Here is a 55839-nt window from a genome sequence, read left to right as displayed (position 1 = left end):
CACCGGCGACAATCGACTGGGCACTGGCCTGAATCGCGCGGATTCGCCGCAACGGCCGACGCCGCAGCAAATGCCAGCCGATGACCCCCGGTACGATTGTCAGCGAAACGCCCCAGAGCAATGCACGCAGAATGATGCGGGTCACGGCGAACAGCGAACCGTTGTCGCGCACCAGCACCAGCCAGCGACCGTCGCGGGTCGGGGTGGCGACCGCATCGCAACTGTCGGCGGGCAGGGTCGGATCGTCGGATTCGGAGCAGTCGCGCAATTCGTGGATCTTGCCGTCCAGCGGCAGGCCCGCAGGCATTTGCTGCAAAGCCCCGCCGAGGTAGGTGTGGTCGGCGGCGAACAGGCCGTAGGCATCGATGCCGCGGATATCGAACGTCATGCTGGCGGCGAGTGCATCCTCGAGCTGCTCGCCGCGAAAGTGCGAGAACAGATGCTGACGCTGCATCAGCGAATGTTTGGCCAGGCTGTCGAGGTAACCGGAGACCTCGAAATACATGACCCCCATGAGGATCCCGCTCCAGGCCACGAACAATGAACTGTAAAGCGCCAGCAACCGGCTGCTGGAGGAACGCCAACCGTCAGACGGGTTCGGCAATGACATAACCCGAGCCTCGCACCGTACGGATCAGCGGGACATTGCCCGGCGGGTCGATCTTCTTGCGCAGGCGACCGATGTGGACGTCGATCAGGTTGGTCCCCGGGTCGAAGTGATAACCCCAGACTTCCTCGAAAATCATCATCCGCGACAGGATCTGGCCGCTGTTGCGCATCAGGAATTCCAGCAACTTGTATTCGGTGGGCAACAGCGTCAGCACCTGCTCGGCGCGGCTGGCTTCATGGCTGATCAGGTCGAGCTCAAGGTCCGCCACGCGCAGGGTGGTCGGCTGGGTGCCGCCATTGTGCTGCCGGCGCAGCAACACTTCGACCCGGGCCGCCATTTCGTCGGTGGCGAACGGCTTGGTCAGGTAATCGTCACCGCCGGCGCGCAGGCCGCGCACGCGCTCATCGACGTCGGACAACGCGCTGATCATCAGGATCGGCGTGGACACACCCATGGTGCGCAGGGTGGTGACGATGGCCAGACCATCGAGTTCGGGCAGCATGCGGTCGAGGGTGATCAGGTCGTAGTTGCCGCTGACGGCGCGGTCCAGGCCTTCGCGGCCGTTGTCGACCCAATCCACGTCGAGGCCGTGGCTGCTGAGTTCGGCGACGATTTCCCGGGCGGTCACGGCGTCGTCTTCGATGGTCAAGATGCGAGTCATGGTGGGCCTGCTGATCGGTTCAAACGGAATGGCAGCATTTTGCCAAGATTTTGCAATAACGCTTTAAATTAACTTTCATGTTGTAGTTGATACAAACTCAAATGACCGGGCTTTTGTGCCAATGCATAAAGCCCGCTGATATCGGACCGTTGTTGCAAATTGCATGGCCCTGGGAAGTTCAGTCTTTTTAAGAGATTGAATTTCAACGATTTATTTAATGTTGGCGACTGGCACGGTCACTGCAATTCATCTGCTGACGAGTTGTAACACCATTTTTCATGCCGGGAGCAGAACAACAATGAATAGATCCTCTGATGGGTTTTATCCTGCCTTCGAAGGCGAGTCGAGTAACGTCTCAGGGGTGTCCTGGGGCGCGATCTTCGCTGGGGCCGCGGCCGCTGCGGCACTGTCGTTGATTCTGGTGCTGCTCGGTTTCGGTCTGGGCTTCTCCGCTGTTTCACCGTGGGCCGGGGAGGGCGTCAGCGCCAAGGGCCTGGGCATTTCGACAATTGTCTGGCTGGCGGCGACGCAAATCATTGCTTCCGGCCTGGGTGGCTACATCGCCGGTCGCCTGCGGGTGAAGTGGGCGAACATGCACGGTGACGAGGTGTATTTCCGCGACACCGCCCATGGCTTCCTTGCCTGGTGCGTGGCCACGCTGGTTACTGCGACGCTGGTGGTCGGCTCGGTCAGCAGCATCGTCAGCGGTGGTGTGCAGGCCGGTGCGAGTGTCGCCGGTGGTGCGGCCAGTGCCATGACTCAGGCGGCCGGGACTGCAGCGGCGAACACCGACAGTAATCAGTACGGCTACTTCGTCGACAGCCTGTTCCGCGATGACCGTCCTGCCTCTGTCAGCGATGACGCCGCTCGCGGCACCGTGACCCGGATCTTCGCCCAGAGCCTGGCCAACGGTCAGCTCAGCCCCGAGGATCGTACCTACCTTGCACAACTGGTCGCGCAACGGACCAATCTGACCCAAGCCGATGCCGAACGTCGCGTCGATGAAATCTACGCCCGTACGCAAAAAGCCATTGCCGACGCTAAGGTCAAAGCTCAGCAAGCCGCTGACACCGCCGCCAAAGTCGCTGCCTGGACTTCGCTGTGGATGTTCATCGCGCTGCTGGCCGGTGCGTTCTTCGCCAGTCTGTCGGCCACCTTCGGCGGTCGCCGCCGGGATGCGGTCGAGTACGTTGAAGTCGAAACCTACACCACGGCCACACTGCCTCCGGTCCGTTAACAAGGAGAATCACCATGCGCTCACTACTGCTGTTTTTCCTCGGCGTGCCAATCCCGATCATCATTCTGATCGCTCTGTTTGTGCACTGATCCCTCTGGGGCTTGTGCCTCGGCCGCTTCCACCTTCGGGTGGAAGCGGCTTTTTGCTTTCTAAAGGGCCAGCAGCCAGAATCGACGCCGCAAGCGGATCGGCCGCTTCAATTTCTGTTTAAGGATGAAGACGTTGGACAAGAAGGAAATCAAACGGCAGCTGGATGAGATGCTGGACGCCGGGCGCTCGAAGACCGAAACCTTCAAGGCGTTTTCGGGCGGGGCGGTCAAGGATCGGGTGTTGGCTTACTGGATTGGTTCACGCATTGACCCGGCACTGCGTCGCCAGTATGCACGCAAGGTCACGATCCTGATCGTGCTGACCTGCATTCAGGCATTGCTCGGCGCGCTCGCCGGATTTGTCCTGGGCTGGGACTCCGGCATCGGATTGGCCTTGACGCTCATGCTGATCGGCGGTGGTATCCCGCTGCTGTTTGCCTGGGGTTTCTACAAATACTCCGCTCAGACCTACACCGTCTTCGTGATCCTTACGCTCAGCCAGGTTTCACGCCTGTTCAAGGACTACGCCGAAGACCCGGTCTCCACCCTGATCGGCGTCGGCCTCACATTGGCCATGGTCTATTTTGTCGTGTGGCTGAAAACCAAGTTGTTCCCTGACCTCGGTTTCATCGGTTCGAAAAAGATCAAAGGGCAGTTCGTGTTTTCCAACTGATCGGCGGCAGAACCGTACAGTCATTTCCATGGCCTGGATCAATATTCTTCTGCGCGATATCCCCTACCGTGAATTTTCCAGGCCCTTGCCGCTGGATCGACTACATTGCTTGCGCGCACGTTGCTGCGCGAGCGGAACCAACCTGCCGGCCCGATAGAGAGAGATAACCCCCACGTGTCGGCAAGGTGTAGTGCAGCAAGGAGCTGTTTCAACCTCACCTGAACTTTTCACGGATGATCATCGCAATGCACTGCCTAGAAAGAACCTTCGATATCCAGCCCTTGGCGCAGGCGGATATGACTGTCCACATCAACGGCCAACCGGTCACCGCCGCCATCGGCGAAACCGTGCTCAGCGTCATTCAGTCTCTCGGCGTGCGCCAGGTCGCGCGCAACGATCACAACCAGATCAGCGGTGCCTATTGCGGGATGGGCGTGTGCCAGTGCTGCCTGGTGAAAATCAACGGCCGGCACAAACGCCGTGCCTGCCAGACCGTGGTGCGTGACGGCATGCACATCGAAACCCAGGCCAACCGCATTCACGGTCAGGAGGCGCTATGAGCCAGCATCCGGTCATCGTCGGCGGTGGGCCGGCGGGGATGGCGGCGGCCATCGAACTGGCGCGCCATGGTGTGCGCAGCACATTGCTTGAGGAGGCGTCGCGCCTGGGTGGTGTGGTCTATCGCGGGCCGCTGCGTGACGGCGTGCAGCTGGATTACCTGGGGCCGCGCTATTCCGAAGCACTGAGCAAATTGCACGGTGACTTTCAGGAGCAGGCCGGGCTGATCGATGTGCGCCTGCATCACCGTGTGGTTGGCGCCGAAGCTACCCGCTCGCTAGTCGTGCTCGATGGCGATGAGCGTCTGCACGAAATCAGTTATCCGCAACTGCTGCTGGCCGCCGGTTGCCATGAGCGCAGCGTGCCGTTTCCCGGCTGGACGCTGCCGGGCGTGATCATGCTTGGCGGCCTGCAATTGCAGATCAAGAGCGGCGTGGTCAAACCGCAGGGCCCAGTGGTGATCGCCGGCACCGGGCCGCTGTTGCCGCTGGTGGCGACCCAGTTGCACGCGTCAGGCGTGAGTGTTGCCGGTGTCTACGAGGCCTGCGCGTTCGGCAAGATTGCCAAGGAAAGCCTGGCGCTGCTGAACAAGCCGCAACTGTTCCTCGATGGCTTGAGCATGCTCGCCTACCTGAAGTTGCACGGCATCCCGATGAACTACGGCTGGGGCGTGGTCGAGGCACACGGCGAAGGCGAATTGAAAAGCGTCAGCGTGGCACCGTACTCGGCGACGTGGGAACCGGACATGAGCCGCGTCGAACGCTTCGAAGCGAAGACGCTCGCGGTCGGTTACGGCTTCATTCCGCGTACCCAGTTGAGTCAGCAAATGGGCCTGGATCACGGCTTCAGCGACGACGGTTACCTGCGCGCCAACGCCAACATCTGGCAGCAAAGCAGCGAGCCCCACGTGCATCTGGCCGGTGACATGGGCGGGATTCGCGGCGGTGAAGCGGCGATGCTGGCCGGCAAGATCGCCGCCACTTCGATCCTGCTGCAACGCGGTGTGCTGGAAGAGGAACTGGCGCGGGTCCGCCGCGACCGTTACCTGAGCAAACTCAAAGCCATCGTGCGTTTTCGCGCGGCGGTGGATCGCTACACCGAACGCGGCGTCGGGCAAATCACATTGCCGGCGGCCGACACGGTGATCTGCCGCTGTGAACACGCCACCCGCGCCGACATCGACCGGGCGCTGGAGCAGGGCGTGCAAGACATCGCCAGCCTGAAAATGCGCACCCGCGTGAGCATGGGCGACTGTCAGGGGCGGATGTGCGTCGGCTATTGCAGCGACCGTTTGCGCCAGGCCACCGGGCGCAAGGATGTTGGCTGGTTGCGGCCGCGTTTCCCGGTCGATCCGATTCCTTTTTCCGCGTTCCAGTCCCTCGGCACGGAGGCCGTTTCCCATGAGTAAGTTCTATGACGTGGTCATCGCCGGCGGCGGTGTGATCGGCGCGTCCATCGCCTATCAGTTGTCCAAGCGCAAAAATCTCAAGGTCGCGATGATCGACGCCAAGCGCCCGGGCAACGCGACCCGTGCCTCGGCCGGCGGCTTGTGGGCCATCGGTGAGTCGGTGGGACTGGGCTGCGGGGTGATTTTCTTCCGCATGATGTCGGCCAATCGCAAGCGCGAAACCCAGGGCGCGGCGGTGGCGGTGGATTCCAGCACGCCGCACATTCTGCCGCCGTCGTTCTTCGATTTCGCCTTGCAGTCCAACGCGCTGTACCCGGCGCTGCACCGTGAGCTGAAAGACAACCACGGGATGGACTTCAAGTTCGAGAAGACCGGGCTCAAGTTCGTCATTTATGACGATGAAGACCGGTTGTACGCCGAGCACATCGTCGGCTGCATTCCGCACCTGGCCGATCAGGTGCGCTGGCTCGATCAGGCGGCATTGCGCGAGTCCGAGCCGAGCGTCAGTCATGAAGCGCGTGGCGCGCTGGAGTTTCTCTGCGATCACCAGGTCAGCCCGTTCCGCCTCGCCGACGCCTACGCCGAAGGCGCCCGGCAGAATGGTGTGGACATGTACGTCAACACCAACATCACCGGCGTTCTGCATCACGGTACGCGGGTGACCGGCGTGCAAACGGCCGAAGCCGGGGTATTTCACTGCAAGACCCTGATCAACGCCGCCGGTGCGTGGGCGGCAGATCTCAGTGAGTGGGCCACGGGAATTCGTATTCCGGTGAAGCCGGTGAAAGGCCAGATTCTGCTCACCGAACGCCTGCCGAAAATCCTCAACGGTTGCCTGACCACCAGCGATTGCTACATGGCGCAGAAGGACAACGGCGAGATCCTGATCGGCAGCACCACCGAGGACAAAGGCTTCGACGTCACCACCACCTGGCCGGAAATCGCCGGGCTGGTGCAGGGCGCGGTGCGTTGTCTGCCGGAACTGGCGGACATCAACCTCAAGCGCACCTGGGCCGGGCTGCGGCCGGGCTCGCCGGATGAGTTGCCGATTCTCGGGCCCATGGCCGGGGTGGACGGCTACCTGAATGCCTGCGGGCACTTCCGCACCGGGGTGCTGACGTCAGCGATTACCGGGGTGTTGCTGGATAAGCTGGTCAACGATGAGCCGCTGCCGCTGGATATCACACCGTTTCTGGCGGATCGGTTTGAAGTGACGCCCGTGCAGGAAGAGCGGACGCTGGAGATGGCCTGATCAGAACCTTCCCGCGCATTGCGTGGGAAGGATTGATGGCGGGGCTCAGGACTTGCCGGACTGTTCTTCCAGTTGATCCGACTCGAACAGTCTGGCCAGTTCCGCCCGCGCTTCCTGCGCGGTCTGCAGCACTTTGGCCGCGTCGTCGTACACCGCGTGCTGAGCTTCCAGTACCTGTTCGTCGTGGTGCTTGAAGCGCTTGATCCGCGCATCGGCCTGGGCCTGGGTCAAGCCGAGGCCGACCAAGGTGCGACGGCTCATTTCCAGACTGGAGTAATAGGTCTCCCGAATCGGATCGGCGCCGACATCCACCAGGCGATGAACGTGCTGCCGGTTACGCGCCCGGGCGATGATCTTCATGTGCGGGTAGAGCTTGCGCACGATCTCGGCGGTCTTGATGTTGGTCTCCGGATCGTCCGTGGCAATCACGAAGTATTCCGCTTCCCCGACCTTGGCCGCGCTGAGGATTTCCGGACGCATCGGGTCGCCGTAGAACACCGGCACGCCGCCGAAACTGCGCGACAGTTCGATGGTTTCCACCGAGGTGTCCAGCGCCACGAACTTGATGTTCTGTGCCCGCAGGATCCGCGCCACGATCTGACCCATCCGGCCCATGCCGGCGATGACCACCCGTGGAGTTTCGGTGTCGATCTGGCGGAATTTCTCCGGCACTTCCACTGGCTGCACCTTCGGGCTGACCAGCCGTGCGCAGATCAATAGCAGCAACGGCGTGACGGCCATCGACAGGGTGATGGTCAGCACCAGCAGGTCGTACAGACGCGGCTCGAACAGACCTTGATCGCGACCGATCTTGAACACCACGAATGCAAATTCACCACCCGCCGCCAGCACGATGCCCAGGCGAATCGCACTGACCTTGTTCAACCCGCCGGCCAGACGCCCGACCACAAACAACAGTGGCAACTTCAGCGCAATCAGCAACAGCGTCAGCCCCAGCACGGTGATCGGCGCGCTGAGCAGCAGGCTGAGGTTGGCGCCCATGCCGACGCTGATGAAGAACAGCCCCAGCAGCAGGCCTTTGAACGGTTCGATCTGCGCTTCCAGCTCATGGCGATATTCCGAATCCGCCAGCAGCAACCCGGCAAGGAATGCGCCCAGCGCCATCGACACGCCGACCATGTCCATCAGCCACGCGGTGCCGATGACCACCAGCAACGCGGTCGCGGTAGACACCTCCGGCAGGCCGGTTTTCGCCACCACGCGGAACACCGGACGCAACAGATATCGCCCGCCGATCACCACCACGGCGATGCTGCCCAAGACCTGCAAACTGTGGCGCACATCGTCGGCAGTGCTGGTGTGGTGATCGACGCCCGCGAGCATCGGCACCAGGGCGATCAGCGGGATCGCGGCGATGTCCTGGAACAGCAGAATCGCAAACGCCAGCCGCCCGTGAGGGCTGGTCAGTTCCTTGCGTTCCGCCAGGCTTTGCAGGCCAAACGCGGTGGACGACAGCGCCAGGCCCAGGCCCAGAACAATCGCGCTGTTCAGCGGCTGGCCGAACACCGACAACGCCAGTACGCCAATCACCGAACCGGTCAAAAGCACCTGCGCCAGACCAACACCGAACACCGATTTACGCATCACCCACAAGCGTCGCGGCGAAAGCTCCAGACCGATGATGAACAGCAGCAACACCACGCCCAGCTCGGAGATATGGCTGACGCTTTGCGGATTGCCGATCAGGCCCAGCACCGACGGGCCGATGATCACTCCGGCAAACAGATAACCGAGCACCGCGCCCAGTTGCAGGCGCTTGGCCAGGGGAACGGTAAGCACTGCCGCGAACAGAAATACGACAGCGGCTTGCAACAGGTTGCCTTCATGGGGCATGGCACAACTCCATAACACGGTACGACGGGAGGGCAAGGATAAAGGCTCGCCCCATGGCACACCACCTGCGGGGGAAACTGATGTGGTGGGTGGCGGTTTCTGATGATGCTGTTCATCTTTGAACCGTCAGGCGATATCTGGTCATGTAAAGTTCTACTTTGGTCTTAGAGAGTTGGAGAGTGTTTCTCTGGAACAGCGACTAAAAAGTTCGGGTTTGTGGGGGCGAGTTTTATCCGGCCATGCAACTTGTATGACAGGTGTAATGTTGCGAAGAGGGTTGCTTGACTCGCCGGTATTGCTCAATAAAAGCAGCAGATTATTCGATCAATCGAAGTCTTTTTTATGGTTTTTAAAAGCATGAGCAGGGTGGTTGTGTGGACTAGGTAGTTCATTAAATTATTTTGTTTGTGAAACTTTCGTAACAGTGATTGACAATGCAATTCCTCCGAACTTACTATTTTCCCCGCAAAAGCAGGTCGTTAAATGATCGTTGCAGGGAGTTTGCAAATAACGATTGTTTATCCCGTTTCACCGCAAACAAGAAGTCTGCGGCGAGGCGGTTGCGACCACACACCTGTATTGTGCTGGCCGCCTGGCAAGGCGCCGCTGCAAGTATCAGGTCTCATTCGACAGGGTGGGCAGGAAAGCCCGCTTGAAGTTAAGTTTTCATAAGGATTTGAAACCTTGTACTCGAATTCCAAGGGGGCGGCACGCCCGTTATCTGTGCCTGTCCGGCTCGCTTGCGACACGCCCCGCGTGGCGGCTGCCAAGCGTTTGCCCGTTGACGCGGCGCCCATCTTCAAAACATCCAACAACGTAATGTGCACTCGGCATTTCTCGACGTCGAACGTGCGCATTTTGCCCTTTGCCCGACGGGCTACCGAGCATTCGTTCATTTTCAGCTCGCGTTTCAGGCGGCGGGCCGGGCGATTCTAATTTCCAGAATTTCAGTCAAACGTCTTTAAACCACGCTCTTCGTGGCGGCCGGATGCTGTACTTGATTTGAATCGCACTCGCGAACTTTAGATTTATGTCCGGGCTTTTTTAGTTATTTAAACCTACGGCAATGGTCGGGAATTGTTTGTTTTAAAGTTTGCCGATGGTTTGCGCGAGCGCACCAGGAAAAGTTGTGTCCGGGGTTGTTGGCTTGACGGAATAGTGGCGTCAATGATTTTGCGATGAATGAGTATTCGAGCGGTTGCGAACCGCTTGTTTCAGGTCTTGCAAGAGGGGCCTGATGGCGAAGGTGTAACTCTCGGGATCTGATGGAAGATCACTGTAAGTACTGAATTCGCATTCGCTGTAGTGGGTAAACAAGCACATTTAACGTGAAGTTTTCATAAGGATTTGAAACTGTGTACTCAGACGCCATTGATCCGGAACACCTGCGGCTTCAGTCCGACAAACACTCACAGGGCACGCCCACGGCAGCGGCCGGGAAAGGGGCAGTTGCAGCGTCGCAGTCTGGCCGCCAGCCTGAGGCTCACTCCATCTATTCGCGTGAATCCGCGACGCCGAACGGGCGCATTTTCCTGAGTGGTCAGCAGGCGCTCGTGAGGTTGCTTCTGTCCCAGTCGGCGCTGGACCGAGCCAACGGCTTGCGCACCGCCGGGTTCGTCAGCGGCTATCGCGGTTCGCCTCTGGGTGGCGTGGATCGGGAGTTGATGAAAAGCAAAGACGTGCTGGAAAGCGCAGATATCCGCTTCCTGCCTGCCATCAACGAAGATCTGGCGGCCACGGCACTGATCGGCACTCAACGCGTCGAGACCGATCCGAAAAAGCGCTATGACGGTGTCTATGGCCTTTGGTACGGCAAGGGCCCTGGCGTCGACCGCTCCGGGGACGCGATCAAGCACGGCAACTTCTACGGATCATCGCCCAACGGGGGCGTCCTGGTGGTCACCGGCGACGACCATGGCTGCGTTTCGTCGTCGATGTCCCATCAGTCCGACCGCACCCTGATGGCCTGGGGGCTGCCGGTGATTCACCCGGCGGGACTGGCCGATTACGAACGCTGCGGCCTGTGGGGCTGGGCGTTGTCGCGGGTGTCCGGGCTATGGGTCGGCTTCAAGGCCATCACCGAGACTGTTGAGGCCACCACCTCCGTCGAGTCGTCCCCGTTGCCAGGATTCGTCACGCCCGATATCGATCCGGGGCCGGACGGCCTGCACTGGCGCTGGCCCGACCTGCCGGGCATGCAGATCGAGCGGCGGCTTCCCTACAAATTCGACGCTGCCCGTGCATTTGCGCTGGCCAACCCGATCGATATCGCCGTGACGGCACCGGAGCAGCCGAGGCTGGTGATCGGCGCAATCGGCAAGGCCTATGGCGATGTACGCCAGGCCTTGCAGCAGGGCGGGGTTTCGCTTGAACAGCTGGAAAGTGCCGGTGTGGCACTGCTGAAGATCAATCTGGTCTACCCGCTGTCACCGGTGCTGGAGGCCTGGGCGAAGCGGGCCGATCAGGTGCTGATCGTCGAAGAGAAGCAAGCCATCGTCGAAGAGCAACTCAAGCAAGCGCTCTACAACGCGGAGTCCGGGCAGCGTGCCGTCATCCTGGGCAAGCGTGACGAAAGCGGCGCTCCGTTGATTTCGGATCACGAAGAACTGAGGCCGTCGCGCCTCGCGACGATGCTTCAACAACGACTGCAAGGTCTGGGCATCACACTGAGAGTGCCCGAGTACTGGTATCTGCCTGCGGTTAGCCGGACTCATGACTGGATCCGCCGTACGCCGTACCTGTGTTCGGGTTGCCCGCACAACACCTCCACCCGAGTGCCGGAAGGCAGCGAGGCGCGGCTCGGTATCGGCTGCCACGCGATGGCGGCGCGCATGCCGGAACGTGCAACCAGCGGCAGCGTGCAGATGGGGGGCGAAGGGGTCGACTGGCTGGGGCAGGCGCCCTTCGTCGAAACCCCTCACATTTTCCAGAACATCGGCGACGGTACGTTTTTCCATTCTGGCTATCTGGCAATCCGTCAGGCCATTGCGGCCGGCGCGACCATCACCTACAAGCTGCTGCACAACGATGCGGTGGCCATGACTGGCGGCCAGCCGATCGACGGCAAACTGACGGTCAAGAAAGCCGTCGAACTGATGCAAGCCGAAGGCGCCCACCGGGTCGTGGTGGTGGCGGACGATCCGCAACGCTTCGAAGCGCCGGGCAGCCTTCCGCAGGGCGTCGAGCTGTTCCACCGTGAGCGGCTGGAAGAGGTTCAGCGACAGTTGCGCGAGACACGGGGTGTCAGTGTGCTGGTGTTCGATCAGGTCTGCGCCATTGAGGGGCGTCGGCGCAAGAAACAGTTGCCGACGCCTGTCATGAAAACCGAAGTATTGATCAACGAAGCCGTGTGCGAAGGCTGTGGCGACTGTCAGGTCAAGTCCAATTGCCTGTCCGTGACACCGGTCGCGACTCCGTTCGGCACCAAGCGTCGGATTGATCCCCACGGATGCAACACCGATCTGTCCTGCATCAAGGGCTTCTGCCCGAGCTTTGTCACGGTGACCGGCAAACCGCGCGCGCAATACCGTCGGCAAGCCGACAGCCGCCAGGTTCTGGCCCGCGCCGAGGCACTGGCACTGCCGTCTTCGTGCTCACTCGAAACCCCGTATGAAATGCTGCTGGCAGGCATCGGCGGCACCGGAATCGTGACGGTGGCACGCACGGTTGCCCTGGCTGCGCATCTGGACGGCCGGGCGGTCAGCGTGCTCGATTTCACCGGATTCGCCCAGAAGGGCGGGTCGGTGCTCAGCCATGTGCGTCTGGCTAACGCGGCTGACGTGCTGCACCAGCACCGCATCGACCTGGGTGGTGCCGACCTGTTGCTTGCGGCCGATCTGGTGGTCGCCAGCGAAGACGATGCATTGACGACACTGCGGGCAGGTAAAACGGTGGTCATCGCCAACACCGCCCAGACCCAGACGGGAGCGATGCTGCGCAATACCGAATTGCGCATCGAAACCGCCGCGATTCAAGCCTTCCTCAAGCAACGGGTGGGTGCCGAGCACTACCACGCGCTGGATGCGGCACAACTGGCCAACAACCTTGTCGATCCGATGCAGGCCAACATGCTGTTGCTGGGTTATGCCTGGCAACGGGGGACGGTGCCGGTGTCGCTGCAAGCGCTGAAAGAAGCCATCGATCAGGCCGGCAGCGCCGCCGCCAACCACCTGGCATTCGCCTGGGGACGGCTGTGGGCTCAGGAGCCGGCATTCGTCATGCCATATCTCGACCCGGCCAATAACGACGTGTCGCCGGTGTCGATCATCGACCTTGCCGCTCGGCGCGAAAGCATCGAACGGCTGGTCGAGACCCGCAGTGTGTTCCTGACCCACTATCAGGACGCGGCCTATGCAGCACGCTACCGTCAGGTGATCGACCTGCTTCGTTCGACGCCTGCGATCGGCGATGACAGCCCGCTCACCGAGGCCGTGGCACGCAACCTGTTCAAGTTGATGGCCTACAAGGACGAGTACGAAGTCGCGCGGCTGCTCACAGACAGTCGCTTCATGGCGCCAATCAAAGCCCGCTTCGAGAGTGGTGTCAGGCTCAAGTTCCACTTCGCGTTGCCCCTGATGCGCAACCGCAAGGACGGCAACGGCGAGCCGAAGAAGATCGCCGTCTCCGGTTGGGTGTTGCCGCTGCTGAAGGTGTTGGCCAAGGGCCGCGTGTTGCGCCACACCCGCTTCGATCCGCTGGGCTGGTCCGCCGAGCGCCGTGAGGAGCGGCGTCTGTTGCTCGACTACGAGCAGACACTGCAACGCCTGCTGCCAAACCTGAGCGCGGAGAACCTGCCGTTGTTTGTGGAGTGGGCGAATCTGCCGGACTCGATTCGCGGCTATGGCCACGTCAAGGAGCGGTCGATCGCCGCCGCACGGCAGCGGGAAAAAGAGCTGATCGTGCAAATCGTGGCGGGCACCCACAGCCTGTCGGTGGCCCCGGTCGTCGAGACCTGGCTGCCGCAATCGACCCTCGCCCCGCAGCCCCCCAAAGGCGAAGCGCGGGACGTCAAGCAGGCCTCGTAGCCGGCGGGATTTCACCTGCCTTCAAGACAACAACGACCAGAATGAGTGGACCCGACATGAACAACGAGAGCATTTCACCGGAGCTTTTGCACAAAGGCTCGACCGATGACGTACTGATCTGCGCCCCGAGAGTCGCGCTGCCGCTACACGTCGACGAAGCGCTTCTGCAGACTGCCGACAATGACCTGTTGGCGCGCCGGTTTTCGGCCGGCAGCGGCTCGCAGCGAACCTTTGAGCTGACACCCGACGTGCAGAAAAGGAGCCGCATGGGCGGCACGGAGGCGGACGACGAATGGAGCCGGGTGAGGGCGCTGCCGTACCAGATCGTCACTCCGGCCCTGCTGGAGGGCGCGGCTGCCAACGTCAGCCCGGAGCAGGCAGTGGCGAGTTTGTGCGAGTCGGTTCCGGCCATCCGCCGTGCCAGTTCGTTCCGCTTCATCAACAACGCCGACAACTACTTTTTCTACCGCAAGTCCCACGAACATGTGCCCGGCACCATGTTCATCGAAGCGGCGCGCCAGGCGGTGTATCACCATCTGTATCACCACACCGGTTATGCGCGGGGTGACGTGACCGTCAGCGTCAATGAACTGAACGCGAGCTTCTTCGCCTATGCGGAGTTGATGTACCCCATCGAACTGGTGGTCGACAACATGACCCCGACCGACAGCACATCGCCGAAGAAAATCTTCTTCCGAGTGGCGTTCTATCAGCGGCAGACCCTGTTCGCCACCATCGACACCAAGGCTACGGTGATCGACATCCGCCTGTTCGAGAAAACGCGGAACATCTTCATTCAGTCGAGCGACTGGTTCGCGCCCATCGACCCTTCGAAACTGGCGTGCAGCGTCAGCGATGGCCAGGGCCGCAAGGCCGATGTGGAGTTGCTGGGCCTGGGCAAGAGCGGCTGCGTGACGACGATGCCGGAGACCGACTTCATCGACTCGGCCAGGCTGCACATCCGTTATGAAGGCAAGCTGGAATTCTCCTCCGCCATCCTCAGTGGCGGCCACGGCCGGCACGCGTCGTGGGAATTCCCGGCACTGGGGTTCGAAGACCTGCAGACTCTGAGCGACATGATCAAGCGTGGATTCGTCAATCTGGACGAGGCGGCCCTCGGGGCGTTGCGCGCATGAGCAATGACATCGACGAGCCGATGCCGGCCACCGGCGTGCTGCAACTGGGTGCGCAGGTGGTTGCGAAAAACCGGATGTACTTTTCGTCCCTGGGCATGGATCTGTGTGACGAACACGGCTTGCCCTTGCCGGCGTTCTTTGCGGTCTACCGATCGCTGATGGACGGCGGGGCCGGTTTCGGCTTTCTCGGCAACGCCAGTGTGGATGCCGACGCACGCTACAACAGCCGTGGCCTGAAACTGACGTCGCCGGCTCACGCCGACGCCTTGCGTCCGCTGTTCGAAGTCGCCCGGCAGAGAAGCTTTCCACTGGGCGTGCAGCTGCAGCACTACGGCCCGCAGTCGATGCCGTCGGAGCAGGGCATCATCCTCAGCCCGAGCGGTATCGCGTCCGCTGCGATCCTCAAGGCCTATCCCCAGGCGCGGGCGGTTGCGATGTCGCACACGCAGATCCTGCGCTGCGTCGATCAATTCTCGTCTGCCGCCCGGCTTGCACAAGCGGCCGGTGCCGCCCTGATCCAGGTCCAGGCATCGAACGGCTATCTGGTCAGCAGTTTCCTGTCGCCGCGGACCAACCATCGCGAGGATGAATGGGGCGGCAGCCCGCTCAAACGGGCCCGATTGCTGCTAGCCATCGTCGAAGGTATCCGTGCGGCCACCGGCGATCAGGTGCCGGTCACCGTGCGTTTGGGCATCGACGACGGGCTGGGTGAGGAAGGCCAGCGCGCGAGTCTGCTGGGGGATGTCGTGGTCGCGCTCGAGGCCGCCGGAGTGGCGGCCATCACCTGTTCCACAGGTGTCAGCGAAACCTTTCCGTTCTTTTTCAGGAACAAGGCGCAGGCGCTGGCCCTGTCGCGTGCGGGCTGTCGCTACCTCAAAGGTTTTGTGCGGATTCCGGTGGGTTTCACCGGTTCGGTCAGCGATGTGTCGCAAGCCAACGAAATCATCGAGAGCGGCGATGCCGATTTCGTCGGATTCGGCCGCGCCATGCTGGCCGACAACCATTTCATCGCCAAGGAGCTCACCGGTCAGGCCGGACGGGTCAACCGTTGCCGGGGCGATGCGTTCTGTTTCCGTGACAAGAAGGATCCCATGGCCGAGCGGGTGTACTGCTGCGTCAATCCTGACTACCGCCGGCCGGAAAAACTGCAATTGCACTATGAGGAAAGTCTGAAATGAATTTCACCGGAAAAATCGCCCTGGTTGTCGGGGGTACGCGCGGCATCGGTTTCAACGTCAGCCAGAAGCTCGTCGAAGCCGGTTGCATCTGCTACATCACCGGTCGCAACGAGGATGACGGCCTGACCGCGCAAAGCCGGCTCGGCGAACGCTGCATGTTCATCAAGAGCGATGTTACGGACGAGGCATCGGTGGCCGAGCTGTTCAGGATCATCAACGACCGCCACGGGCGACTCGACCTGGCGGTGAACAACGCCGGCGTCACCTCGAAACACGCACCGATCCGTGACATGGATTTCGCCGACTGGAAACGCGTGCTGGAGATCAACCTGCTGGGCCCGCTGCTGTTGCTCAAACACCAGACGAATCTGATCTCGAAGCATCCGGGTGGCTCGATCGTCAACGTGTCGTCCTGTGCCGGCCTGCTGGGCGTTGCCAGACAGAGTGCCTATTCCACCAGCAAGGCCGCCCTGAACATGCTGACCCAGGTCTGCGCCATCGAGTCTGCGGAGGCGGCATTGCCGGAGCGCCATCCGGTTCGCGTCAACGCGGTGTGTCCCGGCCCGACGATGGGCGGCATGAACTCGGAGGAACGCCTGAAGGCCAACCCGGAGTCCACGAAACACAAACTTCAGGTCACGGTAATGAAACGTTTCGCCGATCCGGGCGAAATTTCTGCGGCGATCCTGTGGCTGCTCAGCGATGCTTCATCGTTCGTCACCGGCACCGTGATGCCAGTGGACGGCGGCTTTTCGGCCGGTAAATTCTGATGAGCACCACAGAGCGCGACCTGCCTCATCCAACTGGCAAACGGGTGTTCATCACCGGCGTGAGCAGCGGCATCGGCGAGGCGCTGACCGAGTTGCATCTGAAACACGGCTATACCGTGTTCGGCACTTCCAGGCGGGAACCCTACCGCTTCATGTCGCACCCGAACTTCCGGTTCCGGTCATTCGATCTTTCGAAAACCGGCGACATGGGTGAGTTGTTCAAAGGGCCGTTCGCCGAGATCCTGAGCCGGGGTGTCGATGTGCTCTTTCTCAACGCGGGGATCAGCGGCAACGTGCCGGCCCGGGGCGAGGAGTTTTCGGTGGCGGAGGTACAGCATGTGCTCAACGTCAATGTGCTGGCGAACAAGGCCATTCTCGATCTGATCCTCGCCTCGGCGCATCGACCGACCACCTGCGTGCTGTCGGCTTCGATGGCCGGTGTGCGCTTTCGCGCGGGCACGCTGACCTACAGCCTGTCGAAAGCGGCGCTGGCGGCACTGGGCGGTGTCTACGCCGAAGAAAACCCGGACATCTTCTTTGCCGTGTTGGGCCTGTGCAATGTCGACACCGGGCTGTCGCGGCAAGTGAGCTTCAGCCAGAGGACCGCCGATTTTCCGGATCTGCGTTCCCTTCAACAGCGGGCCCTTGCCCCTGGTTACATGATCTCCGCCGCCCAGCGTGCCGAGGACATCCGCGATGTGATCGGCGCACCCGCCGACTACGGCTTGAAAAGCGGCGTGTTCGTCGACATGAGGACCGTGCTGACCCGTCAACCGAAGGCGAACGAGCCGCTACCCCAAACCTAGCGAACCCGTGGACGCACCCCCAATAAAGGAATGTTGGAATGCTGAACGAAGTCAAAACCCTGGTCGAAACCGCTGTGCGGCAACAGGATCTGTTACTGAGCGAACCCATCGACCTGTCCCGTGGTGAAGACAGCCCGCTATATGGCGTCGAAGGCACCATCGACTCCATGACCCTGGTCTCGATCCTCGTCGACACCGAAGAAAAGATCCGCCATCGATTCGGTGCCGAAGTGCACCTGGCCGATACCTCCCACCTGCCTGCGACCGCCACGCCGTTCGCGACACTCGGCACGCTGTGCGCGTATGTCATGAACCGGTTGGAGTCAGCCCTGACGGCGGTCGGTGCAGAGGCTCTGGCCAATTGACTCAACGGTCGCCGTCGTAGGGCGGCACCTTTATCGAGAGGTGGACATGCAAGTCGAAACATTTCTGGAACATCTGAAGGCCGGCGCGGACAGGCCGGCGATCATCAGCGACGAAGGTCGCTTCACTTACGCCGAGCTATGCCGACAGATCGACGCCTATGCCGAGTCACTGGCGGCGCAATCGGTCAGCGATTGCTGTGTGCTGCTGGTCGACAACTACAGCTTCAACAGCGTCTGCCTGCTGTTTGCACTGTGGCGGCGCAACAATGTCGTGGCGTTGTCGGTGCCCAAAAACGGCGAGCAGTTGGTGAATCTGGCGAACGCTGCCGGCGCACGGTTTACCGTGACGGGGAACGGGCCGCAGGGTTACTCGGTGCTGGCGAACGATGGTGCTGCGGTGCCGCCGACTGTCGACGGTCTCCTGTCGCGCCGGCAGGCCGGTTTCATTGTGTTCTCGTCCGGCTCGACCGGGCCGGCCAAGGGTGTCGTGCACGACATCGCACCGTTCTTCGAGCGTTATCTGAAGGCCGAGCAATGTGGCGCGATTCTGGCGTTCCTGCTGTTCGACCACATCGGCGGGCTGGTCACCGTCCTGCAGGCGCTGGCCACACACGGGACGCTGGTCCTGCCCAACGAACGTTCGCCTCAGGAAGTCGGCCGCTGTATCGAAACGTTCAAGGTGCAAACGTTGCACGTGTCGCCGACGCTTTTGAACCTGACGACGATCACCGGCGTGTTCCAGACCTGGGACACCGGCAGCCTGCAACGTATCTATTTCGGCTCCGAGCCGAGTTCGCCCGAAGCCATTCAACGCATCGCTTGCACATTGCCGCAGGTGCGGCTGAACCAGTTGTACGGCATGTCGGAAATCGGTGTGTTGCCCTGTCGGGGTCTGGACGGCGACAGCGCCTGGATGACCGTCGAGGATCCGGCCTACAACCTGCGGGTAGTCGACGGCATTCTGCAGGTGCGCGGAGCGACCAATATGCTCGGTTACCTGAGCGGCCCGGGCGAGCTGTCCGATGATGGTTATCTGATTACCCAGGACCTGGCGGAAGAGCGCGACGGGTACTTCAGGGTCAGCGGGCGGGCGGTCGATGTGATCAACGTCGGCGGCAAGAAGGTGTTCCCGTCTCACGTGGAGAGCGTGTTGATGGGCATCGACAACGTTTCTGACGTCGTGGTCTACGGTCAGCCCAACCCGTTGCTCGGTCAGATCGTGGCCGCGCGGTTCACCTTGCTGGAACCGGAAACGCTGGAAGCGTTCAAGCCACGTCTGTATGCGGCGATTCGCGACGTGCTGTCACCGGAGCAATTGCCCCGGCTGATTTCCGTCAGCGATACGCCACTGTTCACCAGCCGCTTCAAGAAAATGCGCCATCCCGGCGTCCTCAGCGGGTCGTAAGACCTGATTACCACGTTATAAGGAAATGACAACATGGCCGTACTCGAAGCAATGCGCGCAAGCATCGCGGAAATCCTGACCCTGCCGCTGGATGAACTGAAGGGCGATGTCCGATTGGAGAACAGTGACAACTGGGACTCGATGGCCAGGATCGGCATTGTCGCCCTGGTGTTCGAATCGACCGGCGTGACGGTGTCTGGCGAAGAGATGGACCGTATCGTGACGGTGCAGGACATCTTTGATCTGGTAACCCTGAAAATGAAGGAAACCGCATGACCCTGCGCACCCTTTGCGGAGTGACCGTGCGTGCGGTCACGTCCGCGTTGCCCGAGCGGCGTGTGGGGCTGGACGACTTCGCCGAACTGTTCGGCGCCAAGGAAGTGGCCCGCATCGCCAAAAGCACCGGCATCGAATCGATCAGGGAAGCCGGATCGCTGGACACGTCCGACCTGGTGATCGCCGCGTGCCGTCACCTGCTGGATCAGGGCGTGTGCGCAGCGCAGGAGATCGACGGACTGATCGTCGTGACCCAGACTCCGGACTCGTGGGTGCCGGGCGTCGGTTTCCTGGTTCAGCAGGCGCTCGGACTGCCCCAGCACTGTCTGGTACTGAACGTGTCCGCCGGTTGCTCGGGGTACGTCACTGCGCTGGTTCAGGCCGGCGCGCTGATTGCCGCCGGCGCCTGCAAAAAGGTGTTGCTGTGCACCGGGGATGTGACCACCAAGCTGCTGGACGGGCGCGACCGGCATGTGAAGATGCTGTTTGGCGATGCAGCGTCGGCCACTCTGCTGGAGGCGGGCGAGGGGACGTTCGAGTTCCTGTGCGGAGCCGACGGTAGTGGTCGTGAGGCCCTGGAATCCGACATCGCCTACACGCCTGAGGGTGACAGCCAGACTCGTGCCTCGATCCAGCGCCTGCAAATGGACGGTACGGCGGTGATGAACTTTGCACTGAACCGGGTACCGCAGACCGTCAAGTCGCTGCTTGAAGCGACGGGGTTGACGCCGGCGTCGCTCGACTTGCTGGTGCTGCACCAGGCAAACGGGTTCATGCTCAACTACCTGCGGCGGATGATCGGCGTCGCGCCGGAGAAGATGCCGATCGACATCGACGATGTCGGCAACACCAGCTCTACATCGATTCCGATTGTGCTGTCTCGCCACAGCGCAGTTGGCACAGCGCAGGCCCAGAACGTCGTGCTGTGCGGATTCGGTGCCGGTCTGTCCTGGGGCGCATTGAAGCTCGACCTTCGGCGCACGCTCGCCGTGCCGCCGTGCTACGTGCCTGAAAAGGCCACGCAGGCGGCCGGCACCGGCGAACGTCTGGAAGCCTGACGGGCCAATGCTGTCGGAACTTTCGGGGATGTCTGCGGGCACTCCCGAAAGGACTCCGGATTTCTCCACCGGATGAAAAGGGAAGCCACTGCATGTTCGGGACATTCTGGAAAACGCTCGGGATCTATGGCGACGGAACCGATGCCCACGGGATTTCACCCTCGCCGTTTCTTCCGCGATTCAACTTTTACGAGTTTCACCAATCGGGCGCAATTGATGCTCAGCCCGATGCCATCATCGCCGCCGTGTGTGCCTTGGACATGCGCGCGGATCGGGTGGCCGATGCCTTGCTTCGCCTGCGCGAACTGCCGGCAAAGCTGATCAGAGCCATCGGCAACCGACCGCAACCCGCGCCCGCGCCGTTCGGTTTTGACACCTTCACCTTGCTGCGGCGCACTGATCACGAAGTGTCCCTGGGACTGGCGGGGCGTTTTTGGCGCCCGGATCTGGACGCTTGCCTTGTGGCGGATGCTCCGGCGTTCATGTCGCTGGACGATTCCCGCGTCGCCAGGCTGGTGTTGCGTTTTCAAGTCATCGAGCAGGCAGAGGGCGCACGTACGTTACGCACCGAAACGTTCGTGTTTTGCCCCAACACTCGAACCCGATGGTTGTTCACACCGTATTGGCTGGCGATCCGCCTGGCCAGCGGCTGGATTCGGCGTCGAACCCTGGCGACGATCCAGCGGCAATTTCCGGCACCCATCCAGTAGGCCGGGGCTGGCCGCCCTATGGGGGGATCGAATCGAGGTTCTGTAATAATTTGCATCAATTGGTTACATTTATAGCCTCAGCGAATCAATTCCTCCCGAGTCTCCCATGGCCATCAACTTCGACCTCAACGACCTGCAAGCCTTTCGCGCCGTGGTCGAGCAGGGCAGTTTCCGCAAGGCCGCGGACACCGTGCGCATCTCGCAACCGGCCCTGAGCCGACGCATCGAAAAGCTTGAAGACGCCCTCGGCGTGAAGCTGTTCGAGCGCACCACGCGCAAGGTCAGCCTTACCCAGGCCGGTCGCGGTTTCATGCCAAGTGTCGAGCGTTTGCTGGATGACCTGGACGTGGCGCTGCTCGGCATCAGCGAAGTCGCCTCGAATCGACAGGGCCACGTTACCGTCGCCTGCGTGCCGTCGGCGGCGTATTACTTCATGCCACGGGTGGTCGCCCGCTATCACCAGCAGTTCCCGCGAATCAAAGTCAAAGTCCTCGACTCCAGCGCCCATGACGTGCTGACGGCAGTGGTCAATGGCGAGGCGGATTTCGGCCTGAGTTTCATGGGCACTCAGGAGGCGGGCGTGGATTTCGAGCCGCTGGTGCAGGAGAGCTACGTGGTGGCTTGTCGTCGTGATCACCCGTTGGCGGGGCGCAGCAGCGTCAGTTGGGACGAGTTTTACCAGCAGGATTACATCTCGCTGGACAAGACTTCGGGTAATCGTTTTTTGCTCGATCAGGCACTGGCGAAGGTGGTGCCGCAGCGGCCGAGCATCTGCGAAACCCTGCACGTGACAACGATGATCGGTCTGGTGGAAGCGGGGTTGGGGGTGGCGGCGGTGCCGTTGATGGCGATGCCGGCGGCGGATCATCCGATCCTGACGCGGGTGCCGCTGACCGATCCGCAAGTGATGCGCAGCGTGGGTATCATCAAACGCCGGGGTCGTACCCTGACCCCGGCGGCACTGGAACTGGAGCGGCTGGTGGTGGAAATGAAAGTCCAGCCGCCGAAGTTCAGCGCTTGACCGAGTCCAGCCCGGTGGACTGTACGTCGGCCTGGGCGGCCGGCGCGGCCAGATAGGCGAGCAACGCCTTGGCTTCCTGCGGATGCTGCGCACCGACCGGAATCCCCGCTGCAAAACGTGTTACCGACTGCACCGACTCCGGAATCTTCCCGACAAAACTCACCCCCGGCACCGGCAGCAATTCGCTGACCTGCTGGAAGCCCAATTGATAGTCACCGGTCGCAACCACCGAGCCCACAGGGATTTTCGGGATCATCTTCGCCTTCGGTTTCAGCTGATCTTCGATGCCAAGCTTCTTGAACAATTGCTGCTCGATGTACACGCCGCTGGCGCTGTCCGAGTAGGCCACCGATTGCGAATCGAGCAGGGTTTTTTTCAGGGCGTCGACGTTGCTGATATCCGGTTTCGGCGCGCCTTCGCGCACCACCAGGCCGATCCGCGAATCCGCCAGTTCCACCCGCGAAGCCGGGTCGACCTTGCCTTGTTTGATCAAGTCGTCGAGGGCGTAGCCGACCATGATCACCACGTCGGCCTGCTCACCCCGGGCGAGGCGATTGGGGATCGCTTCCGGGGCCTTGCCCATCGACGGGCCGAGGATGGTGTCGAGGGTGTTGCCGGTGTTCGCGGCGAACTTCGGGCCGAGGACTTTATAAGCCGCGGTGAAGCCGCCGGAAGTCATCACCCGCAACTCCTCGGCTTGGGCGAATGCGCTGAAGGCGAGGAGGGCGAGGGCGGTCAGATTGAAGAGCTTTTTCATGTTGGCTGGCTCCTCAAGCGACCGCAGGTTGCAGACGACCACCTGCGCGGCGATACAGATACAGCGTCGCGCACAATGCGCACAGCGCGCCGACGCTCATCCAGTAACCCGGCGCGGCTTTGTCGCCGGTGTACTGGATCAGGAAGGTCGACATTGCCGGGGTGAAACCGCCGAACACGGCAGTAGCGAGGCTGTAGGCCAGCGAGAAACCCGCCACCCGCACTTCCACCGGCATGATTTCGGTCAGCGCCGGAATCATCGCGCCGTTGTACATGCCGTAGATGAACGACAGCCACAGCAGCGACATCAGCATGTGGCTGAAGCTCGGCGCCTGCACCAGATACGACAGCGCCGGATACGTGGTGGCCAGGGCAAGCAACGACATGGCAATCAACAGCGGACGACGGCCAATCCGGTCGGACAGCGCGCCGCCAATCGGCAGCCAGAAGAAGTTCGAAACGCCCACCAGCAACGTCACCAGCAACGCATCCGACGTGCTCAGGTGCAGCACGGTTTTGCCGAAGGTCGGCGCGTACACGGTAATCAGGTAGAACGCGGTGGTGGTCAGGGCAACCATCAACATCCCGCCAAGCACCACGACCCAGTTCTGGCCGAGGGTGCGGAACACTTCTTTCATGCTCGGGCGATGTTTGCGGGCGGCGAACTCTTCGGTTTCCGCCAGGTTGCGACGCAGCAGGAAGATGAACGGCACGATCATGCAGCCGACAAAAAACGGAATCCGCCAGCCCCAATCGGCAATCACGTCCGGCGCCATCCACTGGTTCAAGGCAAAGCCCAGCGCAGCTGCAACGATGATCGCAACCTGTTGGCTGGCCGACTGCCAGGCCGTGAAGAAACCTTTGCGGCCCGGTGTGGCAATCTCCGAGAGATACACCGAAACGCCGCCCAGCTCTGCACCGGCCGAGAAGCCCTGCAGCAAGCGCCCGACCAGCACCAGTGCCGGGGCAAACAGACCAATGGTTTCGTATCCGGGTACCAGCACAATCAATATCGTGCCGCTGGCCATGATCGACAGGGTGACGATCAAACCTTTGCGACGCCCGACGTCATCGATGTACGCACCGAGCACGATCGCCCCCAGCGGACGCATCAAAAAGCCTGCGCCGAACACCGCGAACGTCATCATCAGGGAAGCGAACTCGCTGCTCGCCGGAAAGAACACCGCCGCGATCTGCGTGGCGTAGAAGCCGAACAGAAAGAAGTCGAACTGTTCGAGGAAGTTGCCCGAGGTGACCCGGAAAATAGCGCCGGCCCGCGAGCCGCCGTGTGGGATTGAGGCTGTCATCGAAAAATACTCCACCGCTTTTATGACGTGCGCGACGGGGAGGCGGCGCACGGTTTTTATTGGGGCGGATAGTGGCGCAGGGGGATCGATCTGTTAATTGCATAGTTGGCATGGATTGATGCGCAGGGCGGATCAATCCATCTGGATGGAATCATTCAGACCGGGAGCAAAGGCGCAGGGGTTGGCAGCCAATGCAGACCGGTTCCCCCGCGCGAAAGCGGATGCCTACCCGCGCTCGAGTGCAGCCTCAACCTTTTCAACGGGTGCAAAGCTGCCATCCCACTGTGGATCGATACGCCGGATTCGCTCGCTTAGATTGGGATGCGTGGCAAACAGGCGACTCAGCGGGTTCGAAACACCGGTGCTGAAATACAAATGACTGAACTCGCTGGCCCCTGATGCACTGATCGTCGAACCCTGCGTGTGGGTCGCGATCTTCTTCAGGGCGCCAACAATGCTCTGCGGATTACGCGTGTACTGCACCGCGCTGGCATCGGCGAGGAACTCGCGTTGCCGGCTGACTGCCGCTTTGATCAGGCTGGCGAAGAATGTTCCGAGAAACCCACCGACGAATAGAACAACGCCAACAAACAGCGCAATGCACATCAAAACGAATTCGTTTTTATCGTCCTTGTCCTTTTTTCGGGGTTTGTTGTTCATATTGGCTTTTACCAGAGCGACGAGGATCAACGTTCCGGCCAGCCCCAACACCAGCAGGCCGTGAACAGCTGCCACAAGTTGGGTATTGAGGCGCATGTCCCCGTTGAAAATATGGCTGAACTCGTGGGCGATCACACCTTGCAGCTCATCTCGGGTGAGCAGCGATACCGCGCCTTGGGTAATCCCGATCGCTGCGTCTTCGGGCGTGAAGCCTGCTGCGAAGGCGTTGATGCTCTCGTCCGGCAACAGATACACCGCAGGCACAAGAGTGCCGGAGGCAATCGCCATTTCCTCGACGACATTCATCAAGCGTCGTTCGTCCGGCGTGTGTGCATTGTCGTTGATCAATCTCCCGCCAAGCTTTTGTGCGACGACTTTTCCACCCGCTCGCAGTTGCCAATATTTCACCAGTCCACCGATCAGCACGACGCCGCTTACCGATGCAGCAACGATAGCCAGCGCCTGCAGGGCATCTTTGAGCGTGCCAGTCCCGCTCAAGTATTTGTCGATGCTGGAGAAGACGAAGGGCAGGCTGATGAGTGCAATCATCGTCAGCAACGCGAAGATCATCAGGATCACTAGCCGGGTGGTATGGCGCCGGGCCTGGTGTTGTTGTTCGAAGAAGTTCATGTGCCGTCCTTGGGCGGGAATCAGAAGGAAACCTTGGGTGCGGTTTTGATTGCCAGCGTATCCGCAAACTTCAGCGGCACGGCGTCATCGCGATGGCCAAAACTGGCTGCCAGCAGCACCGCGGGAAAACTCTGCTTGAGGGTGTTGTAGGCCATGACCGCGTCGTTGAAGGCCTGACGCGCGAAACTCACCTTGTTTTCGGTGCTGCTCAGCTCTTCGCTCAGTTGCTGCATGTTCTGCGAGGCCTTGAGTTCCGGATAGGCTTCCAGGGTCAGGTTCAGTCGACCCACGGCGCTGCTGAGTGCGCTGTCCGCCAGGCCCAGTTGCGCGATGTGCTGGGCATTGCCCGGTTTGGCCTGTGCAGCTTCGAGTCCCGCCACGGCGGTATTGCGCGCGGCGATGACCGCTTCCAGGGTTTCGCGCTCATGGGCCAGATAGCCCTTGGCGATGCTGACCAGATTGGGGATCAGGTCATAGCGGCGCTTGAGTTGCACTTCGACCTGGGCAAACGCGTTCTTGATCTCGTTGCGCCGGGCAACGAGCTTATTGAAAAGACTGACAGCGTAGAGGCCCAGAACCGCAAGCAGCACAAGATTGACGATGAGGTAGATTTTCACGGTGATGTCCTTGTTCACTCGGCGGGGGCGCGCGGGATCTTATCGCAAATGAATGCCGTTGACTGTATTCGCTCCGTGGCGGGCGAGCCTCGGTTAGCGTTCCGGGGGATGGCTACAATCTCAAGTCCGGCATCATCAAAAAACAAGGAATGATTCCAGAACCCCGCAGTCGGAGTTCAGGTATCACACATCTGAAGGAGGTTCACCGATGAACAACAAGACCCTGATCGCCAGCCTGGCCCTCGTCGCCGGCATCACCGGGATCAGCCCGCTCGTTCAAGCGGCGCCAGCCTCGACCGACACCGTCGAACGTTCGCCCATCGATGGCCGCGAACTGAAGGTCAACGACCGTGCTCCGGATGTCTATCAGCGCAGCGAAAAAGCCATCAACAACTGGAAACAGAAAGGCCTCAAGCAACCCGATCCCCAGGCGCAGTGGGTGCAGATGAACGACAAGTACGTGATGGTGATGATTACCAACGGGACGATTGTGGATATCAAGCCGGTGGAGCGTTAACGCTCACATTCCAAATCCCGGTGCACTTGCCCGCACCGGGCTTTCGCCACCTAACCGATACTGATTATTCCCGCTGCGCTTGGCCTCGTACATCGCCAGATCCGCAATGTGCAGCAGCCGATCCATGGTCGGCGCATGGTCGGGGAACACGGCGACGCCGAGGCTGGTGCCGATGTGGCGCTGGTCGTTGCCGATGGTGATCGGTGGGGACAGTTCGATGAAGATTTTCTGGCAGATGCTCCGCGCTTCGTCCTGCAGATTCAGGCCGGGGGCGAGGCCCTGGAGAATGACCACGAACTCGTCGCCGCCGATGCGGGCGACGGTGTCGCTGACCCGCAGGATGCGTTTCAAACGCGTGGCGGTGGTGATCAAAACGCGGTCGCCGGCGGCATGGCCGTAGCGGTCGTTGATGCTTTTGAAACCGTTGAGATCGATGAACACCAGCGCCACCCGGGTCTCGGTAGCGCGGGCATGCTCCAGCGCTTCCGACAGGCGTTCTTCCAGCACCAGTCGATTGGGCAAACCGGTCAGCGGGTCGAAATGTGCCAGGTGCTGAAGGTAACTGGCCGAGGCCTTCTCTTCGGTGATATCGCGCACCACGCCCATCATCTTGATCATCGCGTCATGATCGTTCTTCACCACATTGCCGGTTTCCCTTAGCCAGCGAATCGTGCCATCGGGCCAGACCACGCGGTATTCCTCGTCGTGGTTTTCGCCGGTTTCCAGGCAACGCAATTCCCCGGCGCGCACCTTGGCGCGGTCGTCCGGGTGGACGCAGGAGCAGAACAAGGCGTAGGACGGCGTCACTTCGCCGATCTTGAAGCCGAACATGCCGAAGATTGCGTCGGACCAATAGAGCCGATCAGTGTCGACTTCCCAATCCCAGGTGCCGATCCGGGCGAAATACTGACTGCGCTTGAAGCGTTCGGCATCGCCATCCTGGTGAATGTTCTGGCCTTCGGCGGCGCGGGTGAGCAGTTCACGGTATTCGCCGAGCTGCCGACGCAGGGCACGCTCGCGACGAATCAGCACGGCGATCACGACCATCAACACAACGAAAATGGCGAAGCTGATCCAGAGTTGAGTCATTCAAGCGGTGCTGTCATGGCGTATCGATCCGGGAGTGATGGCGTGTCGCTATCTTAATTCACGGCCAACGCCGGAAACAGCGGCAACCTTGGGTCAAACGGTTGCCAATGGCCAGCATTTCTGGGAAAACGGCGGCCAGCGGAACAATAGAGTGAATGTTATGAATGATGAACTGCAGATAATCGATCTTCAGCCCGGCGACGGAAAAGCCGCCGTCAAAGGCGCATTGATCACCACCCAATACACCGGTTGGCTGGAAGACGGCACTGAGTTCGACTCCTCCTGGAGCCGGGGCAAGCCGTTCCAGTGCGTGATCGGTACGGGCCGGGTGATCAAGGGCTGGGATCAAGGGATCATGGGCATGCAGGTCGGCGGCAAACGCAAACTGCTGGTGCCGGCGCATTTGGGCTATGGCGAGCGGACGATGGGCAAGATCCCGCCGAATTCGAATCTGGTGTTCGAGATTGAGTTGCTCGAGGTTTTGACGCGGGAGGATTGATTCCGGCGTTTGATGATCACAGTCAGGAATTGGCGCATGGACGTGTGGCACATGATTTTCCAGTTTGCCGAGTGGTTGGGCGAGAAGCACTCGTCGCACGGGCGCTGGTCTTACGGGTATATGGCTGTGCTCAACGCTGCTGTGGCGGTTGGCACTTGGGTTGTGGCCAGGGAACAGATAGCAAAGAGCAAAGTGCTCAAGGATCGTGTGACGACGACGCTGGCGTCTCGAAGCCTGACAGTGACTTCCTTTGCAGAAGAAGGCGGGCAACAGGTCAGATTCACCGGCGTTCTGCTGGAGGAAGAGGGGGTTTATACCGTGACCCTGACTCGCCAGGATGTTCAAGGCTCCATCGTTTCTTCGAGCGACGGATTGCACTCGTTGGAAGAGGTCGATCGTTACTTGAGAGGTCATACGCCGTTTATCCTGTCTGACTTTCGGCGCTGATTGCGTCCGCCTATACAACCCGCTGCCTCCTTTTACGGAGCCAGCGGGTTTTTTCTTGCCTGTTACCTGAGGCGTTACGCAGCCATTGCCATCTCATCCAGCGTTGCGGCAACCGTGCTGGTCAGGCTCGGAAATCTGCGTTTTACGCTGTGGAGTGCCGGCATTACGCGGTCCCGGTCCAGTTTGCCGTGATCGCGGGCGAGTTGGACGAGGACGTCGAGGGCGGCGGTGACGATGGATTTTCTTTCGCTTTCGAGCAGGAGCAGGCAAGCCTTCTCGGCCCATTGGCTGTCTTTCTCGTTGAGGCCGATGGAGATCAGGGCGGCGACGACTTGTGCATCGGATTTGCTGGCCATGGTGTTTCCTCAGATCGCGGGGTCAATGGTGTCCAGCGCCCTGTTGACCGCCAGTTCGCCGAACATCACCACTTGGGCGATGCCCAGCACGGTACTGCGGTAGGGCGGGTCCAGCAGCGCGGCGAAGTCGCTGAGCATCACGCTGGCCGAGGCCATCGATTCGCAGGCGTGGGCCAGCAGGGAATGCTGATCCATGTCGGGGGCGACGAGGAACATGCGGCCGGGGCAGTGTCGTTTCGGGGCGGAAGGTTTCAGGTAGTGGTCGAGGGCGCGTTCGGCGGCTTCGTGGAGTTTTTTTGAATCGGTTGTGGAGTAGGGAGAGGTCGGGTCGGATTCGGACGATACGTCTGTTTCCGGAGGATTAGGCGTTGGCTTGATCATTTGCTTGGAAACCTCCAAAAGAGGCTGACACGTTCTTGCGACTAAACAATAGGTGGCAGCTGTACGCAGGTTAGTCGACCAGTATCCAAGCACTACTGGCGCGCCCTAGAGCGCCCTACGCACAGCCGCCATTGAGTACAGGCGTGGAAATGCCTGACTGAAAAACAGCTTGCGAGCTTGGATAAAACGCCGAGCGACTAAACCCGTTCACTGACCATTCAGTGATGCGAATCAAGTTACGGGCAGGCCCCAAACCGCACAAGCCGGCGGATTCTGGCGTAGTTGTAGGCAAAGGCGCAAGGCGATGTAGCCTCCCGGATGGGGGCAAAATGATGCGTCATTTTTCAGTCCGCCTTCGCGAGCAAGCTCGCTCCCACAGGGGGGCTGTGTCGGCTTATCAGGGGTGCTGGCTCGCGAAATTCTGCTTTGTGATACCAAATGTCAGATAAGCCAATTCAAACTTGATTTATATCGGTTTCGATATAGTCTGCTGGTATGTGATCGCTGCCATTCCTTGCAACACACCGCCGCCACACGATTCTGTCCGGGCTATTACGCTTTTCCTTCCAACACAGGAGAAGCCAATGCCAAGACACAAGGACGTGGTGTTTGTCGGGAGTGCGCTCAAGGATCTGAGAGCTTTTCCCCTCGATGCTCGCAGAGCCGCAGGATTCCAACTGGATCTGTTGCAACAGGGCGACGAACCCTTTGACTGGCGCCCCATGAAAACAGTCGGGCGGGGCGTCAATGAAATCAGAATCACCGAGGATTCAGGGGCGTTTCGAGTGTTTTATGTGGTCAACCGGCCTGACGCGATTTATGTGCTGCACGCCCTGCAAAAGACCACGCGCAAAACCGAGACGCGAGACATAGAACTGGCACGGGCCAGATATCAGGAAATAGGTTGAACCATGACGGATCATCAAAACTCTTCCCAGCGTTTCGCAAGCGTCTGGGATGCACTGGAAGACACGCCGCAGGAAGCGGCCAACATGCGTCTGCGGGCCAAGCTGATGCGTACGCTGTGCGAAACGATTCGTGCCTGGGAGCTTCCGCAGAAGGAGGCGGCCAAGCGTCTCGGCATCACGCAGCCGCGCCTCAACGACGTACTCAACGGCAAAATCGACAAGTTCTCTCTCGATGCGCTGGTCAACCTGTCGGCCGCAGCGCAACTGGATGTAGACCTCTGCTTCTCGTCGTCCTCGCCACTGCAATGGGCCTGACAGACGAGGGTACCCAACGGCCCTGCCTCTGAAAAACCTTCCAGAGGCGGCGCCATCTGACGCGCCGCCTCATTCTTTCGCATCAAAATCTCAACCCGCGACGGACGGTCGAAAACAGGCCTTGCCCCTATCGATCGGAACAGCGACTATGCTCTCCATATAGGGGTAGGGGGTATAGGTATGTCGCACACGCACGAACACAAAGGTGAGTTGCTCAATCGGGTCCGGCGCATTGCCGGGCAGGTTCAGGCAGTTGAACGGTCGCTGGAATCCGAGGCCGATTGTGCCAAGACGTTGCACCTGATGGCGGCGATTCGCGGCGCGGTCAACGGTCTGATGGAACAGTTCATCGAGGCCCATGCCCGCGAGCATGTCGCCCATCCCGACCTCAGCGATGAAGCCCGCGCCCAGGGCGTGGAAGAGTTGCTGCAAGCCATCCGCCGTTATTCCAAGTGAGCACCGACCCCATGAATCTGACGACTCGGTCTGACGACTTTTCCCACGATCACCAGTTTCTTGGCGCGTCCCATGACGACAACGCCCGCCGCACCTTGTGGGTGGTGGCGCTGACGTTCGTGATGATGATCGGCGAAATTGCCGCCGGTTATCTCACCGGTTCCATGGCACTGCTGGCCGATGGTTTCCACATGGCGACCCATGCTGGCGCCTTGGGCATTGCGGCGGCGGCCTATGGTTTTGCCCGGCGCAACGCCAACAACCGTCGCTACAGTTTCGGCACCGGCAAGGTCGGCGATCTGGCGGGTTTTGCCTCGGCGATGGTGTTGGGGCTGGTGTCGCTGGGGATTGCCGGGGAGTCGATTTTCCGCCTATTCGAGCCCACCAGTGTGGCGTTCGGCGAAGCAACCTTGATCGCCGTGGTCGGCCTGGGCGTCAACCTGCTCAGCGCCTTTTTGCTGGCCGGCCATCACGGTCATCATGACCACGGCCATAGCCACGATCATGGTCATCACCACCATCACGACAACAACCTGCGCTCAGCCTACGTGCACGTACTGGCCGATGCGTTGACGTCGGTGCTGGCGATTGCCGCGCTGCTTGCCGGTCGCTATCTGGGCTGGGTGTGGATGGATCCGGTGATGGGCATCGTCGGTTCCATCGTCATCGCCAAATGGGCCTGGAACCTGATGCGCGACAGCGCCGCCGTGCTGCTCGACACCACCGATGAACCGGTGGCCGAGGAGATCCGCGAACTGCTGGAAACCTCCGACGATGTGCGCATCAGCGACCTGCACGTCTGGCAGGTCGGCCCGCAGGCACGAGCGGCGATTGTCAGTGTGGTGGCGGCTGCGGGCGTGACTGCCGAGGCGATTCGCGAGCGTCTGGCACCGGTGCATGAGCTGTCGCACCTGACCATCGAATTGCGCAACGCTTAAGTCGTTGCCTCGCAGAACAATGGAATCCGCCCATTGAGAGAAGGGCGGTAATGCCAGGCGAACCGCTTCAGGTCGATGTCATGGGCGAGGATTTCACCGACGGTGGCGCTGGCAATGGTCATCGCCAACCTTTGCCCCGGGCATTGATGACGACCGCTGCCGAACGTGAAACTGCGGCGGTTCGGGCGATCCGGCAGAAATCGATCCGGGTTTTCGTTCAGTGCCGGGTCGCGGTTGGCTGAGGCGAGCAACACCAGAATCACGTCGCCCGCTTCAAGTCGCACGCCGTCGATTTCGCAGGTGTTCGCGACAAAACGTCGGGTGTTCTGCACTGATGGATCGAAGCGCTGCACTTCGGCCAGCAGCGAATCGACTGACACGTCGTGTAATTCAGGCTGACGCTGCAACGCCACCAGCGCGTTGCCGATCAGGCCGGCGGTGGCTTCAAAGGTCTGCGAGCAAAGGCCGATGAGGTTGGCGATCAGTGCGTCTTCTTCGCCTGCAAAGCGCTGTTGGATGTCGGCGAGAAACGGGTTTGGCTCCGCCAGTAATTCAATGAAGTAACCGTACAATTGCTCAGCCACTCGATGCGCTGCCGCCAGTTGCAGGTCATTGCTCAGCGGTGAAAGGCACGCCGCGAAATCCGCCGTCAGTTCACTGATGACCCGCGCCTGCGCCGGGGTGAAGCCAAGCAGCGCTGCAACCACGCTCACCGGGCCGCGAAACATTGCTTTATATAAGCCGTCGGCATCGTTAGTCACCAACCGTGCGGCGACCAGCGCCCTGACATCTTCGTCATTGATCAGCCCCAGCGGCGGCTCAATGGCCGAACGCGGGCAGCGCTGAGCTTCGCCGTCATTCATGCGCATCAACTGGCCAAACACCTTGCCCGCCATGCCATCGGCGATGGCTTTGGGCACCGGTTCCTGCACCGGGCGCACCCGGCAATCCGCATGCGCCAGCACCGCGCACACCGCTCGGGCGCTGCTGGCGATCCACAGTTTCAGTCCGTGATGAAAGGTCAGACCGCCCGCCGCGCGCAGTTCGGCGTAGTAAGGGTAGGGATCGGCGTGAGTCGCAGCGATGATCGGGTCCATGGTTCGCAACCTTGTCGGTGGGGAAAGTGTTGCTACTATCTCCAGTCCTTGAGGGCGATGATTCGTCCGGGAGCGAAATATGCACGCAGAACATCAAGACATCGGCGTCTCGCAAGTGGCGGCCGCCATCGCGGAACCGGCGCGAACCAAAATGCTGTGCTCGCTGATGGACGGCCACGCCCGCACCGCCACGGAGCTGGCGACCCTCGCCGACGTCAGCGCATCGACCGCCAGTGCGCACCTGGCCAAACTCAAGGACCTGGCATTGGTGCGCCTGCACGTGCAGGGCCGCCACCGTTATTACAGCCTCGCCGACAAGCGCGTGGCCCAGGCACTCGAAGCGCTGATGGTGATCGGCCAGAACCCCGCGCCGGCCTTCAAACCCCACACACCGGATCGCCTGCAATTCGCCCGTACTTGCTACGACCACATGGCCGGGACGTTGGCGGTGTTGCTGCATGACCGGTTGTTGGAGGGCGGTTGGCTGGTGGAAACCGATGAGCAGGCCTACCGCTTGAGCGAGAGCGGAGAGGCGCTGTTCGAAGGGGTGGGCATTGAGGTCAGGGATCTGTCGACCTTGCGCCGACGCTTTGCCTGCCCGTGCCTGGACTGGAGCATGCGCCGGCCGCATCTGGGCGGATCGCTCGGGGCGGCGTTGTTGCAGACCGCGTTGAAGCGCAAATGGGTGACGCAGGATCTGGACAGTCGGGCGCTGACGTTGACGGCGACGGGGCGCAAGGAGATGACAGCGCGGTTCGGAGTGAAATGGCCCGAAGCAATGCAGCCTGTCCCGGTGCGTAAATCCTCGACCATCGCAGCTGACAGCCGACTGTAATAAGTCTGACTGACGAAGGGGCGTTTTACGGCTTGTGGCCCGTGGGCGGACTCTATACTGTATATGCGAACAGTATAAGGTCCGTGCCATGCAACTCATCGACAAGCTCAGCATCCTCGCCGACGCCGCCAAGTACGACGCCTCCTGCGCCAGCAGTGGCGCGCCCAAGCGCAGCTCCGAGGGCAAGAGCGGGCTGGGTTCCACCGATGGCATGGGCATCTGCCACAGCTACACGCCGGACGGGCGCTGTGTGTCGCTGCTCAAGGTTCTGCTGACCAATTTCTGTCTCTATGACTGCCAATACTGCGTCAACCGACGCACCAGCGATGTGCCCCGTGCGCGTTTCACGCCCGAGGAAGTGGTGACGCTGACCCTGGATTTCTACCGGCGCAATTGCGTCAGTGGGTTGTTCCTCAGCTCCGGGATCATTCGTTCGGCGGACTACACCATGGAGCAACTGGTGCGCGTCGCCAAGCTGTTGCGTGAAGAACATGAATTCCGTGGCTACATCCATCTCAAGACCATTCCCGAAGCGGATCCTGCGCTGATCGAAGAAGCCGGGCATTATGCCGACCGTTTGAGCGTCAACATCGAATTGCCCACCGATGCCAGCCTGCAGACGCTGGCGCCGGAGAAGCAGATCGGCTCGATCAAGCAAGCCATGAACACCATCTACACCGGTGTGCAGACCGTACTCAACGAGCCCCGCGCACCGAAGTTCGCCCCGGCCGGGCAGAGCACGCAGATGATCGTCGGTGCCGATGACACCGACGACAGTACGATTCTGCACAGCGCTCAGGCGCTCTACGGCAACTTCCGCCTGCGCCGGGTCTATTACTCGGCGTTCAGCCCGATTCCCGACAGCCCGAAAAGCGTGCCGCTGGCCGCGCCGCCGCTGATGCGCGAGCACCGCTTGTATCAGGCCGACTTTCTGCTGCGCAGTTACGGCTACACCGCCGGTGAATTGCTTCAAGGGCCGGGCAATCTGGCGCTGGACATCGACCCGAAACTGGCCTGGGCGCTGCAGAATCGCGAGGTGTTTCCGCTGGATCTCAACCGCGCCGAGCCGGCGTTGATCTCGCGCATTCCCGGCATTGGCCTGCGTACCACCGAGCGATTGGTGGAGCTGCGTCGGCAGCGGCGCATTCGTTACGAGGACGTGGCGCGCATGCGCTGTGTGCTGGCCAAGGCCAAACCGTTCATCATCACCAGCGATTACCACCCGCAGCAGTCGGAAGTCACCAGCCAGATGCTCTATCAACAACTGCGCGACCGGCCGATGCCGCAGCAGATGGGGTTGTGGGGATGATCAATCTCGATTGCGACGACCTGTTCGACACCTGGCGCCAACAGGCGCGCTGGCTGCTCAGCCATGAAATCGATCCGAGTCTGGTGAGCTGGGCTTCGGAAGGGGTGAGTGATCTGTTTGCCAGTGATGTGTCGGTGCCTGAAGGGCAGGGGCCCTTTCAGGCGCGGATTCCGCGTGCGTTGCTCGACACCCTGGAACAAGCGTCGCGATACCGTGGCGATCAGCGTTGGAGTCTGCTTTATGAAGTGCTCTGGCGCGTCAGCCATGGTGATCGCACGGCAATGATGGCCGGCGACAAACTGGGCAGCGAGTTGCAGCGGCGGATCAAGCAGGTGCAGCGCGAAGCCCATCATCTGCATGCGTTCGTGCGTTTCATCGAGCGTCCGTCAGAGCTGCCGGGCCCTCAATACGTGGCATGGCACGAACCGGCCCACGACATCCTGCACAGCGCCAGCGAACACTTCATCGGCCGCATGGGCCGGCATCGTTGGCTGATCGCCACGCCGCGCGACGGGGTTTACTACGATGGCGAGCAGTTGATTCATCATCGCCAGTGCCCGGTGGAATGGCGGCAACTGGCGCAGAACGTTGATGATCCGCAGGGTGAGTTGTGGCTGGCTTATTACAGCCACATCTTCAACCCGGCGCGGTTGAACGAGAAGGTCATGCAGGGGCATTTGCCGATGCGCTTCTGGAAGAATCTGCCTGAAGGGGAATTGATCCCCGGATTGATTACCCAGGCGCGTATGGGCAAGCAGCAGAACGGGCAGGCCGGCGGAATTGCCGGGCGTGGCGGCAAACGTATTGCGTTGAAACAGGTGGAGCATCCGCCGTCTGATCAGCGAGTTGCCGAAGCCATCAACAGACCAAAACCGGCAAAGGTCACGCCCGAGACTTTCGCTGCCAGCCAGGAACCTTTCGGGCTCGATAGCCAACCTTTGGCGGCATTGGCGAGCAGGGCATAGCTGCCGTGCACCAGAATCACCAGCACCGCGTAAGAAGCTACCAGTTTGAAAAACTGCGGATGGAAAGCCTGAGCGGTGTCGATGAACTGCGGAAACACCGCCAGAAAGAAGAAGATGGCTTTGGGATTGAAGAACTGCAGGGACGCGGCTTCCAGAAAACGGTAACCCGGGCGAGAAGGGCGGACGTCTTGCAGGGTACGGAAACGATCCGAACGCCAGCTCTTGAAACCCAGGTACAACAGATAGGCGGCGCCGGCGTATTTCAGCACGGTAAAAGCCGTTGCCGAGGCGCTGAGAATCAGACCGACACTGGTAGCGCTGAGGGCGGCAACCACGAACGCACCCGAGGCAATCCCCAGAATTCCCGGCACTGCGCCGGCCCAGCCCAGGCGCACGGCGTTGGACAACGTCAGCACCACACCCGGGCCAGGGCTCAAAATGGTCAGGGTGGCGAAGAGTACAAAGAGTCCGTAACTGTGCATGTCTGGCTCCGTCAGGGCGCGGGATTGGGCGTGCGGGAAGATTGGCGCGGCGACGAGCGAGTGACAAACGCTTTAAATGCAGCGCATACGTGACTAAATTAGACCCATGAACAAATCACTCCCACCGCTCAACGCGGTTCGTGCCTTTGCGGTCGCCGCCCGTCATCAGAGTTTCACGCTGGCGGCCGAAGAACTGCATGTGAGTCACAGTGCTGTCAGTCGACACATCAAATTGCTGGAAGAACACCTGGGTGTGCTGCTGTTCGAACGACGCATCCGGCAATCGTTGTTGACGCCCGCCGGCCAGCGTTTCTATCACCAGGTCAGCGCCGGTCTGGCGCAGATCGCCGACGCTGCTGCCGAGTTGCGACAGCAGGCGGCACGGCCGACCGTGATCATCAACACTCGACCGTCTTTTGCCCAGTTGTGGCTGATGCCCCGGCTGGATGCCTTTATGGCAGAGCACCCGGACATCGAGCCGCAAGTGATCACCCAGACTCGATCCCCGGATCCTGCACAGGACAGCTTCGATATTGTCATCCGCCGTGGTCGTGACGACTGGGCGCCGACCATCGAGTCGCACGCGTTGTTCGAGGATGAATTGCTGATGGTGGCAGCGCCCGAGTTGATCGAGCGACTACCACTGGCGGATCTTGCGGATCTGGGCCGGCACACCTTGCTGACCGTCAGGGCCCGGCGTGAGGACTGGCACCACTGGGCGCTGCGCTTCGGCCAGAGCCAGAGTGCCACCCAGGACATTCGCCAGTTCGATTACATGCATCGGGTGTTGGAGGCTGCGGTGGCGGGCGAGGGCATTGCCTTGTGCCCGACCACGTTGCTGGGCACGCACTTGTCGAGCGGTCGGCTGGTTTGCCCGCTGCCCGACTTGCGCATGCCGTTGCCACGTTATTACTGCGGCGTTGCACCACAGGCGTCCGCATCGGCTCAGGTGTTTCTGGCGTGGCTGCAAAAACAGACCCCATGAAAAAGCCCCCATCGATCACTCGATGGGGGCTTTTGTACATCTGGCCGTCAGATCAAACCTTGACGATCCAGCCTGCTGGCGCTTCGACGTCGCCGGTCTGTACGCCGGTCAGCTCCTTGTAGAGCTTCTGGGTCACAGGGCCGACTTCGGTTTCGCTGTGGAACACGTGCAGGTGGTCGTTGTAGCTGATGCCGCCGATCGGGGTGATCACCGCAGCGGTACCGCAAGCACCGGCTTCCTTGAAGTCCGACAGCTTGTCGATGAACACGTCGCCTTCGACCACTTCCAGGCCCAGACGGGACTTGGCCAGTTCAATCAGGGACAGACGGGTGATGCCCGGCAGTACCGATGGCGAGTTCGGGGTCACGAACTTGTTGTCGTGGGTGATCCCGAAGAAGTTGGCCGAACCGACTTCCTCGATCTTCTTGTGGGTCAGCGGATCCAGGTAGATGGCGTCAGCGAAGTGCGCTTTCTTGGCCTGGGAGCCCGGCATCAGGCTGGCAGCGTAGTTGCCACCGACCTTGGCGGCACCGGTGCCTTGTGGCGCGGCGCGGTCGAAGGAGGAGATCTGGAAGTTGTGCGGGGTCAGGCCGCCCTTGAAGTAGGCGCCCACCGGGATCGCGAACACCGAGAAGATGAACTCCGGTGCGGTGCGCACGCCGATGTTGTCACCCACGCCGATCACGAACGGACGCAGGTACAGCGCGCCGCCGGTGCCGTAAGGCGGGATGAAACGCTCGTTGGCGCGAACCACGTCCTTGCACGCTTCGATGAATTGCTCGGTGGACACATGCGGCATCAGCAGGCGGGCGCAGCTGCGCTGCATGCGGGCGGCATTCTGGTCCGGACGGAACAGGTTGATCGAGCCGTCCTTGCAACGATAGGCCTTCAGGCCTTCGAAGCATTGCTGGCCATAGTGAAGGGCAGTGGAGCCTTCGCTGATGTGCAGCACGTTGTCTTCGGTCAGGGTGCCTTTGTCCCACTCGCCGTTGCGAAAGTACGACAGATAGCGTTTATCGGTCTTGATGTAATCAAAACCCAGCTTGTCCCAATTGATGCTTTCGTTACCCATGACACCCTCTATCACTTAACAACCGTCGAAACGGTTCAAGGCTTCTGACGTTTTTTTGGATGGGCACAACAATACTTCATTCTTGAGCGGTTTCGCAGCCCGGGCGATGGGGGGAGCAGCAGATTTATTAGCCTGCTTATGAAAAAACTCCCCCGCGTCGGGTTTTTACAGGTGCAACGCATGCCCGAGGGCACGCAACGCCGCTTCCTGCACCGCTTCACCCAGTGTCGGGTGCGCGTGGATGGTGCCGCCGATGTCCTCCAGTCGCGCGCCCATTTCCAGGCTTTGCGCGAACGCGCTCGACAGTTCCGACACCCCGACACCGACCGCTTGCCAGCCAACAATCACATGATTGTCCCGACGGGCGACCACCCGCACGAAGCCGGTTTTCGATTCCAGGGTCATCGCCCGACCATTGGCCGCGAACGGGAAGTTCGACACGATGCAGTCCAGTCCGGCAGCCTTGGCTTCATCCGGCGTCTTGCCGACGACCACCAGTTCCGGGTCGGTGAAGCACACGGCAGCGATGGCGGTCGGGTTGAATTCGCGGGTCTTGCCGCTGATCAGCTCGGCGACCATCTCGCCTTGAGCCATGGCTCGGTGGGCCAGCATCGGCTCGCCGCTCAGGTCGCCGATGGCGTAGACGTTGCGCATGCTGGTCTGGCAGCGGCTGTCGATCTTGATCGCCGAGCCGTTCATGTCCAGGTTCAACGCTTCGAGGTTCCAGCCCTGGGTGTTGGGTTTGCGACCGACGGCCACCAGCACCTGATCGGTTTCCAGGTTCAGGGTGTCGCCGTTCGGGTCGCGGACCTGCAACGTACCGTCGAAGCCCAGCACGCTGTGCTTGAGATACAGCTTCACGCCCAGTTGCTTAAGCGCGTCGTGCACCGGTTGGGTCAGTTCGGCGTCGTAGGCCGGCAGGATCCGATCCTGTGCCTCGACCACACTGACCTCGGCGCCGAGCTTGCGGTAGGCAATGCCCAATTCCAGACCGATGTAACCACCGCCGACCACGATCAGGCGTTTCGGTACCGACTTCGGCGCCAGTGCTTCGGTCGACGAAATGATCGGCCCGCCAATCGGCAGGATCGGCAGGTTGACGCTTTTCGAGCCGGTGGCCAGCACCAGATGTTCGCACTGGATGCGGGTGTCGCCGACGTCCACGGTCTTGCCGTCGATGACCTTGGCCCAGCCATTGATGACCTGAACCTTGTGCTTCTTCAGCAGCGCGGCGACGCCGGTGGTCAGGCGATCGACGATGCCGTCCTTCCACTCGACGCTCTTGGTGATGTCGAGGGTTGGCGCGGAAACGCTGATGCCCAGTGCCGAATGCTGATTGTGATGTTGAGTCTGGTGAAACTGCTCGGCCACATGAATCAGCGCTTTCGACGGGATGCAGCCAATGTTCAGACAGGTGCCGCCCAGCGATTCGCCCTCGACCAGAATGGTCGAAATGCCCAGTTGTCCGGCACGAATGGCCGTTACATAACCGCCAGGGCCGCCGCCGATGATCAGCAGCGTGGTGTTCAGAGTTTGCATTGCATCACTCCACAAACAGGGTCGCGGGTTGTTCGATCAGGCCACGAATGGCCTGGATGAAGAGCGCCGCGTCCATGCCGTCGACCACGCGGTGATCGAAGGAGCTGGAGAGGTTCATCATCTTGCGGATCACCACCTGGCCTTTGACGACCATCGGGCGTTCGACGATTTTGTTCACACCGACGATCGCCACTTCCGGCAGGTTCAGCACCGGGGTGCTGACGATGCCGCCGAGGGCGCCGAGGCTGGTCAGGGTGATGGTCGAGCCGGACAGTTCATCGCGGCTGGCCTTGCCATTGCGGGCGGCGTTGGCCAGGCGGGAAATTTCTGCCGCGCTGTCCCACAGGCTGCGCGCCTCGGCGTGACGCACCACCGGCACCATCAGGCCGACATCGCTTTGGGTGGCGACGCCGACATGCACCGCGCCGAGGCGGGTGATGACCTGGGCTTCGTCGTCGTAGCGGGCGTTCATCTGTGGGAAGTCGCGCAGGGCGACGACCAGTGCACGCACCAGGAACGGCAGCAGGGTCAACTTGCCACGGCTGGCGCCGTGTTTTTCGTTCAGGTGGGCGCGCAGTTCTTCAATCGCGGTGACGTCGATTTCCTCGACATAACTGAAGTGCGCGGCACGCTGAGTGGCGTCCTGCATGCGCTGGGCAATCTTGCGGCGCATGCCGATCACTTGAATCTGTTCTTCATCGTTACGCTGGGCGTAAGCGGCGGCGACAGGTGCTGACGCGTTCGACTGACCTTGCGCCAGATAGGCGTCGAGGTCTTCGTGCAATACGCGCCCGGCCGGACCGGAACCACGCACCAGACGCAGTTGGATGCCCAGATCCAACGCATGTTTGCGCACGGCCGGCGAGGCCAGCGGGCGCTCATCGGCTTCGCGGGCGACCATCGGGCCCTGGCAAACCGGAGCCGTACGTGGCGCGGCGGGTTTGCTTTCAACGACAGCTTCAACTTTTGCTGCGACAGGTGCTTCTTTCGCCGCAACAGGCGCCGGTTTGTCGGACTCCTTCAGATTGCCAGCGCCTTCCACTTCGATGCTGATCAGAATACTGCCGACCGCCATCACTTCACCCGGCTGACCGCCGAGTGCAATCACCTTGCCGTGGACCGGCGACGGAATGTCGACCATCGCCTTGTCGGTCATCACATCCGCCAGCACCTGATCTTCAACGACCAGATCGCCGACCTTGACGTGCCACTGCGACAGTTCTACTTCTGCGATGCCTTCGCCGATGTCCGGCATCTTGATAACGTGCGTGCCCATTCAGACCTCCATGACCCGTTTCAGCGCCGCGCCCACTCGGGACGGCCCAGGGAAATACGCCCACTCCTGCGCGTGCGGGTAGGGGGTGTCCCAGCCGGTGACGCGCTCGATCGGCGCTTCCAGGTGGTGGAAGCAATGCTCTTGCACCAGCGATACCAGTTCGGCGCCGAAACCGCAGGTGCGGGTGGCTTCGTGAACCACGACGCAGCGGCCGGTTTTCTTCACGGATTTGACGATGGTTTCCAGGTCCAGCGGCCACAGGCTGCGCAGGTCGATGACTTCAGCATCAACGCCGGATTCTTCGGCGGCGACTTGCGACACGTAGACGGTGGTGCCGTAGGTCAGCACGGTCACGTCCTTGCCCGGACGGGCGATGGCGGCGACGTCCAGCGGCACGGTGTAGTAACCGTCAGGCACCTGCGCGGCCGGGTGTTTCGACCACGGGGTTACCGGACGTTCGTGATGGCCGTCGAACGGGCCGTTGTACAGGCGTTTGGGTTCGAGGAAGATCACCGGGTCATCGTTTTCGATGGAGGCGATCAGCAGGCCCTTGGCGTCATACGGGTTGGACGGCATGACAGTGCGCAGGCCGCAGACCTGGGTGAACAGGGCTTCGATGCTCTGGCTGTGGGTCTGACCACCGTAGATGCCGCCACCGCAAGGCATGCGCAGGGTCATCGGCGCAGTGAATTCGCCGGCCGAGCGATAACGCAGGCGTGCCGCCTCGGAAATGATCTGGTCGTAGGCTGGGTAGACGTAGTCGGCGAACTGGATTTCCACCACCGGACGCAGACCGTAGGCGCCCATGCCTACGGCGGTCCCGACAATGCCGCTCTCGGAGATCGGCGCGTCGAACACCCGCGAGGTGCCGTACTTGGCCTGCAGGCCTTCGGTGCAACGGAACACGCCGCCGAAGTAGCCGACGTCCTGGCCGAACACCACAACGTTGTCGTCACGCTCAAGCATCACATCCATGGCCGAGCGCAGGGCCTGGATCATGGTCATGGTGGTCGTGGTCATGGCGGTTTCCAACTGAATATTGTTGTTGTGATCGTTCATGTCAGATCCCCAACTGCTGACGCTGGCGCTTCAAGTGCTCCGGCATCTCTTTGTAGACGTCTTCGAACATGGTCGCGGCGCTTGGAATCTGGCCGCCGGCGAGGGTGCCGTACTGTTCGGCCTGTTTCTGCGCGGCGATCACTTCGGCTTCGAGCTCGGCGCTGACGGCGGCGTGCTCTTCTTCCGACCAGTGGCCGACCTTGATCAGGTGCTGTTTCAGGCGGGCGATCGGGTCGCCGAGCGGGAAGTGGCTCCAGTCATCGGCAGGACGGTATTTGGACGGATCGTCGGAGGTCGAGTGCGGGCCGGCGCGGTAGGTGACCCACTCGATCATGGTCGGGCCGAGGCCGCGGCGGGCGCGTTCGGCTGCCCAGGCGGAGGCGGCATAGACCGCGTAGAAATCGTTGCCATCAACCCGCAGCGAGGCGATGCCGCAACCGACGCCGCGTCCGGCGAAGGTGGTGGCTTCACCACCGGCGATGGCCTGGAAGGTCGAGATCGCCCACTGGTTGTTGACCACGTTGAGAATCACTGGTGCACGGTAAACGTGAGCGAAGGTGAGGGCAGTGTGGAAGTCCGATTCGGCGGTGGCGCCGTCGCCGATCCAGGCCGAGGCGATTTTGGTGTCGCCCTTGATTGCCGAAGCCATGCCCCAGCCCACGCCCTGGATGAACTGGGTCGCGAGGTTGCCGGAAATGGTGAAGAAACCGGCGTCCTTGACCGAGTACATGATCGGCAGCTGACGGCCCTTGAGCGGGTCGCGCTCGTTGGACAACAGTTGGCAGATCAGGTCGACCAGCGGTACGTCGCGGGCCATCAGGATGCTTTGCTGGCGGTAGGTCGGGAAGCACATGTCGTCGATGTTCAAGGCCAGGGCCTGAGCGCTGCCGATGGCTTCTTCGCCAAGGCTTTGCATGTAGAACGACATTTTTTTCTGACGCTGGGCGACCACCATGCGGTTGTCGTAGATCCGGGTCTTGAGCATGGCACGCATGCCTTTGCGCAGGATCTCGACCGGTACGTTCTCGGCCCATGGACCGAGAGCATTGCCCTGGTCGTCGAGCACACGGATCAGGCCACGGGCCAGGTCTGCGGTGTCGGCGGGTTCAACGTCGATGGAAGGTTTGCGCACCGTGCCGGCATCGGTCAGATGCAGGTAGGAGAAATCGGTTTTGCAGCCTGGGCGGCCCGAGGGTTCAGGGACGTGCAGACGCAGCGGTTCATACGCTTGGGTCATGGCTTCTACGCTCGATCTTGTGAATTTCTTGTAGTGAGCTGGCAGTCATTCTTCGATAAAAGAAATCTTGTCCTACAACAATCATAGGCCCGGGCAAGAAGAATATTTCTCTCTGTTTCGTTGCACTGGAGATCATTTGCAGATAGAAATTCTGCATAAACATAAAAAATAGGTGGTTTTGTCTCATGCGCAAGCTGGACCGTACCGACATCGGCATTCTCAACAGCCTTCAAGAGAACGCGCGCATTACCAATGCCGACCTGGCCCGTTCGGTCAATCTGTCACCGACACCGTGCTTCAACCGGGTCAAGGCGATGGAAGAGTTGGGCCTGATTCGCGAGCAAGTGACTCTGCTGGACGCCGACCTGCTCGGGCTGCACGTGAACGTGTTCATTCACGTGAGCCTGGAGAAGCAGGTAGAGGAAGCGCTGCAGCATTTCGAAGAGGCGATTTCCGACCGGCCGGAAGTCATGGAGTGCTACCTGATGGCCGGCGACCCGGACTATCTGATCCGGGTGCTGGTGCCGACCATTCAGTCGCTTGAGCGGTTCATGATGGACTTCCTGACCAAGGTGCCGGGCGTGGCCAACATCCGGTCGAGTTTTGCGCTCAAGCAGGTGCGTTATAAAACGGCGTTGCCGTTGCCGGCGAATGGTTTGACGTTGGGTGTTTGAAGTCTGGGGTGCAGGGCTATCGGGTCAGCAGACGTCCTGCACATTGCCACAGGCATCAGAAAATGCGTCGGTACAGGTTGCAAATCAACGGGAATATCACTTTGTGAGCCAATTCAAGGGCGATGTAGGCAACGACGGCAGCAAGAAAAGGGTCGAAACCGAGTGTGGTATCGGTCAGCCCGCCAAGATTGGTGAAGTAGGTGAAATGGTTAACGCAGCCCGGTGTGTCGAAGGTGAGGCCATATTGGGCGACACTGTCGGGAACGGCGCTGGACTCGCAGATTTTCGTTCCGGCAGTTCCCTCGAACTTCAATAGCCAGCCTAATGCCAATATGGACGCCACCCCAAGAATATCCGCTACAAGCCCGAACCTCCTCCCCATTCCTATGAAAATGACCTTGGATATCGCTAGCTCAACGAGCATTAGAAATGCGGTTCCCAATATAAAAAATGTAGTCGTCATCGAGGATCTGGCTCCAAGCCTTGGAAAAGCAAAATGCGTCATCAATGATGGCAAGTGGCCTTTATTTGGGCAAGGAATAGTCTTTGGAAGACAAATGCTTGGAGCTATCCGTGTCTGCTGACAGGCAGGCACTTCTTATTGTTTTGGCACCTTATAACTTGTTGACAGGGATCTTCAGGTAAGTCACGCCATTGTCCTCCGCCGGCGGCATGTTCCCCGCCCGCACATTCACCTGAATCGCCGGCAGCAACAGCGTCGGCATGCCCAACCCGGCATCACGTTTGGTGCGCATCTCGACGAACGCGGTTTCGTCGACGCCGTCATGCACATGGATATTGCTTTTACGCTGTTCGCCAACGGTGGTCTGACACTGTGAGGCGCGACCTTGCGGCGGGTAGTCGTGGCAGACATAGAGCTTCACGCTGGCGGGGAAGGCCAGCAGTTTGTGGATCGAATTGAACAGTTGATTCGCGTTGCCGCCGGGGAAGTCGCAACGGGCAGTGCCGACGTCGGGCATGAACAGCGTGTCGCCGACCAGGATCTGTTCGCCGTCGATCAAGTAGGCCATGTCCGCCGGGGTGTGGCCGGGGACGTGCAGGGCGGTGGCCTTGAGATTGCCGATCCTGAATGGCTCGTTCGGCGCGAACAGGTGATCGAACTGCGAACCATCGACGCGAAATTCCGGCTCAAGGTTGAACAGCGCCTTGAACACGTTCTGCACTTTGCTGATCGATTCGCCAATCGCGATTTTTCCGCCCAGTTCGCGGCGCAGATAGGGCGCGGCGGACAGGTGATCGGCATGGGCGTGGGTTTCCAGCAGCCACTGCACTTGCAGGTTATGGGCGCGAACAAAGGCAATGATCTTGTCGGCCTGGGCCGTGCAGGTGCGACCGGCGGCGCCGTCGTAATCAAGCACCGGATCGACGATTGCGCACTGCCCGCCATCGGCCTCGTAGACCACGTAGCTGTAGGTCGAAGAGGCGGGGTCTAGGAAAGCTTCAATCAGCGCGGGCATGGACACGGTCCTGTGCAGGAAGGTGGAAAGTCAGGGTTGCAACACTTTATGTAAAAACATAATGTTCGCAGCTTAAGTGACGTTGAAGGCATCCTGCAAATGCAATCCAGTCTGACCGAATGTGAAGTCGCCCAGCTGCGGGCCTCGGCCTCCAAGGCCTGTTCGCTGCTCAAGGCCTTGGCCAACGAGGATCGGTTGTTGATCCTGTGCCAGTTGACCCAGGGCGAACGCAACGTCGGCGAGCTGGAGAAAATGACCGGCGTGCGTCAGCCGACCCTGTCCCAGCAATTGGGCATCCTGCGTGATGAAGGGCTGGTCGCGACCCGTCGTGAAGGCAAGTACATTTTCTACGGCCTCGCCAGTCATGAAGTCATCCAGGTGATGAAAACACTGTCCGGACTCTACTGCGGAGCCGTGCTCAAAAGCTGGGCGCAATAGACCCGGCTATCCTTGCGTGCAGCAATAAGGAACAAGCAATGAACGATCAACACTGGGGCCCATCCATCAGTGCGGACATCGTGGTCATCGGCGGGGGCACTGCCGGCATCGGTTTTGTCGCCAGCCTGCTCAAACGTGACCCGTACCTGAATATCACGGTGATCGAACCGAGTGCCCAGCATTACTACCAACCGGCCTGGACGCTGGTCGGCGGTGGCGCCTACGACGCCAAAGACACCGCCCGACCGATGAACAAGGTACTGCCGCGTCAGGCCACCTGGATTCAGGCGGCAGTGACCAACATCGATCCCGACACACGCCAACTCACCCTCAACGATCAACGCACTGTCACCTATCAGAACCTGATCGTCTGCCCCGGCCTGCGCCTGGCGTGGGAGAAGATCGAAGGTTTGCAGGAAAGTCTCGGCCAGCACGGCGTGACGTCCAACTACAGCTATCAGCATGCGCAATACACTTGGGAACAGGTGCAGAAATTGCGCGGCGGCAAGGCGCTGTTCACTCAGCCGGCGATGCCGATCAAATGCGCCGGTGCCCCTCAGAAGGCGCTCTATCTGTCCTGCGACCACTGGCTCAAGAAGGGCGTATTGAACAAGGTCGAGGTTGAGTTCAACCTGGCCGGTGCCGCGCTGTTCGGCGTGGCGACCTTCGTGCCGCCGCTGATGAAATACATCGAGAAATACAACGCACGGCTGGCGTTCAATTCTAATCTGGTGAAGGTCGATGGCCCGTCGAAAACCGCCTGGTTTGACATCAAGGACGCGGACGGCAACGTCACCCGTGAGGCGAAAACCTTCGACCTGCTGCACGTGGTGCCGCCGCAGGTTTCGCCGGACTTCATCGCGCAGAGTCCGCTGGCCGAAGCCGCCGGCTGGTGCGAGGTCAACCCGCACACGCTGCAACATCCGCGTTATCCCGAAGTGTTTGCGCTGGGCGATATCTGCGGCACCACCAATGCGAAAACCGCGGCGGCAGTGCGCAAGCAGGTCGTGGTGGTGGCGGAAAACCTGCTGGCGTTGCGCAAGGAACTGGCGCTGCCGCTGAAGTACGACGGCTACGGTTCCTGCCCGCTGACGGTGGAGAAGGGCAAGGTGATCCTCGCCGAGTTCGGCTATGGCGGTAAGTTGCTGCCGACCTTTCCCCTCGACCCGACCGTGCCGCGCCGTTCTGCATGGTGGCTGAAGGCGACCCTGCTGCCGTGGTTCTACTGGCACGGCATGCTCAAGGGCCGCGAGTGGCTGACGAGCCTGTCCAAAGTCGACTGAGAACACTCTATGTTGCTGGCAAGTCTGTTTGGCGTGTTGATGGGGTTGATCCTCGGTCTGACCGGGGCCGGCGGCGGGATTCTCGCGGTGCCGGCGCTGGTGCTCGGGCTGGGCTGGACGATGACGCAAGCGGCGCCGGTGGCGTTGTTCGCCGTCGGCAGCGCGGCGGCGGTCGGTGCCATCGACGGTCTGCGCCATGGTCTGGTGCGTTATCGCGCGGCGCTGTTGATTGCGGCACTTGGTGCAGTGTTTTCGCCGGTGGGCATCTACTTCGCCCATCAGTTGCCGGAAAAGATCCTGATGATCCTGTTCAGCCTGCTGATGGTGATGGTGGCGTGGCGCATGCTGCGCCGCGAACGCCAGGAGCCGGGCCCGAGCGATCATGGCCACGCCAGTTGGGGGCAGAAGAACTGCATGCTCAACGAACAGACCGGACGTTTCGACTGGACCGCCAAATGCACCGCGACCCTGGCGGCGTTGGGTGCAGTTACCGGTGTAGTGTCGGGGCTGCTCGGTGTTGGCGGCGGGTTTCTGATCGTGCCGGCGTTCAAGCAACTGACCGATGTGCAGATGCGCGGCATTGTCGCCACGTCCTTGATGGTCATCAGCCTGATTTCCGCCATTGGCGTGATCGGCGCATTTCATGCCGGGGTGCGGATCGATCATCTGGGCGCGGCGTTCATCGTGGCCAGCATCGTCGGCATGATCGTCGGCCGCAAACTTTGCGCGCGGGTACCGGCGCGGGCGTTGCAGGTGGGGTTTGCCAGTGTGTGTCTGGTGGTCGCGGCTTATATGCTGCTGAGGGCGTGAGTCGTTAAGCAGAGAGAAAATCGCAGCCTTGGCTGCGATTTTTTTGTCACTGGTCGTACGCCGCCTCGGTGTTGTCGATCAGCGGGTTTTTCTCGGTCAGCACCACCTGGGCAATCTGATCCTTGCGCATGAATGTCACCTTCGGATGCGATTGCGCGTAACGGATAAAGCGTTCCATCGCCTCGACCATCGCCGGCGTGCCGCCGATGCGGTCGTGCAGACTCACCGACATCATCCGCCGCTTGCTCGCGCCTTCGGCGTAGAGGCGATCGAATTCCAGCACCAGTTGCTGATAGAACTGCTCGGCGGAGAAGTGCCGGCCCTCGATCAATACGATGTCGTTGTTGCGCAGGGTGTAGGGCACCACGGCGAATTTGCGCCCGCGAACCATCGTCACGAAGGGTTCGTCGCGGCTGACGTCGTCGATGTGGTAGGTGAAATTCAGATCCTGCAGGACCTTCAACGTATTGGGACTGCGCCGCAGCCAGTTGGCGTTGTAGCCGACCGAGCGCTGGCCGGTGATTTTTTCCACGGCTGCGACGCCGTCGCCGATGAACTGTTTTTCCTGGGCGTAGTTCATGTTGTACGAGTCGGCCCAGCGCATGCCGTGGGCTGCCAGTTCATGGCCGCGCTCGGCGATGGCCTTGGCCAGTTCCGGGTGCTTGAGCGCCGCTTCGCCGACCACATGGGAAGTGACCTTGATGCCGGTGCGGTCCCACAGATCAAGCATGCGCCACAATCCTTCCTTGTAGCCGTAATCGAACCAGGTCTGCGCCGGCAGGTCCGGGTAGCCTTTGGGCAACGGTGTACCGGAGAACGGACTTTCAGCGCCTTCGGGCTGGCCGCCGGTTTCGAATTGCATCGACACCGAAATCACCAGTTGCGAGCCATCCGGCCAGGGACGTTCCTGGGCGAAGGCGAGGGTAGGCAGCAGCAGGGCGGCTGCCAGCAGGTTTTTCAGCAGACGCGGGGAGCGTTGCCAGCGGGAAGTGGTCATAACGGGCACCTTGCAGGTTGAGAAGTGCTGCAGGTTGGCATTCGCAACGCTTGGGAAAAATCCGCTGCGTGCGAGATGACCTTTAAACAAAATTTACGAATCCCGGCGACCCCGGCACACTGATGCCATCTTCGGCACAAGGCCTTTCAATGAATCAATACGCCCCGCGCGACTGGCAGCCTCACGAGAAGCCCAGTCTGCCCGGTTCCCCCTCGACGCCGCTGCACTCCAACCCCAGGCGCCTGGCCTATGCGCTGGTGGGGTTGCTGGTGGCGCTGACCGGTGGTTTGGGCAATTCGCTGGTGGTCGCCAACCTGCCTTACCTGCAAGGCGCGATCGGCGCGACCACGGCCGAAATGGCCTGGCTGCCGGCGGCGTATGTAATGACCAACGTGTCGATGAACCTGCTGCTGGTGAAGTTTCGCCAGCAGTTCGGTTTGCGGGCGTTCACCGAGGTGTTCCTGGTTTTGTATGCGCTGGTGACGTTCGGCCATTTGTTCGTCAATGACCTGAGCTCGGCGATTGCGGTGCGTGCCGCTCACGGCATGGTCGGCGCGGCGTTGAGCTCGCTGGGCCTGTATTACATGGTGCAGGCGTTCCCGGCCAAATGGCGGATGAAGGCGCTGGTGCTGGGCCTTGGTACTTCACAATTGGCGTTGCCGCTGGCCCGGTTGTTTTCCGAAGACCTGCTGCAAATCGCCGAATGGCGCGGCCTGTACCTGTTCGAATTGGGCATGGCGCTGCTGTCGCTCGGCTGCGTGTTGATGCTCAAGCTGCCGCCGGGTGACCGCTTCAAGACCTTCGAACCCCTCGACTTTCTCACCTTCGCCATCCTCGCCAGTGGCGTTGCACTGTTGTGCGCGGTGTTGTCTTTGGGCCGGATCGACTGGTGGCTCGAGGCGCAATGGATCGGCATCGCCCTGGCCGCATCGATTGCCCTCATCCTCGCGGGGCTGGCCATAGAACACAACCGCAGCAACCCGATGCTGATGACCCGCTGGCTCGGCAGCGGAGTGATGATCCGCCTGGCGCTGGCGGTGATCCTGATTCGCATGGTGACCTCGGAGCAATCCACCGGCGCCGTGGGTTTCATGCAGAACCTGAACATGAGCAGCCAGCAGTTGCACAGCCTCTACGTGGTGATGCTGATCGGCAGCGTCGCCGGGCTGCTGACCAGTGCGCTGACCATCGACCCGAAGCACCTGCTGATGCCGCTGATTGTGTCGCTGGCGTTGATGGCCACCGGTTCGATCATCGACAGCTCTTCGAACAACCTGACCCGTCCCGAAAACCTCTATTTCAGCCAGTTCCTGCTGGCGTTCGGCAGCACATTCTTCCTCGGCCCGACCATGGTCCTCGGCACGCGCAACGTGCTGACCAATCCGCGTAATCTGGTGAGCTTTTCGGTGTTGTTCGGGATCTGCAACAACTTAGGCGGCCTGATCGGCGCAGCGTTGCTGGGGACATTCCAGATCGTGCGCGAGAAATTTCATTCCAGCCATATCGTCGAGCAACTGGTGCTGTCCGATCCGTTGGTGGCCGCCCGGGTACAAAGCGGCGGCTCGGCGGTCGGCTCCCTGATTGCGGACCCGAGCCTGCGCAACCTGCAAGGCATTCGCAGCCTGGCCAACGCCGCTACCCGCGAAGCCAACGTGCTGGCCTACAACGATGTGTTCATGCTGATTGCGGTGATCGCGATCTTGACCATGATCTGGATTTCCCTCCGTGCGCTGTGGCTGATCAGCACCACCAAAGCCGTCGCCCCGACACCTTCCGTACCTTCCAGCGGTGCCACTTCTTCATGACCGAACCGACCACCACGACCACCAATGCCATCGCCGCCACTCCCGAGGGGGAGGCGCCGCCGTCATCACCGAACACTGAACCGCGCTCGCTGCGGGTGCGGATCATCTCGTCGCTGGGCTTTGCCGCGATTGCCATCGTCGGTGTGCTGATCGTGCTCTACGCCTGGCAGTTGCCGCCGTTCAGCAGCGCGGTCGAGACCACTGAAAACGCCTTGGTGCGGGGGCAGGTGACGATCATCGGTCCGCAGCTCAGTGGTTATGTGTTTGAAGTACCGGTGCAGGACTTCCAGTTTGTGAAGGAGGGCGATTTGCTGGTGCGTCTCGATGACCGCATTTATCAGCAGCGTCTCGATCAGTCGCTGGCGCAACTGGCGGTACAGAAGGCTGCACTGGCCAACGTCGTCCAGCAGCGCAACAGCGCCGAAGCGACGATCAAGTTGCGGCAGGCGGTGGTGGCTGATAGCGAGGCGCAGCTGCGCAAAAGCGAGGCTGACTTGCGACGCAACACGGCGTTGGTCAATGACGGCTCCGTCTCCAAGCGCGAGATGGACGTGGCGCTGGCCGCCAATGCGCAGGGCATCGCGTCGGTGGCGCAGGCCAAGGCCAACCTGGAAATCGCCCGGCAGGACCTGCAAACGGTGATCGTCAATCGCGGCTCGCTGGAAGCAGCGGTGGCCAGCGCCGAGGCGGCGGTGCAACTGGCGCGGATCGATCTGTCCAACACCCGGATCATCGCCCCGCGCGACGGCCAGCTCGGGCAGATCGGCGTGCGCCTCGGTGCCTACGTCAATTCCGGAGCGCAGTTGATGGCGCTGGTGCCGGATCAGAAATGGGTGATCGCCAACATGAAGGAAACCCAGATGGACAACGTGCGGGTCGGGCAACCGGTGACCTTCACCGTGGATGGCCTGAACCACCGCAAGTTCACGGGTCATGTGCAGCACATCTCGCCGGGCACCGGTTCCGAATTCGCCTTATTGCAGGCCGACAACGCCACCGGCAACTTCGTGAAAATCGCTCAGCGGGTGCCGGTGCGTATCACCATCGATCCGGGGCAGCAGGAGAGCGAACGGTTGCGACCGGGGATGTCGGTGGTGGTCAGCATTGATACAGTGGCGGGTGATACCCAGAAGCACTGACTTCAGGCGGCGATCATCGGGGGCAGGGTGCCGAGCACGGACACGGCCGCCACGGCGCCGATCCCCAGCAACCATTCGAGCATCACGCTGCGCTTGAGGGTGTCGATCCGTTGTTCGCAATCACTGATGCGCAAGCGGTTGAACAGCGCCAGTGCGAGCATGCCGAACACCAGCAATGCCTTGATCAACAGAATCAGGGCAAATCCCGAGAACAACGGCGTCGGCCACCATTGGCCGGTGAGGACGCGCACGTTGATCAATCCGGTCATCAACAGACCGGCGACTAGCACGTAACCGAGCCCACTGAACCGTTGCAGGACCTCACGAACCGTTTCGCCGGACTGGCGCAGGATCATCACCAGCATCAGCAGACCACCGAGCCAGGCGCCGACGCACGTCAGGTGAACCACCTGATTGAGGATCAGCATCTGGCCGCTGAAGCCGTCGAGCATGGCCCCGTGACCGACCGGGGCGAGGGTCATCAGCAGCAACGCGCTCAGGCCCAGCCGCAATGGTTGGCTCGATCGCCACGGGGTAAACAGCAACGCCAGCAACAGTGCATTGATCAGCAGATGCCAGCGCCACACCTGACCGAAAAACGTATGGCCCAGCACCAGCTCGACGGTGTCCGGATCGAACGCCGCAGCGGCCGAACCGGCCATGCTCGCGGTGATCAGCAACGCCCAGGCAACGCCGCTGACCAGCGCAATCGCCGCCAGCCAACGGGCCAGCCGCGCCAGGTGTCGATCCAGCGCCGGCGCTTCACCCTTGAGCAGCAGCGGCCGGAACAGCCAGGCCCCGAACAGCATCAACACCACGATGAAATGCAGGAACCGGCACAACACCAGCGCTTCACTCATGAATTACTGGCCAACCTTGAACTGATAGGCGCCTTCGCTCTTGTGCGTATCGACCGACACCGCATGCCATTCGACCTTGTATTCGCCAGCAGTCAATGGTGCTTCGGGGGTGACGATCAGGGTTTTCTTGTCGCCTTCGGTGGTCAGCGGCTTGACCTTCACCGGCGCGCCATCGTGGGTCACGATGACTTTGGTGAAGCTGGCTTCGACGCCTTCGGAAAACACCAGGCGCAGATCCGCAGGCGCGGCGACGGTGCTGTCGGCGGCCGGGGTCTGGCTTTTCAGATGTGCGTGGGCGAACGCCTGGGAAGTGACGACCAGCGAGGCAAGCAGCGCGCCGGCGGTGAACAGGTTTTTCAGCTTCATGGGCAATCCCTTTTCAGTGAGTGACGGCGGACAGTATAGGGTGTGCCGTGCACGTTGCCTTGAGGTGAGACAAGGAGGCGGGTGGCGATCCTAAACCAGAAAAATGCCCGGGTGTGTGAAGAATCGTTCTTGGCTGTCGCCCCTTGCCCAGAGCGGATGCTAGTCTTCAACAACGTTGTCTTCAGGGAGCCCTCATGGGCAATCACAAGATCGAAATCCGCCGCACCAATGTCGACAAGATCCTGCTGGCGGCGGAAAAGGTATTCGCCGAAAAAGGCTTCGGTGGCACCGCCATGGCCGACATTGCCGCCGAAGTGCAATTGCCGCGTTCCAACCTGCATTACTACTTTTCGACCAAGAGCGAGCTGTACAGCGCGGTGCTGTTCGACCTGCTGGAAGTGTGGAAGCAGGACGCCCTGTGCTTCGAGATGTTCGATGATCCGCGAGTGGTGCTCAGCAGCTACATCCGCGCCAAGATGAACCACTCGCGCAGCCGGCCTTACGGCTCGAAAGTCTGGGCCAACGAAATCATCCACGGCGCGCCGACCCTGGGCGAGGCGCTGGATGTCAGCCTGTACGACTGGGCCAAGATGAAAGAGGCGAAGATTCGTCAGTGGGTGGAGGACAAGCGGATTCTGCCGGTGGAGCCGTCGAGCCTGCTGTACATGATCTGGGCGTCGACCCAGCACTATGCCGACTTCGATCACCAGGTGAATATTTTGAATGAGCATCAGCCGTTGTCGGACATGCAGTTCGAGCGGGCGGTGCAGACGGTGACGAGTGTGATTTTGCGGGGGATCGGGTTGGAGCCTTGATCGATCGTTCCCACGCATCGACGTGGGAACGATCTGTGACTCAGGCACTTACATGGTAGGGATTGCGCGGATCATGATTCCAGTCCAGAAACGGCTTGCCCGTCTCCATCGGCACCATCTCGATGCAATCCGCCACCGGGCAGGTGATCTGACACAGATTGCACCCCACACACTCATCATCGATCACTTCATATGTGTGCGTGCCATCGGCCTGTTTCAGGCTGCTGATTGCCTGGTGTGATGTGTCTTCGCAGGCAATGTGGCACCGCCCGCAACCGATGCACGCTTCCTGATCGATCTTCGCGATGACCTGATAGTTGATGTCCAGGTACTTCCAGTCGGTCGTATTGCCCACCGCACGTCCGGAGAACTCGGCGATGCTGGCGTAGCCTTGACTGTCCATCCACCGCGACAAGCCATCCTTCATCTCATCGACAATCCGGAACCCGTGGAGCATCGCCGCCGTGCACACCTGCACCGCACCGCTGCCCAGTGCAATGAACTCCGCCGCATCGCGCCAACTGCCGATGCCACCGATGCCGCAGATCGGCAGGCCTTGAGTTTGCGGATCACGGGCGATTTCCGCGACCATGTTCAGCGCTATCGGTTTGACCGCCGAGCCGCAATAACCGCCGTGGGTGCTTTTGCTGCCGACGGTGGGCAGGGCGACCATGTGTTCGAGGTCGACGCTGGTGATCGAATTGATGGTGTTGATCAGCGATACCGCATCGGCGCCGCCCCGGTATGCGGCGCGGGCGGCGACGCGGATGTCGGTGATGTTCGGTGTGAGTTTGACGATCACCGGCAGCGAGCAATAGGTCTTGCACCAGCGCGTGACCTGCTCGACGTACTCCGGCACCTGACCGACTGCCGCGCCCATGCCGCGTTCGGGCATGCCGTGGGGGCAACCGAAGTTCAGCTCGATGCCGTCGGCGCCGGTGGCTTCCACCAGTGGCAGGATGTTTTTCCACGACTCTTCGACGCAGGGCACCATCAGTGACACGATCAACGCGCGATCCGGCCAGTCTTTTTTAACCTGGGTGATTTCCCGCAGGTTGATTTCCAGCGAGCGGTCGGTGATCAGTTCGATGTTGTTGATGCCCAGCACTTCGCGGTTGGCGCCGTAATGCGCCGAGTAACGCGAAGAGACGTTGACCGCCGCCGGGTCTTCACCCAGGGTTTTCCAGACCACGCCGCCCCAGCCGGCCTCGAAGGCGCGCACCACGTTGTAGGCCTTGTCGGTCGGCGGCGCGGAGGCCAGCCAGAACGGGTTGGGGGCTTTGATACCGGCGAAGACAATCGAGAGATCGGCCATTTACGCAGCCTCCACGTTGAGCATCAGTTGAGCGTT

General features: G+C 61.0%; 57 protein-coding genes and 1 pseudogene (2 of these 58 cut by a window edge). 34 read left to right on the top strand and 24 right to left on the bottom strand.

Features of this window, described 5'->3' with window-relative positions; all coding sequences use genetic code 11:
* Together AC1RME_RS09420 and AC1RME_RS09415 are read right to left on the bottom strand one after the other, a co-directional pair.
* Positions 1-610, bottom strand: the beginning of a protein-coding gene (locus AC1RME_RS09420) for a sensor histidine kinase (protein WP_096822591.1). It extends 785 nt beyond the left edge of the window; 610 of the gene's 1395 nt are visible here — the first part of the coding sequence; the start codon lies at positions 608-610; its stop codon lies off the left edge, out of view.
* A complete protein-coding gene (locus AC1RME_RS09415) occupies positions 588-1271 on the bottom strand; it encodes a response regulator transcription factor (protein ID WP_096822590.1) in 684 nt (227 codons plus the stop codon). Before AC1RME_RS09415 ends, AC1RME_RS09420 begins: the two co-directional genes overlap by 23 nt.
* A 298-nt stretch (positions 1272-1569) precedes the next feature.
* Between AC1RME_RS09415 and AC1RME_RS09410 the strand changes: the two genes are divergently transcribed.
* The 5 genes from AC1RME_RS09410 (at position 1570) to hcnC (ending at position 6488) form a co-directional block, all read left to right on the top strand.
* Positions 1570-2508, top strand: a complete 939-nt coding sequence (locus AC1RME_RS09410) for a hypothetical protein (RefSeq protein WP_096822589.1) — start codon at positions 1570-1572, stop codon at positions 2506-2508.
* 222 nt (positions 2509-2730) lie between these two features.
* Entirely contained in the window at positions 2731-3270 is a 540-nt protein-coding gene (locus AC1RME_RS09405) for a hypothetical protein (protein WP_096822588.1), read from the top strand.
* Between the two features lie 245 nt (positions 3271-3515).
* Positions 3516-3830, top strand: coding sequence for a cyanide-forming glycine dehydrogenase subunit HcnA (gene hcnA, locus AC1RME_RS09400; protein ID WP_096822653.1), 315 nt, complete (start codon positions 3516-3518; stop codon positions 3828-3830).
* On the top strand, positions 3827-5236 hold the full coding sequence (gene hcnB / locus AC1RME_RS09395; RefSeq protein ID WP_096822587.1) for a cyanide-forming glycine dehydrogenase subunit HcnB: 1410 nt from the start codon (positions 3827-3829) through the stop codon (positions 5234-5236). Before hcnA ends, hcnB begins: the two co-directional genes overlap by 4 nt.
* Positions 5229-6488 (top strand): cyanide-forming glycine dehydrogenase subunit HcnC, encoded by a 1260-nt coding sequence (hcnC, locus tag AC1RME_RS09390; protein WP_096822586.1) that lies wholly within the window; start codon positions 5229-5231, stop codon positions 6486-6488. The genes hcnB and hcnC overlap by 8 nt, the downstream gene beginning before the upstream one ends.
* A 45-nt stretch (positions 6489-6533) precedes the next feature.
* On the opposite strand, the gene AC1RME_RS09385 is transcribed toward hcnC, so the two are convergent.
* Positions 6534-8342, bottom strand: coding sequence for a monovalent cation:proton antiporter-2 (CPA2) family protein (locus AC1RME_RS09385; protein WP_096822585.1), 1809 nt, complete (start codon positions 8340-8342; stop codon positions 6534-6536).
* Between the two features lie 1355 nt (positions 8343-9697).
* Between AC1RME_RS09385 and AC1RME_RS09380 the strand changes: the two genes are divergently transcribed.
* From AC1RME_RS09380 to AC1RME_RS09330, 11 genes are all read left to right on the top strand, one after another.
* Positions 9698-13366 (top strand): indolepyruvate ferredoxin oxidoreductase family protein, encoded by a 3669-nt coding sequence (locus AC1RME_RS09380; RefSeq protein ID WP_096822584.1) that lies wholly within the window; start codon positions 9698-9700, stop codon positions 13364-13366.
* A gap of 56 nt (positions 13367-13422) precedes the next feature.
* The gene (locus AC1RME_RS09375) at positions 13423-14502 is read left to right on the top strand and encodes an AfsA-related hotdog domain-containing protein (protein ID WP_096822583.1); all 1080 of its coding nucleotides are present in this window, start codon (positions 13423-13425) and stop codon (positions 14500-14502) included.
* Positions 14499-15680, top strand: coding sequence for an oxidoreductase (locus tag AC1RME_RS09370; RefSeq protein ID WP_096822582.1), 1182 nt, complete (start codon positions 14499-14501; stop codon positions 15678-15680). Before AC1RME_RS09375 ends, AC1RME_RS09370 begins: the two co-directional genes overlap by 4 nt.
* Positions 15677-16450, top strand: coding sequence for an SDR family NAD(P)-dependent oxidoreductase (locus tag AC1RME_RS09365; RefSeq protein ID WP_096822581.1), 774 nt, complete (start codon positions 15677-15679; stop codon positions 16448-16450). Before AC1RME_RS09370 ends, AC1RME_RS09365 begins: the two co-directional genes overlap by 4 nt.
* The gene (locus tag AC1RME_RS09360; RefSeq protein WP_096822580.1) at positions 16450-17256 is read left to right on the top strand and encodes an SDR family oxidoreductase; all 807 of its coding nucleotides are present in this window, start codon (positions 16450-16452) and stop codon (positions 17254-17256) included. Before AC1RME_RS09365 ends, AC1RME_RS09360 begins: the two co-directional genes overlap by 1 nt.
* A 38-nt stretch (positions 17257-17294) precedes the next feature.
* Positions 17295-17621: a hypothetical protein gene (locus tag AC1RME_RS09355; RefSeq protein WP_096822579.1), complete on the top strand. Its 327-nt coding sequence runs from the start codon at positions 17295-17297 to the stop codon at positions 17619-17621.
* A gap of 46 nt (positions 17622-17667) precedes the next feature.
* The gene (locus AC1RME_RS09350) at positions 17668-19026 is read left to right on the top strand and encodes a class I adenylate-forming enzyme family protein (protein ID WP_096822578.1); all 1359 of its coding nucleotides are present in this window, start codon (positions 17668-17670) and stop codon (positions 19024-19026) included.
* Between the two features lie 33 nt (positions 19027-19059).
* Positions 19060-19302, top strand: coding sequence for an acyl carrier protein (locus tag AC1RME_RS09345; protein WP_096822577.1), 243 nt, complete (start codon positions 19060-19062; stop codon positions 19300-19302).
* 26 nt (positions 19303-19328) lie between these two features.
* Positions 19329-20360, top strand: coding sequence for a ketoacyl-ACP synthase III (locus AC1RME_RS09340; RefSeq protein ID WP_255261972.1), 1032 nt, complete (start codon positions 19329-19331; stop codon positions 20358-20360).
* A 92-nt stretch (positions 20361-20452) separates the two neighbouring features.
* Positions 20453-21070, top strand: coding sequence for a hypothetical protein (locus AC1RME_RS09335; RefSeq protein ID WP_255261971.1), 618 nt, complete (start codon positions 20453-20455; stop codon positions 21068-21070).
* Positions 21071-21176: 106 nt separating this feature from the next.
* Positions 21177-22091: a LysR family transcriptional regulator gene (locus tag AC1RME_RS09330; protein ID WP_096822575.1), complete on the top strand. Its 915-nt coding sequence runs from the start codon at positions 21177-21179 to the stop codon at positions 22089-22091.
* Here AC1RME_RS09330 and AC1RME_RS09325 read toward each other — a convergent pair.
* The 4 genes from AC1RME_RS09325 to AC1RME_RS09310 form a co-directional block, all read right to left on the bottom strand.
* Complete coding sequence (locus AC1RME_RS09325) at positions 22081-22848, bottom strand: substrate-binding domain-containing protein (RefSeq protein ID WP_096822574.1); 768 nt, start codon at positions 22846-22848, stop codon at positions 22081-22083. The two genes, AC1RME_RS09330 and AC1RME_RS09325, sit on opposite strands and share 11 nt — an antisense overlap.
* A gap of 13 nt (positions 22849-22861) precedes the next feature.
* The gene (locus tag AC1RME_RS09320; protein WP_096822573.1) at positions 22862-24154 is read right to left on the bottom strand and encodes an MFS transporter; all 1293 of its coding nucleotides are present in this window, start codon (positions 24152-24154) and stop codon (positions 22862-22864) included.
* 225 nt (positions 24155-24379) lie between these two features.
* Positions 24380-25444, bottom strand: a complete 1065-nt coding sequence (locus AC1RME_RS09315; RefSeq protein ID WP_096822572.1) for a M48 family metallopeptidase — start codon at positions 25442-25444, stop codon at positions 24380-24382.
* 20 nt (positions 25445-25464) lie between these two features.
* Positions 25465-26061: a LemA family protein gene (locus tag AC1RME_RS09310; RefSeq protein WP_096822651.1), complete on the bottom strand. Its 597-nt coding sequence runs from the start codon at positions 26059-26061 to the stop codon at positions 25465-25467.
* A gap of 208 nt (positions 26062-26269) precedes the next feature.
* Here AC1RME_RS09310 and AC1RME_RS09305 point away from each other — a divergent pair, with 208 nt between their 5' ends.
* Positions 26270-26578, top strand: a complete 309-nt coding sequence (locus AC1RME_RS09305; protein ID WP_096822571.1) for an RcnB family protein — start codon at positions 26270-26272, stop codon at positions 26576-26578.
* Positions 26579-26581: 3 nt separating this feature from the next.
* Here the strand turns inward: AC1RME_RS09305 and AC1RME_RS09300 are convergent, their stop codons facing one another.
* Positions 26582-27667 carry a sensor domain-containing diguanylate cyclase gene (locus tag AC1RME_RS09300; protein WP_096822570.1) on the bottom strand — a complete coding sequence of 362 codons (1086 nt, stop codon included), beginning with the start codon at positions 27665-27667 and terminating at the stop codon, positions 26582-26584.
* A 160-nt stretch (positions 27668-27827) separates the two neighbouring features.
* Here AC1RME_RS09300 and AC1RME_RS09295 point away from each other — a divergent pair, with 160 nt between their 5' ends.
* Both AC1RME_RS09295 and AC1RME_RS09290 read left to right on the top strand, forming a co-directional pair.
* Entirely contained in the window at positions 27828-28166 is a 339-nt protein-coding gene (locus AC1RME_RS09295; RefSeq protein WP_007952931.1) for an FKBP-type peptidyl-prolyl cis-trans isomerase, read from the top strand.
* Between the two features lie 36 nt (positions 28167-28202).
* Positions 28203-28613 (top strand): hypothetical protein, encoded by a 411-nt coding sequence (locus AC1RME_RS09290; RefSeq protein ID WP_096822569.1) that lies wholly within the window; start codon positions 28203-28205, stop codon positions 28611-28613.
* A 74-nt stretch (positions 28614-28687) separates the two neighbouring features.
* On the opposite strand, the gene AC1RME_RS09285 is transcribed toward AC1RME_RS09290, so the two are convergent.
* On the bottom strand, positions 28688-28969 hold the full coding sequence (locus AC1RME_RS09285) for a hypothetical protein (RefSeq protein ID WP_096822568.1): 282 nt from the start codon (positions 28967-28969) through the stop codon (positions 28688-28690).
* A gap of 9 nt (positions 28970-28978) precedes the next feature.
* Complete coding sequence (locus AC1RME_RS09280; RefSeq protein WP_096822567.1) at positions 28979-29350, bottom strand: DUF6124 family protein; 372 nt, start codon at positions 29348-29350, stop codon at positions 28979-28981.
* A gap of 584 nt (positions 29351-29934) precedes the next feature.
* On the opposite strand from AC1RME_RS09280, the gene AC1RME_RS09275 reads away from it, so the two are divergent.
* The 4 genes from AC1RME_RS09275 to dmeF all read left to right on the top strand — a co-directional run bounded on the left by AC1RME_RS09275 (position 29935) and on the right by dmeF (position 31967).
* Positions 29935-30258, top strand: a complete 324-nt coding sequence (locus tag AC1RME_RS09275) for a type II toxin-antitoxin system RelE/ParE family toxin (protein WP_065258430.1) — start codon at positions 29935-29937, stop codon at positions 30256-30258.
* A gap of 3 nt (positions 30259-30261) precedes the next feature.
* On the top strand, positions 30262-30573 hold the full coding sequence (locus AC1RME_RS09270) for a helix-turn-helix domain-containing protein (protein ID WP_096822566.1): 312 nt from the start codon (positions 30262-30264) through the stop codon (positions 30571-30573).
* 180 nt (positions 30574-30753) lie between these two features.
* Complete coding sequence (locus tag AC1RME_RS09265; protein WP_096822565.1) at positions 30754-31029, top strand: metal/formaldehyde-sensitive transcriptional repressor; 276 nt, start codon at positions 30754-30756, stop codon at positions 31027-31029.
* A gap of 11 nt (positions 31030-31040) precedes the next feature.
* Positions 31041-31967: a CDF family Co(II)/Ni(II) efflux transporter DmeF gene (dmeF, locus tag AC1RME_RS09260; RefSeq protein WP_096822564.1), complete on the top strand. Its 927-nt coding sequence runs from the start codon at positions 31041-31043 to the stop codon at positions 31965-31967.
* Here dmeF and AC1RME_RS09255 read toward each other — a convergent pair.
* On the bottom strand, positions 31964-33064 hold the full coding sequence (locus AC1RME_RS09255; RefSeq protein ID WP_096822563.1) for a cytochrome P450: 1101 nt from the start codon (positions 33062-33064) through the stop codon (positions 31964-31966). The two genes, dmeF and AC1RME_RS09255, sit on opposite strands and share 4 nt — an antisense overlap.
* A gap of 79 nt (positions 33065-33143) precedes the next feature.
* Here AC1RME_RS09255 and AC1RME_RS09250 point away from each other — a divergent pair, with 79 nt between their 5' ends.
* The 3 genes and pseudogenes from AC1RME_RS09250 to AC1RME_RS09240 form a co-directional block, all read left to right on the top strand.
* On the top strand, positions 33144-33899 hold the full coding sequence (locus tag AC1RME_RS09250) for an ArsR/SmtB family transcription factor (protein ID WP_096822562.1): 756 nt from the start codon (positions 33144-33146) through the stop codon (positions 33897-33899).
* A gap of 88 nt (positions 33900-33987) precedes the next feature.
* Positions 33988-35208: a putative DNA modification/repair radical SAM protein gene (locus AC1RME_RS09245; protein ID WP_096822561.1), complete on the top strand. Its 1221-nt coding sequence runs from the start codon at positions 33988-33990 to the stop codon at positions 35206-35208.
* Positions 35205-36023: pseudogene (locus AC1RME_RS09240) on the top strand (TIGR03915 family putative DNA repair protein); the annotation flags it as partial. The gene AC1RME_RS09245 and the pseudogene AC1RME_RS09240, both read left to right, overlap by 4 nt.
* A gap of 23 nt (positions 36024-36046) precedes the next feature.
* On the opposite strand, the gene AC1RME_RS09235 reads toward AC1RME_RS09240, so the two are convergent.
* Positions 36047-36655 carry a LysE family translocator gene (locus tag AC1RME_RS09235; protein WP_096822560.1) on the bottom strand — a complete coding sequence of 203 codons (609 nt, stop codon included), beginning with the start codon at positions 36653-36655 and terminating at the stop codon, positions 36047-36049.
* A 106-nt stretch (positions 36656-36761) separates the two neighbouring features.
* On the opposite strand from AC1RME_RS09235, the gene AC1RME_RS09230 reads away from it, so the two are divergent.
* Positions 36762-37640, top strand: a complete 879-nt coding sequence (locus AC1RME_RS09230; RefSeq protein ID WP_096822559.1) for a LysR substrate-binding domain-containing protein — start codon at positions 36762-36764, stop codon at positions 37638-37640.
* A 52-nt stretch (positions 37641-37692) separates the two neighbouring features.
* Here the strand turns inward: AC1RME_RS09230 and AC1RME_RS09225 are convergent, their stop codons facing one another.
* The 5 genes from AC1RME_RS09225 to AC1RME_RS09205 all read right to left on the bottom strand — a co-directional run bounded on the left by AC1RME_RS09225 (position 37693) and on the right by AC1RME_RS09205 (position 43823).
* The gene (locus AC1RME_RS09225) at positions 37693-38712 is read right to left on the bottom strand and encodes a branched-chain amino acid aminotransferase (protein WP_096822558.1); all 1020 of its coding nucleotides are present in this window, start codon (positions 38710-38712) and stop codon (positions 37693-37695) included.
* A 165-nt stretch (positions 38713-38877) separates the two neighbouring features.
* The gene (gene lpdA, locus AC1RME_RS09220) at positions 38878-40251 is read right to left on the bottom strand and encodes a dihydrolipoyl dehydrogenase (RefSeq protein WP_096822557.1); all 1374 of its coding nucleotides are present in this window, start codon (positions 40249-40251) and stop codon (positions 38878-38880) included.
* Positions 40252-40255: 4 nt separating this feature from the next.
* A complete protein-coding gene (locus tag AC1RME_RS09215) occupies positions 40256-41527 on the bottom strand; it encodes a dihydrolipoamide acetyltransferase family protein (RefSeq protein WP_096822556.1) in 1272 nt (423 codons plus the stop codon).
* Entirely contained in the window at positions 41528-42586 is a 1059-nt protein-coding gene (locus AC1RME_RS09210; protein ID WP_085711528.1) for an alpha-ketoacid dehydrogenase subunit beta, read from the bottom strand.
* 1 nt (position 42587) lies between these two features.
* Positions 42588-43823, bottom strand: coding sequence for a 3-methyl-2-oxobutanoate dehydrogenase (2-methylpropanoyl-transferring) subunit alpha (locus AC1RME_RS09205; RefSeq protein WP_007965287.1), 1236 nt, complete (start codon positions 43821-43823; stop codon positions 42588-42590).
* Positions 43824-44008: 185 nt separating this feature from the next.
* Here AC1RME_RS09205 and bkdR point away from each other — a divergent pair, with 185 nt between their 5' ends.
* Positions 44009-44497, top strand: coding sequence for a Bkd operon transcriptional regulator BkdR (gene bkdR / locus AC1RME_RS09200; protein WP_096822555.1), 489 nt, complete (start codon positions 44009-44011; stop codon positions 44495-44497).
* A gap of 55 nt (positions 44498-44552) precedes the next feature.
* On the opposite strand, the gene AC1RME_RS09195 is transcribed toward bkdR, so the two are convergent.
* Together AC1RME_RS09195 and AC1RME_RS09190 are read right to left on the bottom strand one after the other, a co-directional pair.
* Complete coding sequence (locus AC1RME_RS09195; protein WP_096822554.1) at positions 44553-44960, bottom strand: hypothetical protein; 408 nt, start codon at positions 44958-44960, stop codon at positions 44553-44555.
* Positions 44961-45111: 151 nt separating this feature from the next.
* A complete protein-coding gene (locus AC1RME_RS09190) occupies positions 45112-45975 on the bottom strand; it encodes an MBL fold metallo-hydrolase (RefSeq protein WP_096822553.1) in 864 nt (287 codons plus the stop codon).
* A 99-nt stretch (positions 45976-46074) separates the two neighbouring features.
* On the opposite strand from AC1RME_RS09190, the gene AC1RME_RS09185 reads away from it, so the two are divergent.
* The 3 genes from AC1RME_RS09185 to AC1RME_RS09175 are packed head-to-tail and all read left to right on the top strand — an operon-like array spanning position 46075 to position 48506.
* On the top strand, positions 46075-46413 hold the full coding sequence (locus tag AC1RME_RS09185) for an ArsR/SmtB family transcription factor (protein WP_007952897.1): 339 nt from the start codon (positions 46075-46077) through the stop codon (positions 46411-46413).
* 38 nt (positions 46414-46451) lie between these two features.
* Positions 46452-47696 carry an NAD(P)/FAD-dependent oxidoreductase gene (locus tag AC1RME_RS09180; protein ID WP_096822552.1) on the top strand — a complete coding sequence of 415 codons (1245 nt, stop codon included), beginning with the start codon at positions 46452-46454 and terminating at the stop codon, positions 47694-47696.
* Between the two features lie 9 nt (positions 47697-47705).
* On the top strand, positions 47706-48506 hold the full coding sequence (locus AC1RME_RS09175; RefSeq protein ID WP_096822551.1) for a sulfite exporter TauE/SafE family protein: 801 nt from the start codon (positions 47706-47708) through the stop codon (positions 48504-48506).
* 46 nt (positions 48507-48552) lie between these two features.
* Here the strand turns inward: AC1RME_RS09175 and AC1RME_RS09170 are convergent, their stop codons facing one another.
* A complete protein-coding gene (locus AC1RME_RS09170) occupies positions 48553-49503 on the bottom strand; it encodes a polysaccharide deacetylase family protein (RefSeq protein ID WP_096822550.1) in 951 nt (316 codons plus the stop codon).
* Between the two features lie 149 nt (positions 49504-49652).
* On the opposite strand from AC1RME_RS09170, the gene AC1RME_RS09165 reads away from it, so the two are divergent.
* The gene (locus AC1RME_RS09165) at positions 49653-51308 is read left to right on the top strand and encodes an MFS transporter (protein ID WP_096822549.1); all 1656 of its coding nucleotides are present in this window, start codon (positions 49653-49655) and stop codon (positions 51306-51308) included.
* Complete coding sequence (locus AC1RME_RS09160; protein ID WP_096822548.1) at positions 51305-52447, top strand: HlyD family secretion protein; 1143 nt, start codon at positions 51305-51307, stop codon at positions 52445-52447. Before AC1RME_RS09165 ends, AC1RME_RS09160 begins: the two co-directional genes overlap by 4 nt.
* Positions 52448-52449: 2 nt before the next feature.
* Here AC1RME_RS09160 and copD read toward each other — a convergent pair whose 3' ends face one another.
* Both copD and copC read right to left on the bottom strand, forming a co-directional pair.
* Entirely contained in the window at positions 52450-53307 is an 858-nt protein-coding gene (gene copD, locus AC1RME_RS09155) for a copper homeostasis membrane protein CopD (RefSeq protein ID WP_096822547.1), read from the bottom strand.
* 3 nt (positions 53308-53310) lie between these two features.
* Positions 53311-53673, bottom strand: a complete 363-nt coding sequence (copC, locus tag AC1RME_RS09150) for a copper homeostasis periplasmic binding protein CopC (RefSeq protein ID WP_096822546.1) — start codon at positions 53671-53673, stop codon at positions 53311-53313.
* Positions 53674-53867: 194 nt separating this feature from the next.
* On the opposite strand from copC, the gene AC1RME_RS09145 reads away from it, so the two are divergent.
* Positions 53868-54488: a TetR/AcrR family transcriptional regulator gene (locus tag AC1RME_RS09145; protein ID WP_007952885.1), complete on the top strand. Its 621-nt coding sequence runs from the start codon at positions 53868-53870 to the stop codon at positions 54486-54488.
* 40 nt (positions 54489-54528) lie between these two features.
* On the opposite strand, the gene preA is transcribed toward AC1RME_RS09145, so the two are convergent.
* Both preA and AC1RME_RS09135 read right to left on the bottom strand, forming a co-directional pair.
* Positions 54529-55803, bottom strand: coding sequence for an NAD-dependent dihydropyrimidine dehydrogenase subunit PreA (gene preA / locus AC1RME_RS09140; protein WP_096822545.1), 1275 nt, complete (start codon positions 55801-55803; stop codon positions 54529-54531).
* A protein-coding gene (locus AC1RME_RS09135) for an NAD(P)-dependent oxidoreductase (RefSeq protein ID WP_096822544.1) crosses the window boundary here: on the bottom strand, positions 55804-55839 show its 3' end. 1332 nt of this gene lie beyond the right edge of the window; 36 of the gene's 1368 nt are visible here — the last part of the coding sequence; its start codon lies beyond the right edge, outside the window; its stop codon occupies positions 55804-55806. It abuts the gene before it with no gap.

It is taken from the genome of Pseudomonas sp. GW822-FHT03F08 (genome assembly GCF_058801265.1).
This window is presented reverse-complemented; position numbering and strand designations above follow the sequence as displayed.

Coding starts and splice junctions, on each gene's coding strand:
- AC1RME_RS09350 (WP_096822578.1), top strand. CDS start 17,668: ATGCAAGTCGAAACATTTCTGGAACATCTGAAGGCCGGCGCGGACAGG.
- AC1RME_RS09255 (WP_096822563.1), bottom strand. CDS start 33,064: ATGGACCCGATCATCGCTGCGACTCACGCCGATCCCTACCCTTACTAC.
- AC1RME_RS09275 (WP_065258430.1), top strand. CDS start 29,935: ATGCCAAGACACAAGGACGTGGTGTTTGTCGGGAGTGCGCTCAAGGAT.
- hcnB (WP_096822587.1), top strand. CDS start 3,827: ATGAGCCAGCATCCGGTCATCGTCGGCGGTGGGCCGGCGGGGATGGCG.
- AC1RME_RS09170 (WP_096822550.1), bottom strand. CDS start 49,503: ATGACCACTTCCCGCTGGCAACGCTCCCCGCGTCTGCTGAAAAACCTG.
- preA (WP_096822545.1), bottom strand. CDS start 55,803: ATGGCCGATCTCTCGATTGTCTTCGCCGGTATCAAAGCCCCCAACCCG.
- AC1RME_RS09385 (WP_096822585.1), bottom strand. CDS start 8,342: ATGCCCCATGAAGGCAACCTGTTGCAAGCCGCTGTCGTATTTCTGTTC.
- bkdR (WP_096822555.1), top strand. CDS start 44,009: ATGCGCAAGCTGGACCGTACCGACATCGGCATTCTCAACAGCCTTCAA.
- AC1RME_RS09415 (WP_096822590.1), bottom strand. CDS start 1,271: ATGACTCGCATCTTGACCATCGAAGACGACGCCGTGACCGCCCGGGAA.
- copC (WP_096822546.1), bottom strand. CDS start 53,673: ATGAAGCTGAAAAACCTGTTCACCGCCGGCGCGCTGCTTGCCTCGCTG.
- AC1RME_RS09235 (WP_096822560.1), bottom strand. CDS start 36,655: ATGCACAGTTACGGACTCTTTGTACTCTTCGCCACCCTGACCATTTTG.
- AC1RME_RS09215 (WP_096822556.1), bottom strand. CDS start 41,527: ATGGGCACGCACGTTATCAAGATGCCGGACATCGGCGAAGGCATCGCA.
- AC1RME_RS09410 (WP_096822589.1), top strand. CDS start 1,570: ATGAATAGATCCTCTGATGGGTTTTATCCTGCCTTCGAAGGCGAGTCG.
- hcnA (WP_096822653.1), top strand. CDS start 3,516: ATGCACTGCCTAGAAAGAACCTTCGATATCCAGCCCTTGGCGCAGGCG.
- AC1RME_RS09160 (WP_096822548.1), top strand. CDS start 51,305: ATGACCGAACCGACCACCACGACCACCAATGCCATCGCCGCCACTCCC.
- AC1RME_RS09195 (WP_096822554.1), bottom strand. CDS start 44,960: ATGACGACTACATTTTTTATATTGGGAACCGCATTTCTAATGCTCGTT.
- AC1RME_RS09145 (WP_007952885.1), top strand. CDS start 53,868: ATGGGCAATCACAAGATCGAAATCCGCCGCACCAATGTCGACAAGATC.
- AC1RME_RS09375 (WP_096822583.1), top strand. CDS start 13,423: ATGAACAACGAGAGCATTTCACCGGAGCTTTTGCACAAAGGCTCGACC.
- AC1RME_RS09345 (WP_096822577.1), top strand. CDS start 19,060: ATGGCCGTACTCGAAGCAATGCGCGCAAGCATCGCGGAAATCCTGACC.
- copD (WP_096822547.1), bottom strand. CDS start 53,307: ATGAGTGAAGCGCTGGTGTTGTGCCGGTTCCTGCATTTCATCGTGGTG.
- hcnC (WP_096822586.1), top strand. CDS start 5,229: ATGAGTAAGTTCTATGACGTGGTCATCGCCGGCGGCGGTGTGATCGGC.
- AC1RME_RS09365 (WP_096822581.1), top strand. CDS start 15,677: ATGAATTTCACCGGAAAAATCGCCCTGGTTGTCGGGGGTACGCGCGGC.
- AC1RME_RS09295 (WP_007952931.1), top strand. CDS start 27,828: ATGAATGATGAACTGCAGATAATCGATCTTCAGCCCGGCGACGGAAAA.
- AC1RME_RS09280 (WP_096822567.1), bottom strand. CDS start 29,350: ATGATCAAGCCAACGCCTAATCCTCCGGAAACAGACGTATCGTCCGAA.
- AC1RME_RS09370 (WP_096822582.1), top strand. CDS start 14,499: ATGAGCAATGACATCGACGAGCCGATGCCGGCCACCGGCGTGCTGCAA.
- AC1RME_RS09305 (WP_096822571.1), top strand. CDS start 26,270: ATGAACAACAAGACCCTGATCGCCAGCCTGGCCCTCGTCGCCGGCATC.
- AC1RME_RS09245 (WP_096822561.1), top strand. CDS start 33,988: ATGCAACTCATCGACAAGCTCAGCATCCTCGCCGACGCCGCCAAGTAC.
- lpdA (WP_096822557.1), bottom strand. CDS start 40,251: ATGCAAACTCTGAACACCACGCTGCTGATCATCGGCGGCGGCCCTGGC.
- AC1RME_RS09330 (WP_096822575.1), top strand. CDS start 21,177: ATGGCCATCAACTTCGACCTCAACGACCTGCAAGCCTTTCGCGCCGTG.
- dmeF (WP_096822564.1), top strand. CDS start 31,041: ATGAATCTGACGACTCGGTCTGACGACTTTTCCCACGATCACCAGTTT.
- AC1RME_RS09250 (WP_096822562.1), top strand. CDS start 33,144: ATGCACGCAGAACATCAAGACATCGGCGTCTCGCAAGTGGCGGCCGCC.
- AC1RME_RS09185 (WP_007952897.1), top strand. CDS start 46,075: ATGCAATCCAGTCTGACCGAATGTGAAGTCGCCCAGCTGCGGGCCTCG.
- AC1RME_RS09360 (WP_096822580.1), top strand. CDS start 16,450: ATGAGCACCACAGAGCGCGACCTGCCTCATCCAACTGGCAAACGGGTG.
- AC1RME_RS09175 (WP_096822551.1), top strand. CDS start 47,706: ATGTTGCTGGCAAGTCTGTTTGGCGTGTTGATGGGGTTGATCCTCGGT.
- AC1RME_RS09300 (WP_096822570.1), bottom strand. CDS start 27,667: ATGACTCAACTCTGGATCAGCTTCGCCATTTTCGTTGTGTTGATGGTC.
- AC1RME_RS09265 (WP_096822565.1), top strand. CDS start 30,754: ATGTCGCACACGCACGAACACAAAGGTGAGTTGCTCAATCGGGTCCGG.
- AC1RME_RS09270 (WP_096822566.1), top strand. CDS start 30,262: ATGACGGATCATCAAAACTCTTCCCAGCGTTTCGCAAGCGTCTGGGAT.
- AC1RME_RS09230 (WP_096822559.1), top strand. CDS start 36,762: ATGAACAAATCACTCCCACCGCTCAACGCGGTTCGTGCCTTTGCGGTC.
- AC1RME_RS09325 (WP_096822574.1), bottom strand. CDS start 22,848: ATGAAAAAGCTCTTCAATCTGACCGCCCTCGCCCTCCTCGCCTTCAGC.
- AC1RME_RS09225 (WP_096822558.1), bottom strand. CDS start 38,712: ATGGGTAACGAAAGCATCAATTGGGACAAGCTGGGTTTTGATTACATC.
- AC1RME_RS09210 (WP_085711528.1), bottom strand. CDS start 42,586: ATGAACGATCACAACAACAATATTCAGTTGGAAACCGCCATGACCACG.
- AC1RME_RS09190 (WP_096822553.1), bottom strand. CDS start 45,975: ATGCCCGCGCTGATTGAAGCTTTCCTAGACCCCGCCTCTTCGACCTAC.
- AC1RME_RS09315 (WP_096822572.1), bottom strand. CDS start 25,444: ATGAACTTCTTCGAACAACAACACCAGGCCCGGCGCCATACCACCCGG.
- AC1RME_RS09285 (WP_096822568.1), bottom strand. CDS start 28,969: ATGGCCAGCAAATCCGATGCACAAGTCGTCGCCGCCCTGATCTCCATC.
- AC1RME_RS09320 (WP_096822573.1), bottom strand. CDS start 24,154: ATGACAGCCTCAATCCCACACGGCGGCTCGCGGGCCGGCGCTATTTTC.
- AC1RME_RS09180 (WP_096822552.1), top strand. CDS start 46,452: ATGAACGATCAACACTGGGGCCCATCCATCAGTGCGGACATCGTGGTC.
- AC1RME_RS09165 (WP_096822549.1), top strand. CDS start 49,653: ATGAATCAATACGCCCCGCGCGACTGGCAGCCTCACGAGAAGCCCAGT.
- AC1RME_RS09335 (WP_255261971.1), top strand. CDS start 20,453: ATGTTCGGGACATTCTGGAAAACGCTCGGGATCTATGGCGACGGAACC.
- AC1RME_RS09290 (WP_096822569.1), top strand. CDS start 28,203: ATGGACGTGTGGCACATGATTTTCCAGTTTGCCGAGTGGTTGGGCGAG.
- AC1RME_RS09205 (WP_007965287.1), bottom strand. CDS start 43,823: ATGACCCAAGCGTATGAACCGCTGCGTCTGCACGTCCCTGAACCCTCG.
- AC1RME_RS09355 (WP_096822579.1), top strand. CDS start 17,295: ATGCTGAACGAAGTCAAAACCCTGGTCGAAACCGCTGTGCGGCAACAG.